This is a genomic window from Pseudoalteromonas sp. SM9913 (assembly GCF_000184065.1).
Taxonomy (GTDB): Bacteria; Pseudomonadota; Gammaproteobacteria; order Enterobacterales; family Alteromonadaceae; genus Pseudoalteromonas; species Pseudoalteromonas tetraodonis.
Genome location: NC_014803.1, coordinates 1 through 57,671, shown reverse-complemented (window position 1 = coordinate 57,671; position 57,671 = coordinate 1). Strand labels below are relative to the sequence as shown.

Here is a 57,671-nt window from a genome sequence, read left to right as displayed (position 1 = left end):
CGATTAATTTTGCAGGGCAAACATGGCTGGTTGATTTAACCATTAAAGATGAATTTCTACCGCATCAAACTAATAACATGACACTCTTTTTGCTTATTTTACAGGTCATTGTCAGCTCACTCATTTTACTGATATTACTGCTGTTTAATAACCAACACCTCGCACTTTCACGCTTGGTAGCAGAGCGCACACGCTCGCTGGTTAAAGCTAAACAGCAATCTGATTTAGCAAATCAGGCTAAAAGCCGATTTTTAGCAAATATGAGCCATGAAATTCGCACCCCACTTAACGCTGTGATTGGCTTTTCAACTCTAGCTAAAAGTGAAGATAGCGCTGAAACCCTCACCGGTTATCTAAATAAAATTAATTTAGCGTCTAAATCATTGTTAAGTTTAATCAATGATGTACTCGATATCTCTAAAATTGAATCACAAAAGCTCACCTTAGAAGTCGCTCCTTTTGATTTGAATGCGCTTCTTGCTCGGATCAGTAGTATGTTCGAGCAAAGCGCTGAACAAAAAGGTATTAACTGGAAAGTTGATAACCAATTACCAACCGATATTTGGTTTGAAGGTGATGTTATGCGAATTGAGCAAATTTTATTAAACCTATGTAGTAACGCCATTAAGTTTACCTATGAAGGTGAAGTAAGTGTTAGCGCATACAGCAAAGAGATCACCGATAGACGTCGTCAAATTACCTTGACTATTAAGGATTCGGGCATCGGTATTGCGCCATCAGAGCAAAGTAAGTTATTTGATGCGTTCACCCAAGCCGATAGCTCAACATCACGTAAATTTGGTGGCACAGGGCTTGGTTTAGCAATCGCAAAAGAACTTAGCTTATTAATGTCTGGAGATATCAGCGTACAAAGCGAGCCAGGTAAGGGCTCTACTTTTACTCTGTCTGTCGAGTTAAATACATGTGCAGCGCAACAAGTAACGGCAAAGCACATACACCAGCATGTTGACTTAAGTAAACTAAAAATACTGGTTGCAGAAGATAACAGCGTCAATCAATTAGTCATAAAAGCAATGCTTAGCTCTTTAGGGATTACCCCAACACTGGTTGAAAATGGCGAATTAGCAGTAGAACAAGTTAAAATAAATGACTTCGATTTAGTATTAATGGATTGCCAAATGCCGATTATGGACGGTTACCAAGCCACCGCCTTGATACGTCAAATTAAAAGTACTGAGCAATTACCAATTATTGCCTTAACTGCTGATGTAATGCCTGAAGATAAAGCCAATGCCTTAGCAATTGGTTTTAACGAACATCTTGCAAAACCTCTTGAACTCGATAAGCTCACACAATGCTTATCTCAATATATCGAGCAGGATGAACCATAAGGTTTTATCCAAAATAGAAAACCGAATATGGCTGTCGAATTATTATCAAAATTAACAAGTAACACACAGACAACAGTAGTAGGCAAAGCATTATGAGCCACTTTTCTCACAGTTGGTTTAATAGTATTAATCAAATTGATGCTACACAGTGGCATCAATTTTTCGGTAATGACCCATTCACCCAACATGCTTTTTTATACGCACTTGAGCAAAGCCAATGTGTAAGTGCTAAAACAGGTTGGCAGCCTCACCACTTAGCCGTTTATGAAGGCGATAAACTAGTTGCCCTTGCCCCTGGCTACTTAAAAGCGCACTCCTACGGTGAATATGTATTTGACTGGGCATGGGCTGAAGCTTATGAAAAAAATGGCTTAGATTATTACCCTAAATGGCTGTGCTGTATTCCCTTTAGTCCGATTGAGGGGCAAAGAATACGTATTATGCATAGCAATCCAAAGTTAGTTTATGAGTATATAACAGAGCAACTTAATACCCACTGCGCAAAACAAGCCTGGTCAGGCTGGCATGTAAACTTTTGCGATAAAGCACAAACCTCACAGCTAAGTGATGCAGGTGCTATGCAAAGAACCGGCGTGCAATTTCAATGGTTTAATAATAGCTTTAAAGATTTTGACGATTTTTTAAAAACCTTTAATGCCCGTAAGCGCAAAGCAGTAAAAAAAGAACGCGCTAAAATAACACAGCAAAATATCACCATTGAATGGCTGCAAGGTGAGCAAATCACCACAACAGTGATGCAGCTTTTTTGTGAGTTTTATCAACGTACTTATTTAAAACGTTCAGGCCATTTAGGCTACTTAAACAGCGATTTTTTTAGCTTGCTACACGCCTTAATGGCTGAAAAATTGCTCATTATGCTAGCCAAAAAAGACCATAAAGTGATTGCCGCCACATTAAGTTTAATTGGTGACAATACCCTTTATGGGCGTTATTGGGGAGCAAGCGAAGAGATTGATTCTCTTCACTTTGAGCTGTGTTACTACCAAGGCATTGAATATGCGATTAAGCATAATATTCACTGTTTTAATGCCGGTGCTCAGGGTGAGCATAAAATAGCACGCGGCTTTCAACCCATCACTACTTATTCTGCTCATCATATTATTCACCCCGATTTTAATCATGCTATTGCAGATTACTTAAAACGCGAACGCCAACATATCGATATTTATAAACAACAATGCAGCACTTTATTGCCGTTTAAAAATGAGTAACTGATTATTTGCAGGCATCGCAGTATCGCTAAGTAACTTAAGCCCAGATTGCACTGCAAGTTGCTCAACCGCTTCGAAATCACGAATACCACTAAGCGGATCGCGACTTTGCAATAAACTGTTAAATTCATTATTACTGGGGCTGGTAAACTCCCCTTTATATTTGAAAGGGCCATATACACACACCACCCCTTGCTGGTTTAAGTGCTGATTTACTCCAGCAAAAAAACGCGTAATTAACTCCCAGCTCACTATATGAAAAGTGTTAGCAGTATATATCGCATCCACTTTATCCACTGGCCAAGGATTGTTTAGGTCAAGTAATAAAGGCGGATGCAAGTTTGCCAGTTGCACCTCATCATGCCATAACTTTATTCCTTGATGATTAACCTCTCGATCACTGGTATACCATTGTAAATGTGGCAATTTTTTGGCAAAGAAAACGCTATGCTGACCCGTCCCCGAGCCTATCTCAAGTACCGACCCTGCATTTTGCAATGCAGGCTGCAAAGCCTTAAGTATATGATTTTTATTATTTTCGCAGGCTTGTGAAAACGGTTTGGTCATACTGATGCACCTAAATTGCAAATGAATGCACAATAGTAAAACAAATTTCAGCTATTTTGTCGTGAGTAAATTAACCAAAATAATAAAATAACTTTAATTTCAATACGTTAAATTATATTTACCGAGCTGGTACGCTATATGCTTTTATTAAATTACTCACTTAATGAGTACTAAACGACAAAAGGATAACATTATGTATATTTCACCCTATACCGCCGTAGACGCTGTAATGGCAATTACCGATAAAAGCCTAGATAAAACGAGTCATGAAACAGATTGTAGAGCAACGGTTATCGACTTACTTTCTCATGTAAAACACACTCAAAAGGCACAAAACAAACATGAAACAGACCAAATATTTATTCTTGGCTACAATTAAAATTCTGTTTAGCCTTATAACTGGCTGTTTATATAAATACATTATTTAAGTCGACTTAAAATCCGTTTAAGTCGACTTTTTAGTTTTAATCCCACTTGTTAACTTGCCTTGACGCCCCCTACTTTTTAGCTATACCGTTGTAAATAGCAATAACAGCACCATATCTTTTTATATAGCGTAGTTTAATGTCATATATTCTCTTTTTTAGGAGTACTAATGAGTAACTTTAGAACAGAATCAGATAGCATGGGCACACTCGACGTGCCCGCTAACGCACTTTATAAAGCACAAACCCAACGCGCCATTAATAACTTTACAATTAGCAACCTCACCATGCCACAGCAATTTATTATTGCTTTAGCGTATATAAAACAAGCCGCAGCATTAACCAATTTAAAGCTGGGCCATTTAGATAAAACAAAAGCAAATGCAATCGAGCATGCCTGCCAAGAAATTATTGATGGTCAGCATTATGAGCATTTCCCCGTTGATATTTTTCAAACGGGATCAGGTACCAGCTCAAATATGAATGCCAACGAAGTTATTGCAAGTTTGGCTTCAAAACATGCTAATCAACCTATTCACCCTAACGACGATGTGAATATGGGACAAAGCTCGAATGATGTTATTCCCACTGCAATCGCCTTAAGCAGTGCTATCAGTGTTGATAAAAAATTATTGCCAGCACTAGCAAACTTAGCCGACGCCTTAGAGCAGAAAAAAGCAGACATCGGTCATATAGTTAAAACTGGGCGCACTCATTTAATGGATGCAATGCCAGTGACCTTTGAGCAAACACTCAGCGCATGGCAATCGCAGGTAAAGCACGCAGCCAGCGGTATTGAGCATGCACTAATACGTGTTTGTGAGCTGGCTCAGGGGGGAACAGCGGTCGGCACCGGTATTAATGCCGATCCACAATTTGCTACGCTATTTGCCAAACAGCTAAGTGAAAAAGTAGGGATTAACTTTATCCCCAGTGATAACTTTTTTTATAATATTGGCTCGCAAGATGCCATTGTGGCTTTATCAGGGCAGCTGAAAGTCTATGCCGTTGCGCAAATGAAAATAGCCAACGATCTACGTTGGATGAATTCAGGGCCGCTTGCGGGACTTGGTGAAATAGAGCTTGAAGCATTGCAGCCTGGTTCATCCATTATGCCTGGCAAAGTGAACCCGGTGATCCCAGAAGCCGCTGCAATGGCTAGTGCGCAAGTAATCGGTAACGACGCCACAATTACCGTAGCAGGCCAAGCTGGCAACTTTGAGCTTAACGTAATGCTACCCGTGATTGCTTATAATATCCTGCAAAGTACAGAGATACTTGCTAACAGTGCGCAAGCACTAGCGGATAAAGCCATTGCTAGCTTTAAAGTTAATCAGGCACAGATTGATAAAGCGCTGACTAAAAATCCTATTTTAGTTACTGCACTCAACCCAGTTATTGGCTATGAAAAAGCAGCAAAAATTGCCAAACAAGCTTACCAGCAAGCAAAGCCAATTATTGATATCGCCGAGCAAGAGACAGACCTATCTCGCTCAGAATTAGAAGCATTACTCAATCCAGCTAAATTAACCCAAGGTGGGTTAATGTAAAAACGCCATTAATGGCGCTTTAATATATTGATAGTAGAGTTTTTATTGCCGTAATGGATGCACCGTGTATGATAGTGATGAATAATTCATCACTATCAGGAACGATTATGCGTACTCCATTACTCGCTCTACTGCTACCGCTTTGCTTAACAGCTTGCTTAGAAACCACCTCAAATGAAACTGAGCAAACTAAAACCAATGCGGTAGAAAACACGTCTACGCCGATACCACAACAAAAACTACCACAAGAAAATAAGCAAAATAAAATAGCACAGCAACTACCGGTTGATGCTGCAAAAGAAGTGTCGCTTGATGATATTAAAACAGCAAAAAATAAATTAAATAACCTCATAGCAGATAAACAATGTTCAACTAGTTCACAGTGTAAAGTCAGTGCTGTTGGTAGCCGTGCCTGTGGTGGACCAAGTGATTACATTGTGTACTCTACACAAAGCGCACCCCAAGAGCAGGTTTCAGCCCTAAGCGATACTATCACTCAATTGGAAAGTACCTATAATGCGCAAAAAGGCATGATGAGTATTTGCCAACATTTAACTGCGCCAAGCACTCAGTGTGTTGAAAATAAATGTGTTAAACTTGAAGGCTCTGCGGTAAGTGTATTTTAAGGATTAGATTATGAGTTGTTTGTCATCCGTAATTAAGCTATCAGCTACCTGTGTTGTTATGACTATGCTGCTTAGCGGTTGCAGTAGTGCACTAACATCAAGCAAAGCTCAAAACGCGAGTGAATCTGTTTTAAATACTCAACTTAATGAGCTTACAAGTAATAAAAGCTGCACAGCCAGCTATCAATGTAAGGTGTTAGGTGTTGGCTCGCGTGTCTGTGGGGGGCCGAGTAAGTATGTTGTGTACTCAACATTAAATCACTCTCAAGAACAAGCAGAGCAATTAGCGCAAAAAATCACCGAGCAAGAACAACTAGATAATGCAATGCTTGAGTTCAAAGACTGTTCACCAGTGCTAGAAGTCCACTCTTTATGTATTGATAATCAATGTAAAACAGTTAACTACCAGTAGCAGTTCGTTTCGGTGTTAATCTAATAGTGGTATTAACACCGAAATAACCACCACCATGAAAATACACACACCTGCCTTAAAAATGTATTCCAGTGGCATTTTTTTCTGTACCCAGTAAGCATATATAAAACGCACGAAGTAGCTTGCCGCCGTGCCAAATAAAGCAAACATGAGTAAGTAGGCAATCAATAAGATATTCACAGCGGCACTTTTTTAGAAAATAATAGCCCCAGTGTAAGTATTTTACATAAAGAAGGCAAAAGGGTTACTTAGTCTTTTTTGTATGCTCAATGAGTAACTCTGCTACCTGTTGCTTTACCGCTCTTTTATCATCTACTGCCACTTCAAACCGGCTAGCCAATTGCGCTATTTCGTCATCATTTAAATTAAACGATAGTCGTTGCCGTGTTTTTTTAGACTTTACATCAAGACCTAAAATTTTACGGATCATATCTGAGGGAGTGAGCTCTTGATCGATAGCTTGTTTTTTTATCGACTTTTGTACCTCACTACTCAAATCAAATGCCATTTGCGTGGCGCGCACAGCTTGCTCTTGGCGCAACCACTTGTCTTTAGCATCACTCACTGGGCATCTCCAGGAAACAAATCAACAATATCGCTAATTGGGCGAGTTAACGTCAGTGAGACTTCTGTTTCACCTCCCTCCCAAATCTCTATATTAACGCTATGTCCTTCATCAGGAGAGGCTAAGCAAATCATTTCGCATGGTTCTCCACCTTCTTGCTCATAGCGAGGCAGCGTTTGGCCACGAAAGTCTTTATTATGAAAATAACATACATAAGGCGATTCACTTTGTTGATAGCTTTTCGCTAAAAATTGCATAAAACGCTCAGGGGTATTTTGTACCGTGATATGTGTTAATGACTCTTCATCAAAAATACGCGCAAATTCATCAAGACCAAAAATCTCTTCAACTTCATCACGCTGAATTTTTATAGAGAAGTTTGCCCACTGTTCACCATCATTTTGCTCTATTTGTAAAAACACCACTTGGCCAGTGTTAGTTTCAAGTACAAATTCAGTATCACTGCTGTGTTGGTACTGATACGTTTGCACATCAATAACGCGCAACGTTTGACCTTTAAGCCATGAAGGATAAGCAAACGAATCAATGACAGTAAACATGTCGCCTTTTTTAAGGTCACTCGCATGATTAAGCTGACGTTCTGGCTTTTTTTTAGATTTGAAAAAATTAAACATATAAGGTGCCTCTGTAAGCAAAAAAGGTAACGGAGCGAAACTCGGTTACCTTTTTGATATGGTTCTAAATGTTAGCTATTTTGCTTCGCTTTAATGCGCGCTAAAATATCAGCACTTTTTGGATTCGTATCACCAATACCTGCTTCAGCCATTTTAGCTTTTAAATCGTCGCCATTAACATCTGCTTCTAGAGACTTTGCAGCACCTAATTGATCAGTACGGTCTTGTTGGCGTTGCTTAATACGCTCAAGCGACTGACGCGCCGATGTCATTGATGAATTATTAGTATTAAGCGTGCTGTTTACAGCCATTGTCGCTTGCTGAACGCTTTCTGTGGTTTTAACCATAGTAAGCTGACGCTGATTTTCCTTAATTGATTTTTCAGCATCTTTTACTTGCTGCTTCAAAGTCACTATGTGATTACTAAAGCCCGCTAACACTTGCTCGTGCTCAGCTTTCTCAGCTTCAAAGTCACCAATTTTTTCTGCAATTTCTAATGCTAATGCTTCATTCCCTTTTTCAAGGGCTTGACCTGCATAAGCTTCATGCTCAGCAATTGATGCATCTACTGCGCTAATTTTACGCTTAGTTTGCATTTCTTTAGCCATCACTTCTGTTAGGCTTTTTTTAGCACGGTGTAACGCATTTTGTGCATCAGCAATTTCTTGCTCAAAAATACGAATACCATTGGCATCAACAATTGCTTCGCCTGCTTCACGTGCGCCGCCACGTACTGCTGTAAATAATTTTTTTAAAATACTCATAATCTTAACTCCACTAACTAGCTACTAATCGTTTAAATATAAGGTCACGGCTTCTAGTGCATCTATAGCGTTATCAGCTAATGTCACTAGTTCGTGGGTAACATCATCTAGAGATGAATTTACCGACAGTGCACCAAAAATCGCGTATTTATTATCGATCTTAGCAAATGCACTCAGTGGAATTGGCACGTTTAAACGCAGTAGTGTTTCGTTTAACTCGTTGCGTAATTCACTTTTTACTTCATCTTCGTCAAACAAGTAGCTAATACATAGTAATTGCTCTTGTGTTTGAGTAACAAAAATTGGAAGCTCGTCATTTCCATCAACAATGACTTGTAAAACATCTTGCTCACCTGGATTGGCAATCAAGAAAGACTCAAAGTTAGCACCCTCGGTTTCAAAAGACGCTAATTTTATTGAAAGTTCATTTAATTCCATGTCTCTGCCTTTTCGTCGTTTGACATATTATGTCTGAGTTAAGATTCGCACGACCGACATATTATGTCAACCATGTTTTATTAATTTTTATACAATTCACTTTCTATTTGCCAAGCTGCTCGGTAGTAATCATACAAGCGACCAGAACCTAACCTATTGACTTCAATATCGTTCACTTGTTCAAAATAGTTATTAGGAAATGCAAAACTCGCTAATAAATATTTTTTACTAATCCACCGAGATGGCACTGGCATATCAGTTATATTGCTAATACGGGCACTAGGTGATTGCCCCATTTTAGTCGCAATAGTCCATCCCCATTGACCAAACGAAGGAATATTTTGCTGATATTGCTCTACATAATCAAAACCTGCGGCTTTCACCGTTTTAGCAATACTTAAAAATGCCTTTTTCGCATGATAAGGCGATGTTGACTGTACCGCCATAGCACCATCAGGCGCTAATAATTGGCGTACATGATTATAAAAGTAATCGCTGTACATCTTATTAAGATCAGGGTGATTAGGGTCTGGCAAATCAATTAAAATAGTATCGAACTGCTTTGACTGATCCAGTAGCTTTTCGACTTCTAAAAATGCATCGCCCACAATAATATTTGCTCGCGGGTCATGCATCGATTCATTATTGAGTGCCACTAGTCGCTGTTTAATATCTTCAGGCGGCGTGTATTGGTTATCTTTATGACCAAATAAATTAAGTAGCTGTCCATCTAAATCAATTAAGGTCACTTCCTCAACCGGCCACTTTAATACATCTCGCATGGCTAACCCGTCGCCGCCGCCAATAATCAAAACACGGTCATGACGATTAGATGCCAGCATGGCAGGGTAAACGAGCATTGAGTGATATATTTGCTCATCTACACTAGAGAACTGCAAACGACCATTTAAATATAGATCAGTAATTGGCTGAGGCTGATTTTTACTTAAACGCTCTGTTAGCACCACATGTTGATACTTAGTCGCCTGAGAGTAAATAACTTTATCTTTGTATAGTACGTTACTTAGGTTATCCATCCAGCTACTACCAAACTGCAAAATAAAAGCGAATAACACCAGCAGTAATATATGGCAAACCAATAGCAACTTAGCAAAGCGTACATAGCTATGATAACGCCATAAAAAGGCAAGTCCGGCAATAATGTTAAATAGCGCTGTCCAAGCGGCGGCTTGCATTATTGGCATCGCGAGCATAATACTCACCCAAATTGCCGCGCCAATACCAGCGCCAATATAGTCAGCCCCATATATAGTGCCGGCGTTATTTTCTAAAAAACGTCCATAAACATGCTGGCGAATGCGCGCAATAAGCGGTATTTCCATACCAATAAATAGCCCTAATATTAAGCCAAATACATAAGGTAAAAAGCGAGACCACTCTTGCAGCTTTTGAAACACGTAACCATTAAGAATAACGTCAGGTGGAATATTAAAAATACTTGAGAATAAATGAGGGAGTGAATAACTCACGGCAATAATGCTGGCAATGGCTAATATACAGCCCATACCTATGAGCGCAATAATACTCTCTAGCCAAGCAAATGCGGTAAAGGCATCTTTAAACCAACGCGCTAAAAATGCACCCATCCCCATAGCTACAATCATAGTGCCTATCATGGCGTAAATTGCACTCTCAACTGAGCCGAGTACTCGGCCAGCATAATGAGAAAGTAAGTATTCATAAATAAGGCCGCACCCAGCGAGTACGGCCATAACAGTGATCAGTAAAATATCATGCCCAAGTAAATTAAATTTACTTGGGGAAGCTTGAGTTGATGACACGTGATTATGCACCCAGTAGTGTGGCCATAGTGATCCCGACAGCAAATGACACAGCTGCAGAAATAGCGGCAACACCCACATTCTTTTGACGATTCACTTCATCTGAAATATTACAGCCAGCAAGAATGATTTTAATCGTCAGTAAGTGCAGTAAAATGAAAGCAACCAAACAAACAACGGCGCTTAGCGCCCAGTAAAGTAAACTCGCATTAATATTGTCAGCAGCATAAGGAGCAATACCTGTTGCAGCAGTAATGGCTAATGCACTACCAATTAAAAAGCCTGCATAACGAACACCTACTGCTAAATTACCATCAATAATAGCCTGTTGTAGGCAGTCGCCACTTTTATTGGTGCGCTTAAATAACTGCACGCGATATTGGCTTACTAACAGCAATACCACACTACCAATTACAAACGCAGCAATAACAATAGGAATGCCATGCCAACCTTCAGTAGCAACCCACAATAGGGCTGAGCGGATAACCACTGCAACACTTACTACATGGCCAAAATCAATAATTGACGCAGTAACGTTACCTTTGACTATTTCGTTATGTAAGCTCACTTTACGCAGCGCCACTTTATCTTGAAAAAAGTGACCCAGCTTTATAAGCAGAATTGCTAATGCACCATAACCAAGCATTAACAGAGCTTCTTTTTGTAACGTAGCAGCAAACGCACCACTACTCACGCCCGTTAACACAATCGCAAGTGCTACCAAACCAGCGGCAAAGCTTATTCCAAATGCAAAGTTATCGCGCTCGGTAATTTCATCATTGGCGTGTAAATTAGATACCCAACCTTTAATATACTTTAAGCTCACAAACAGTAAGATGATAATTGCAAAGTCCACAGACAGTGCTTGCAAAGACCACATAGTTATTCCATTAAATTCATACATATTATTCTAACTCCAACGTTATTCTTTACTTACCACGACTTACGCCGCGCGAGGTTCTGCTACTGCTGTTACGAACCGATCCTGAATTATTGCTATAACTACTCGCTCTTGAGTAACTGCTGCGACTTTTAGGCGGCGTATAACTGCTGCGACTCAAACCTGATGCACCTGTTTTTTTACTCGCATAAGGACTAGTGAACTGCTTGCCTTGGCGTTGGTAAGATTGTCGTGTACGTGTTTCTAATGCACTTTGGGTTTTTATTTGTTTAGGGCTTGAGTAACGAGTACGACCATAGTCATTGTAGTAACTATACTTACGGCGTTTACTCCAACTTCCGTATTCAACTCGGTCAAATACATCACCCAAAATACGGTACATGCCGTACCATTGCCAAAAGCTAATACCGCTACTATTCGTTTGCCAATTACCATAGTTAGGATTACCTACCATTTGGTTACCGACCCCTTCGCCTTCAGCTTTTTGGCTTATAGCACCAACTCGTGCCAAAGAACCATTCGACATATCCGCAAGCATATTAATAGGATCGGTTAAGGCATCAGAAAATAACGTTGGCTTGGCGGCTTCACGCAATAAATCAATATTGTATAAAGTGTCTTCGTAAGGAGGAATTAAGTAATTACCCTTAATATCATCAAGGCGTTGGGTTAAGCCACTATAAAGGGCTCCCTGGCGTGTGGCATCAAGGCTAACTACATCAACAACCTTACTGAGTTCAGGTTGCTGTTGTTTAAGGATACGACTGTATTCTTTAAGAATAATCGCATTACGTATACTACCATTATCAAGTGCTTTACCAAGCTGAGTAAGCTCGACATCGGCCTTTTTAATGGACTCTTGAATTGTTTGTTGTAGCTGTTCTTCTTTAGATTGACAACCAATCAGTGCTGTAAACAAACAAAACAGGCTGAGAAGTTTCCAAGCTTTTATATTCGACATTCATGTCACCTGATTTACTAAATTATCCTAGATAGTTTTACACAGGACAGTTATTAAACCAACAATGAAATTGCAACAAGATGATAATTTAGGGACTAGTTTAAAGGTGCAAGGAGAATAACTGAGATCAGTAAAGGGAGAATGCTGATGGTAATACTTCAAAACTTATAACTGAGGGCTTAACACTGACTTGTATTTAGAGTAACTATCCTACTTCTTAGCGACAGCGCAGTAGCATGTCGTGGCAGAACAGCGTGGAGAGTCATAATGAAGGCATGAAGGTGGCTTTTGGCTATTATACCAATCCGCAATAATACTCAATCATTTTGCGGGGCTAAACGTGTCGCTATCTGTGTTAAAAAGTTCTCATTTAGAACAACTAAATAGCGAATTTATTGCCTAGCTATCAACCCGTTTTTCCTACCTCAAAATAGACCGCTTAATTAAGCAAATTGGTATTATTTCTTCCTTTTAACTGGTGCCTTTCACTTCGAACCTGCATTTTCACTTTCCTGCAGACGTAAAAAAACCCGTCACATCGCTGTAACGGGTTTCTCTTATTTGGAGCCTGGTAATGTCCTACTTTCACATAGCAAATGCTACACTATCATCGGCGCTGTTTCGTTTCACTGCTGAGTTCGGCATGGGGTCAGGTGGGTCCAAAACGCTATTGTCACCAAGCAAATTTGGTGTAAGTTCGATTTAATCGACCTTACTAAAATTTGGAATTTCTGATAATAAAGTCTTCAAGTATCTACTTTAGTTATATTAACTTCTTCGCTTGTTTCACTATCACATAAAACGCGTTTGGCGTTGTATGGTTAAGCCTCACGGGTAATTAGTACAAGTTAGCTTAATGGCTCACACCACTTCCACATCTTGCCTATCAACGTTGTAGTCTTCAACGGCCCTTCAGAGACTTTAAAAGTCTAGTGAGAACTCATCTCGAGGCCTGCTTCGCGCTTAGATGCTTTCAGCGCTTATCAGTTCCGAACGTAGCTACCGGGCAATGCCATTGGCATGACAACCCGAACACCAGCGGTTCGTTCACTCCGGTCCTCTCGTACTAGGAGCAACCCCTCTCAATTCTCAAACGCCCACGGCAGATAGGGACCGAACTGTCTCACGACGTTCTAAACCCAGCTCGCGTACCACTTTAAATGGCGAACAGCCATACCCTTGGGACCGACTTCAGCCCCAGGATGTGATGAGCCGACATCGAGGTGCCAAACACCGCCGTCGATATGAACTCTTGGGCGGTATCAGCCTGTTATCCCCGGAGTACCTTTTATCCGTTGAGCGATGGCCCTTCCATTCAGAACCACCGGATCACTATGACCTACTTTCGTACCTGCTCGACGTGTCTGTCTCGCAGTTAAGCTGGCTTCTACCATTACACTAACCGTACGATGTCCGACCGTACTTAGCCAACCTTCGTGCTCCTCCGTTACTCTTTGGGAGGAGACCGCCCCAGTCAAACTACCCACCAGGCACTGTCCGTAACCCCGATTCAGGGGCCAACGTTAGAACATCAAAACTACAAGGGTGGTATTTCAAGGACGACTCCACAAAAACTAGCGTCTCTGCTTCTAAGTCTCCCACCTATCCTACACATGTAGGTTCAATGTTCAGTGCCAAGCTGTAGTAAAGGTTCACGGGGTCTTTCCGTCTAGCCGCGGGTACACAGCATCTTCACTGCGATTTCAATTTCACTGAGTCTCGGGTGGAGACAGCGTGGCCATGGTTACACCATTCGTGCAGGTCGGAACTTACCCGACAAGGAATTTCGCTACCTTAGGACCGTTATAGTTACGGCCGCCGTTTACCGGGGCTTCGATCAAGAGCTTCTCCGAAGATAACCCCATCAATTAACCTTCCGGCACCGGGCAGGTGTCACACCGTATACGTCATCTTGCGATTTTGCACAGTGCTGTGTTTTTAATAAACAGTCCCAGCCACCTGGTCACTGCGGCTCCAATCAGCTTAAAGAGCAAGTCTCATCACCAATCGGAGCGTACCTTCTCCCGAAGTTACGGTACGATTTTGCCTAGTTCCTTCACCCGAGTTCTCTCAAGCGCCTTAGTATTCTCTACCTGACCACCTGTGTCGGTTTGGGGTACGATTCGGTATAATCTGAAGCTTAGAGGCTTTTCCTGGAAGTATGGCATCAGCAACTTCATCACCTTGGTGACTCGTCTCGTGTCTCAGCCTAACAGCAACCCGGATTTACCTAAGTCACTAGCCTACACACTTTCACATGGACTACCATCGCCATGCTTGCTTAGCCTGCTCCGTCCCCCCATCGCAATTATACCAAGTACGGAAATATTAATCCGTTTCCCATCGACTACGCCTTTCGGCCTCGCCTTAGGGGTCGACTTACCCTACCCTGATTAACATGGGATAGGAACCCTTGGTCTTCCGGCGTGCGGGTTTTTCACCCGCATTATCGTTACTCATGTCAGCATTCGCACTTCTGATACGTCCAGCATACCTCCCGGTACACCTTCAACCGCTTACAGAACGCTCCCCTACCACTCAAAATAAATTTTGAATCCGCAGCTTCGGTGCATAGTTTAGCCCCGTTACATCTTCCGCGCAGACCGACTCGACCAGTGAGCTATTACGCTTTCTTTAAAGGATGGCTGCTTCTAAGCCAACCTCCTGGCTGTCTGGGCCTTTCCACATCGTTTCCCACTTAACTATGACTTTGGGACCTTAGCTGGCGGTCTGGGTTGTTTCCCTCTTCACGACGGACGTTAGCACCCGCCGTGTGTCTCCCGGATATTACTTTACGGTATTCGGAGTTTGCAAAGGGTTGGTAAGTCGGGATGACCCCCTAGCCTTAACAGTGCTCTACCCCCGTAAGTATTCGTCCGAGGCTCTACCTAAATAGATTTCGGGGAGAACCAGCTATCTCCCGGTTTGATTAGCCTTTCACTCCTAACCACAGGTCATCCCCTAACTTTTCAACGTTAGTGGGTTCGGTCCTCCAGTTGATGTTACTCAACCTTCAACCTGCCCATGGCTAGATCACCGGGTTTCGGGTCTATACCTTGCAACTATTCGCCCAGTTAAGACTCGGTTTCCCTACGGCTACCCTAATCGGTTAACCTCGCTACAAAATATAAGTCGCTGACCCATTATACAAAAGGTACGCAGTCACCCAACAAGTGGGCTCCTACTGCTTGTACGTACACGGTTTCAGGTTCTATTTCACTCCCCTCACAGGGGTTCTTTTCGCCTTTCCCTCACGGTACTGGTTCACTATCGGTCAGTTGGGAGTATTTAGCCTTAGATGATGGTCCACCTATATTCAGTCAAAGTTTCACGTGCTCCGACCTACTCGATTTCACTTAAAATGCGTTTTCATGTACGGGACTATCACCCTGTATCGTGGCACTTTCCAGAGCCTTCCATTAACACATAATAAGCTTAAGGGCTGTTCCGATTTCGCTCGCCGCTACTATCGGAATCTCGGTTGATTTCTTTTCCTACGGGTACTTAGATGTTTCAGTTCTCCGCGTTCGCCTCGTTAACCTATGTATTCAGTTAACGATACCTGCAAGCAGGTGGGTTTCCCCATTCGGAAATCCTAGTCTCAAGTGCTTTTTACTAGCTTGACTAGGCTTATCGCAAGTTAATACGTCCTTCATCGCCTCCAACTGCCAAGGCATCCACCGTGTACGCTTAGTCACTTAACCATACAACCCAAACGGGTCTTTGTTTTGTGACAGTTTAACTTCGCCAGAAGTTAATATTGAATACTAAAGTAGATACCAATCAATAAACGTAAACGTTCATTAAATGGCACTGAATGATACTGCTATCATTCTTTTTTACTTTTGAAAACTCTGTACAAATACAATGTATTCATACGAATTTTATTATCAGCTTTTCCAAATTTTTAAAGAGCATATTAATTAGTCAACCCAAAGGGTAAAACTAACTAACAATCATCTGTGTGGACACTACGAACAAATAAGTTCTAAATCGTATAAGGAGGTGATCCAGCCCCAGGTTCCCCTAGGGCTACCTTGTTACGACTTCACCCCAGTCATGAATCACTCCGTGGTAAACGTCCTCCCGAGGGTTAGACTATCTACTTCTGGAGCAACCCACTCCCATGGTGTGACGGGCGGTGTGTACAAGGCCCGGGAACGTATTCACCGCGTCATTCTGATACGCGATTACTAGCGATTCCGACTTCATGGAGTCGAGTTGCAGACTCCAATCCGGACTACGACGCACTTTAAGTGATTCGCTTACTCTCGCGAGTTCGCAGCACTCTGTATGCGCCATTGTAGCACGTGTGTAGCCCTACACGTAAGGGCCATGATGACTTGACGTCGTCCCCACCTTCCTCCGGTTTATCACCGGCAGTCTCCTTAGAGTTCTCAGCATTACCTGCTAGCAACTAAGGATAGGGGTTGCGCTCGTTGCGGGACTTAACCCAACATCTCACAACACGAGCTGACGACAGCCATGCAGCACCTGTATCAGAGTTCCCGAAGGCACCAAACCATCTCTGGTAAGTTCTCTGTATGTCAAGTGTAGGTAAGGTTCTTCGCGTTGCATCGAATTAAACCACATGCTCCACCGCTTGTGCGGGCCCCCGTCAATTCATTTGAGTTTTAACCTTGCGGCCGTACTCCCCAGGCGGTCTACTTAATGCGTTAGCTTTGAAAAACAGAACCGAGGTTCCGAGCTTCTAGTAGACATCGTTTACGGCGTGGACTACCAGGGTATCTAATCCTGTTTGCTCCCCACGCTTTCGTACATGAGCGTCAGTGTTGACCCAGGTGGCTGCCTTCGCCATCGGTATTCCTTCAGATCTCTACGCATTTCACCGCTACACCTGAAATTCTACCACCCTCTATCACACTCTAGTTTGCCAGTTCGAAATGCAGTTCCCAGGTTGAGCCCGGGGCTTTCACATCTCGCTTAACAAACCGCCTGCGTACGCTTTACGCCCAGTAATTCCGATTAACGCTCGCACCCTCCGTATTACCGCGGCTGCTGGCACGGAGTTAGCCGGTGCTTCTTCTGTCAGTAACGTCACAGCTAGCAGGTATTAACTACTAACCTTTCCTCCTGACTGAAAGTGCTTTACAACCCGAAGGCCTTCTTCACACACGCGGCATGGCTGCATCAGGCTTGCGCCCATTGTGCAATATTCCCCACTGCTGCCTCCCGTAGGAGTCTGGGCCGTGTCTCAGTCCCAGTGTGGCTGATCATCCTCTCAAACCAGCTAGGGATCGTCGCCTTGGTGAGCCATTACCTCACCAACTAGCTAATCCCACTTGGGCCAATCTAAAGGCGAGAGCCGAAGCCCCCTTTGGTCCGTAGACATTATGCGGTATTAGCAGTCGTTTCCAACTGTTGTCCCCCACCTCAAGGCATGTTCCCAAGCATTACTCACCCGTCCGCCGCTCGTCAGCAAAGTAGCAAGCTACTTTCTGTTACCGCTCGACTTGCATGTGTTAGGCCTGCCGCCAGCGTTCAATCTGAGCCATGATCAAACTCTTCAATTAAAAAGTTTTATGTCTTTCGACAGCTCAATGAATTCTGAATTTATTTAATATCTTTCGATATTGAATTGACTGTGCTGAATAATTACCTAAGTAATTATTCTGTTGGTCACTCAGTTTAAATTGAGACTCTAAATTTGTTTTCCTCGTTACTTGCTCAATAAAGAACGAAGTAGCTTGGCTGTTAGAACTCAATCTGTACGAGTGCCCACACAGATGATTGCTTTATATTGTTAAAGAACGTTGCGACGTTGTCGCTAGGGATGCGTATAATACATCCTTTATTTTTCGAGTCAACACTTAATTTTAAACTTTCTTGCGATGATTTAAACTTAAGTTTTACTTAACTCTCTGAGTAGCTCATGCCTCGCTATGCGTTGGCCTTCCCCGTCTCAGTGGGGTCGCATTATAGGGAGAACAGATTTTTACGCAAGTACTTTTTTAAAGAAAAACTAAAAAAACACACTGTTCGGTCAGTATCTGAGCTAAAACAGATGAAACAGCTAGTTTTATAATCAAATCAGGCTTTGCTGGTACTTAAATAAGCGCTACTGTTACACTGATACTATTCATATTGTTTAATTTAAAGGTGCTTATATGGCAATACGTTCTTATAAAGGAATAACTCCTGCGTTTAATGATTCTGTTTATATAGACGAGTCGTCTGTATTAGTCGGTGATATCACCCTAGGTGATGATAGTAGTGTATGGCCACTAGTTGCTGCCCGTGGTGATGTTAATCATATTCGTATCGGTAAGCGTACTAATATACAAGATGGCAGTGTTTTACATTTATCAAGAGCGACTAAAAGCAATCCTGAGGGTTACCCACTTATTATTGGTGATGATGTTACCGTGGGTCATAAGGTAATGCTGCATGGCTGCGTTCTAGGTAACCGCATACTCGTGGGCATGGGCGCTATTATTATGGATAACGTAATTGTAGAAGACGAGGTGATTATTGGTGGTGGTGCTTTAGTACCTCCTAATAAGCGTTTAGAGTCTGGCTATTTGTATGTAGGTAGCCCAGCGAAACAAGCCCGCCCTTTAACAGATCAAGAGCTGAGCTTTTTAAAAGTGTCTGCCGATAATTACGTGCAGCTTAAAGATGAATACTTAGCTGAAGACGCGAAATAACCACAACTTTTTGCTTAATTAAGTAAACTCACTTCTATTTGCCCTGCCGAGTTATAGCTTTCGTCTTCGATTAGCTGCTCGGCACGCTCTTCATAATCAAATCGATATTGTTCAAAATAACGCGTTGCATGACTCTCATCGGCTAAATTTAAACTACTTACAGCAATCACACACTCAACTAGCATTCCGCTTACTTGTGCAAAAAAAACTAATTGATGAGTTGGCTCTCTAAATTCGAGTCGGTCTATAAACTGTATTGCTTGATTCATTTAAGTACTCCCTGCTTTAATGCAATAACAACGGGAACAATGTCCGGCATTTTATTTCGCCATACATAATAAGCTTGTGCAGCTTGCCCTACTAACATGCCACTGCCATCTAATAGCTTAGCCGCTTTATTGTGTTCGCTCACCCAATTCATAAATAGCGTATTTTGCGTCGCATAAAACATATCATAAGCCATTTCACATGCGCTTAAGTGCTTTTCGCTTAACGCAGGTAACTCGTTATTCATGCTACTTGAGGTTGAGTTAATAACTAAATGATAATCGGCAGAAGGAAGGTCGTCAAAACCATACCCCGAAACATTGCCGTGCCCAGTAAAGAGTTTTGCCAATGTTTGGGCTTTGTGTGCCGTGCGATTAACGATAATGATTTCTTTAGGCTGCTGCTCAAGTAAAGGTAAAATAACACCACGGGCAGCGCCACCTGCACCAATGATCAGCAGGCGTTTACCTGTTATTATTATTTTATTCGCTAGTAAATCGTTCACAAAGCCTATGCCGTCGGTGTTATCACCGAGTAAGGTACCATCATCGCGCTTTTTAAGGGTGTTTACTGCGCCTGCAAGTTTAGCAACTGGGGTTAGTTCATCGGCTAAAGCAAAGGCCTGCTCTTTAAAAGGAACAGTGACATTTGCGCCTTTGCCTCCTTGCTCAAAAAAAGTCGCGACTGTTTTTTCAAACTCATCGATAGGTGCTAAGATTGCGCTATAGTCGATTTGCTCTCCCAATGACTTAGCAAACTGCTGATGTATGCTGGGAGATTTTGAATGTTTGATTGGATTTCCAAAAACCGCATATTTGTCCATTTTAAACAACCTCTTTGCAGTTTTAGTACTGCCTATTAACGATGATAAAACTATGATTAAAAGACTCTTTTCAAGATCAAAGCCGTCTACAACCACTCAAGCGCCTACGCCAGAGAAAACCCCGTATGAAATCATCGGCGGAGAAGCGCCCACGCGTGCAATTGCCAATAGATTCTACGACATAATGGCCAGCGATGAATACGCTAAACCGTTATATGATATGCATCCTCAACCATTAGATAGAATTCGCCAAGTATTTTTTGAGTTTTTATCGGGTTGGCTTGGTGGCCCAGACTTATTTGTAGAAAAACATGGCCATCCAATGCTGCGCAAACGCCATATGCCATTTCCTATTGATCAAGATTTACGTGATCAGTGGATGTATTGCATGAATAAAACCTTAGACATAGAAATTGATAACCCCGTTTTACGCGAAGGTTTACGCCAATCACTGGCACAGCTTGCCAGTCATATGATTAATCAGCATTAATTTACCCCGTTCTTTAATTGGGTATTATTTGCGCTAAGTCAAAACCCGCTTTTCTAAAATAGAGATAATACCCTATCAAATAGTTAGAAAAGCGTGGCGCGTGTGAAATCAATCCAACATAAAATTTATGCTTTGTTAGCGTTAACCGGCATTATTGTACTCATAGCCAGTATTTTTAGTAGTACGAGCCAACAGCGCACACTCGCACAAGATACGGTAGCAGAAAACATCAAGCTACTTGCCGACAATTACTTCGACTCAATAAACACCATGATGCTAACGGGCACTATGGCTAATCGAGAATTATTGAGTCAAAAGCTGCGTAAACATCCTAATATTGAAGACGCCCATATTATTCGCTCTGACATAGTCAATAAGCTGTATGGACCAGGCAATAAAAACCAAACAGCGAGTAATAATAGCGAACGCGAAGCGCTGCAAGGCAAAGAAAGTTTATTTATAGAGCAAAGCAATAATAATCGCAGTATGACCTACCTTCGTCCTATGTTTGCTAGCACAGACTACAAAGGTACAAACTGTTTGGGCTGCCATCAAGCACAAGAAGGCGATGTACTGGGTGTGGTAAAAATTAGCTATTCCTTAGCCGATATTGATAGCGAGGTAACTTACAACACCTTAATAACCACCAGCCTACTGTCTACTATTTTTATTATTGCCTTTGTGCTGCTAGGTATAGTGTTTAGAAAAATATTTATAGTGCGCCTTAAAAAGCTCGGCCATGCAATGCACTTAGCCACTACTAATAAAGATTTAACCTTACGCATTGAAGATAACGCCGAAGATGAACTCGGCTGGCTTGCCACTAGTTTTAACCAAATGATTGCTACGTTTAAAGATAACATTACTCAGGTATCTCACTCTTCAAAAGTGCTTATTCATTCAGCAGAGAAAATTTATACTTCTGCCGATACTACTGAGCGCGCTATTTTAGAACAAAAGAAAAGTACCGACTCGGTAGCTGCAGCAATTAATGAGCTAGAAAGCTCATCCAATGAAGTAAGAAACACCACTCATTTTGCTCAAGAAAAATCTGAGAACAGTAATGAGCTAGCACAGCAAAGCATGCAGGTTGCAGAGCAAACCGAACTCAGTATAAATCAACTAGCTGAAGATGTACGCCAAGCGGCAGATCAAGTGAGACAACTGCAAGAGCAAACGCTTGAAGTGGGTAAAGTGCTTGAGGTGATCAGCAGTATCGCCGAGCAAACAAATTTATTAGCACTTAATGCAGCCATTGAAGCTGCCCGTGCAGGTGAAGCAGGCCGAGGGTTTGCCGTTGTTGCTGATGAAGTACGAACTTTAGCAACCCGAACTCATGCCTCTACCGATGAAATACGCCGTACTATAGATAAGTTGCAATCAGAAGCAGCGCAAACAGTTAAAACCATGGGTGAGTCCTGTGCGGAGGCAGACGAAAGAGCGCAACAAGTACAACAAGTTGCACAGGCTTTAAAAGATATTTCTAGCCAAATGAATGAAATAAATGAGCTGAATATTCAAATAGCCGATGCGACAGAGCAGCAAAATCTAGCCGCCGAAGAAATAAACAGAAGCGTTGTTGGTATCAGTGATAATGCAGAGCAATCGTTAGTAGATGCGGATGAAAATCAAAAAGTCAGTGAAGAGTTACTCAATTTAGCTCGCTCGTTAGATGAGCAGGTACGAAGCTTTAAACTAAAACAATAATTTTAAAAGCCAGTCAATAAGTAGTTTATTGACTGGCATATCATTCTTAGCCCAAAGCTAACCAATCACGTGGCTTTAAGAAATCTTTATATAGTAATGCCTCTGCACTGTCTTCGGCTGGGGTATAGTTATATTCCCAACGTGCTAAAGGTGGCATCGACATTAAAATAGATTCAGTTCGGCCACCGCTTTGTAAGCCAAATAATGTGCCGCGGTCCCAGACTAAATTAAACTCAACATAACGACCACGGCGATATAATTGAAAGTCGCGTTGTTGTTCGGTGTACTTATCGTTCTTGCGACGCTCAATAATAGGAACGTAAGCATCTAAAAAGCCATTACCCACCGATTGCATAAATGCAAAGCTTTGCTCAAAACCTAACTCATTCAAATCGTCAAAAAATAAGCCGCCTACGCCACGAGTTTCATCTCGATGTTTTAAATAAAAGTATTCGTCACACCATTTTTTATATTTTGGATAAACATCATCACCAAACGGCTGACACACATCGTGCGCAACTTGGTGCCAATGCACTACATCTTCAAGTACAGGATAAAACGGGGTTAAATCAAAACCACCACCAAACCACCAAATCGGTTCTTCACCTTCTTTTTCGGCAATAAAAAAGCGTACATTGGCATGGCTTGTTGGTATATGCGGGTTTTTAGGGTGGATCACTAACGATACACCACACGCATGAAAACTGCGTCCGGCAAGCTCAGGTCTATGGGCAGTGGCAGAGCCCGGCATAGAGGCACCAAATACATGAGAGTAATTAACCCCCCCTTGCTCAATCACATTACCATTAGTGATAACGCGAGTACGACCACCGCCGCCCTCTTCTCGCTGCCAGCTGTCTTCAACAAACTGTGCTTTTCCATCAGCCGCTTCTAAGCCTTGGCAAATGGTGTCTTGCAAAGCCATAAAGTACGCTTTTACTTGTTTTAATAATTCGCTTTGCATCGTTAACCTCTGAATACATTGCCTGTCATGGCATCTTTAATGGTACTTGGTTGCGTATTACCACCTAATGGTTCATCAACATAAAAACTAACCTGCTCGGCAAACTGCTGCTGAGCTTCAACAATACTTGTTACCGTTGCTTGGCCGGTTAAATTAGCACTTGTTGATACCAGTGGTTTACCAAACTGTTGGCATAAACGTTTAACTGTAGGGTGGTTAGTTACTCTTACTGCAATAGTATCAAACTGCCCTGTTAACCACTTTGGGGTAGACTTAGCTGCAGGCATCACCCAAGTGAGTGCGCCTGGCCAACTTGAAAAAATATCGGCACGTTTATCCATAGGCAGCTTAGCGTCATCGACGTATTTTAATAATTGCCCGTAATTGTCAGCAATTAAAATAAGCCCTTTTTCAACGGGGCGTTGTTTAATACTCAATAAACGTTCCACCGCCTGTTGATTGTCAGGATCGCAACCAAGGCCATAAACAGCTTCGGTTGGGTATAAAATAACATCGCCTTGTTCTAAGCTAGTTATTGCAGCAGATAAAGAAGAAAGGTCAGACAAAATTGTCTCCAGAGATATTTACGTTATTCAGTGGCAGCAAACTTATGCATACAGCTTTTTTGTGGGCATTGTAACACAACACCACTCGCGGTTTTTTTCTCAGTAACAACTGGCCAGTCACATACAGGACACGCTTGAGCTACAGGTTTATGATTAAGCGTATATTTACAGCTTGGATAACAGTCGCAAGAATAAAACACTTTCCCAAATTTATTGCTGCGTGAAACCAAGTGGCCTTTTTTACATTTAGGGCAACTAATCACAGGCTCTTCACTTGGCGTATCGTCATGCTCACTGGCAATATAATGACATTCAGGGTAACCGGTACAGCCAATAAACATACCGTAGCGGCCATTTTTCACCACCAGCGGCTTGCTACACTCTGGACACTCGCTGTCCTCAAGTATTTTGATTTCATTGCTATCATGATGTGCAAGCGGGCGAATAAAATCGCACTTAGGATAACTAGCGCAGCCTAAAAAAGGCCCAGATTTACTATTACGAATGACGAGTTCTGAACCACATTGCGGGCATATCTCATATTCTTTTTCTAAGGCGTGTTTATTAGCCGAGAAAAGTGAATGATCGATTTTACTCATGTAAATCCTAGTGGTTGGTGAATTTTCGCCTAATATACCCAAAACCCTTAAAGATACAAGCTATGGCAGTCGGTTTGTTAACGCTGAAAATAATAAAACACGCAATAATGATTACTCACATCATTAGTCGTGAACCTGTTAATGTAACACTTCACTGGGCTCATCAAAAATAAGATCTTCCATTTGCTCATACGCCTGCTGAGAATCAGGGGCGTTAAATAACACCATAAGAATTAACCATTTTAAATCTTCCAAAGTAATAGCTGAATTATCAAGCGCCGCTAAACGGTCCATCACCATTTCACGAGTGGTGCTATTAATAACGCCCGTTTGTTCAACAAACATTAAAAAGCCGCGACACTCGGTGTCGAGAACTTGGCACTCACTGTCGGTAAAAATACGCACTGCATGTTGTGGAGTGGCTAATAAATAAGGCGATTCATTGCTGTATTGTAATGCGGCAAGTTGATCTAACCAGTCAATGGCTTTGTTAATTTCGGGTTTGTTAAACCCAGCGCGGAGTAACTCATCGGTAAGTGTGCTTTGCTCAACAAATACATCACTTTCGCTGTGAACATAGTTTTCAAATAAATACATGAGAATATCAAACATATTATCCTCCAGCGCTTAATTTAATATAGCCGTCTAATACACGTTCAATTTGATCGTCTAACTCTAAATCAAGCAATCGCGCTTGTACTTTATCAATTGGCCACTGTACTCGACGCATAATATCGTCCACACTGGTCACCTCAAAACCAATACTGTTAAGCACCTCGCAATCTGAGGTTACAGCATCAGTTAACTCTTTATAGTTTAGACCAGAAGGGTATGAAAAGTTCATCTCATCAAGAATATCGGCGACGTTTTCTACCAGCTTAGCACCTTGCTTAATTAAAAAATGACTTGCTTGTGCCAGCGGGTTTTTAATTGAGCCTGGCACCGCAAAAACGTCTTTATTTTGTTCAAGCGCATAACGTACGGTGATCAGTGAGCCACTTTTAATTTCGGCTTCAACAATTAAAACGCCTAAAGAGAGTCCTGAAATAATACGATTACGCCGTGGAAAGTTATGCGCGTTGGCCGCGGTGCCCGGTAAAAACTCACTTACCAATAAACCCTGTGTTAATACTTGCTCTGTAAGTAACTTATGGCGTTTAGGGTAATAAACATCAACACCAGTCCCCAGTACGGCAATGGTTTTACCATTTCCTGCCAGCGCTCCTTTATGGGCAGCACCATCAATGCCACGCGCCATACCAGAGGTTACTGTTATGCCAGCAAGCGTTAGCTGATGTGCAAATTCTGCAGCAATTTCAAGTCCTGTGGTGGTTGCATTTCGACTGCCAACAATCGCAATTTGTGGAGAAGACAGTAAGCTGATATCGCCTTTACAAAAAAGTAATAATGGCGCACTGGCTATTTGTTTTAGGTGTTCTGGGTAGGTGGTATCAAAAATACTAATAACAATAATATGTTGCTGGCTAATAAGCTGTTCATAATGCGCAACTTGCTGCCAATTTGTATTAAGTAAATTGCTTGCTTGGCTCGCTGTTAAGCCCAACATAACCAGCTGGGAATGGGATAAGGAAAACAGCGACTCTAAACTGTGCTGCTTAGAGAGGGCTAATAGCGTTTTTATTCCAAGCCCTTTGCATAAGTAAAAGGCAAGCCAATGGCTTAGCTTGCCAAACGATTGCTCCATGTTCCCTCCTAGAACACCGACTCGCTACTTAATGAATTACTGCCAAATCTCCAATGCGAATTGGGTGCTGATTTTTAGTGATCAGCGCATAACTAACTTTGTCATACACTTTAAAAATAATCATTTCACCAACTTTCTCTGCTGGCATTTTCCAAGTAACGCTATCTTCATCGGTTTCTGAGCCAAATAATTCGCTAGTAGCCGATACCAATTTTTCTAAACGACTTGAATCTTCGGTATAACGCGGGCCTCTGGCACTATCAATCACCTTAGGTGACTGACGTTCAATATCCAGTACATGACCTACTTTAACTTGTTGCTCTGAACCTAAGTTTAGCACCACTACATCCATAGTGCTAAATTCTCTCACCTCGCGCGGAGAGGCAATCACTTGACCCTGCATTGGCTGTTCAGGACGATGCATCTCAAAATATACTGGCAGCATCTGCCCTTCCATTGCAGGTAATAAAAAGTCACCCTGTTTGATCTCACGTTTTACTGATTCAACTCTTACTGAGGCAGGTTCGCCATTGGCCGCATCACCTGTTCTAAATGCACGAGCCATACCCACATAAGATGCTCTACTCGCTAACTCTTCACCGGTATTAGGGTCAGTATAAGGCGCACCTTTATGATAAATAGCATATGCCTGATGACGTTTTAAGTTACCTTTTACATATAAAATATGGTCAATAGTTTGGGTTTTGGTATTTTCGTTGGCGCCCAAAATATAGGGCTTTTCTTTTATGGTATCGCTGTTAATAGCTTGCTCAAACGACAAATACGGTTTAATCAACGCAAGAGGTAAAGTTGTTATCGCATCTTTCCCTTTTGGCGTAATACGTCCCATAGGTGATAGCTTTCGATACGCTTTATTAATCACTAAACGCGGATTACCGTCTGTATCGTAAATTAATGCTAACGCATCTCCCGGATAAATAAGGTGAGGGTTGTCTATTTGTGGGTTCATTTGCCATAGTTCAGGCCATAACCAAGGTTCGTTTAGATATATAGCTGAGATATCCCAAAGCGTGTCACCTTTTTTCACAACATACTGTTTAGGTGCATCTTTTTTTATAGTTAGTACATCTGCCAGCACAGGAAAAGTTGCACCTAATGCAAGTATAATTGCAATTAATGGAGATTTCATTGAGCTTCCTCATAGTGTTTTTTCATTATTATTAACCAAAACCTGTTAAAGGGGAACGTGAATGGCTAAAATAAGAACATACAATACCCTAAATTTAAGCATAAGTGTAAAAGGTAACTATGGCTAGGTTAGAAGTTTTAAGATTTCCAGATGAACGTTTACGTACAATCGCAAAAGAAGTAACTGTTGTTGACGATCAAGTGCGTGAAATTGTCAAAGATATGCTAGAAACTATGTACGATGAAAATGGTATTGGGCTTGCTGCTACACAGGTTGATATTCACCAGCGTATTGTGGTGATCGACGTATCAGAAGAGCGCAATGAACCACTCGTGCTTATCAATCCGCAAATTATCAAAAAAGATGGCTCAACCGTGAGCGAAGAAGGCTGTTTATCAGTTCCTCATTCGTATGCAAAAGTTGACCGTGCAGAAACCGTTACCGTAGCTGCACTGAACGAAGAAGGTAAAGAATTTATTCTTGATGCTGACGAATTATTAGCGATTTGTATTCAGCATGAACTTGATCACCTTCAAGGTAAATTATTTATTGATTATTTATCTCCATTAAAGCGCCAACGCATTCGTAAAAAGCTTGAAAAAGAAGCGAAGTTTGCAGCGCAGTAATAAGCACCTTAGTAAATAATTAGGAAACTCAGTGACACAACCATTACGCATTATATTTGCCGGTACGCCGGACTTTGCTGCACGCCATCTGCAAGCACTCATAAATAGTGAACACCAAATAGTGGGCGTTTACAGTCAACCAGATCGTCCAGCGGGTCGCGGAAAAAAACTAAAAGCCAGTGAAGTAAAAGCGCTTGCATTAGAACATGACCTACCCGTTTTTCAACCGCAATCACTCAAAACAGACGACGCACTTGAAGAGCTAAGCAGCCTCAATGCCGATATCATGATTGTCGTTGCCTACGGTTTAATTTTACCTAAAGCCATTTTAGATGCCCCACGTTTAGGGTGTTTAAATGTACATGGTTCTATTTTACCGCGCTGGCGTGGCGCCGCACCTATTCAACGCGCTATTTGGGCAGGCGATCAGCAAACCGGTGTAACCATAATGCAAATGGATGAAGGGCTAGATACCGGCGATATGCTGCATATTAGCCGCTGCCCTATTGATAGTACTGAAACCAGTGCAAGCTTATACACTAAGCTTGCTGAACTGGGACCTGGTGCATTAATCGATACCATAAATCGTTTAGCTAACGGGGACATAACGCCTGAGCCACAAAACGATGCTGATGCCAATTACGCTAAAAAGCTCTCAAAAGACGAAGCCAACATTGATTGGTCTATGGATGCCGAGCAAATCGAGCGTAACATTCGTGCATTTAACCCATGGCCAGTATGCTTTACCCAAATGCGTGGTAATACGGTAAAAATATACCAAGCAAACGTGGTTGAACAATCAGGCGAAGCTGGCACTGTATTAACAAGTGATAAAAACGGTATCGTTGTGGCTTGTGGTAAACACGCTTTATCTATTGGCGAATTACAACCACAAGGCAAAAAGCCAATGGCAATTAATGATTTTTTAAACGGTCGTAGCCACTGGGTCACACCCGGCACCGTATTAGGCGAAAATAATGAGTAATGTAAGCAATGTCAGAGCGCTAGCCGCTGAAACTTTATATAACGTGGTTGATAAAGGCGCATCGCTTAATCAAGAACTCCCTTTCGCTAGCCAAGGCCTATCTCCTAAAGATAAAGCCTTACTGCAGCAAATTTGCTATGGAGTATTGCGTTACTTACCTAGCCTAGAAAATTATTGCCAGCATTTAGTAGAACAACCGCTTAAAGGCAAACGCCGTATTTTCCAGTTTTTGTTGTATGTGGGCATTTACCAACTACAACACATGCGTGTACCGCCGCATGCAGCAATTAGCGAAACCGTTAATGCGTTACAACAATTACGCGCTCTTGGCTTAAAAGGGCTTATTAACGCCATTTTACGAAGCTTTCAGCGCCAACAAGCTGAGCTTGAAGAAAAAGCCAAACAAATTCCGGTGTGTTTATACAACCATCCAAACTGGTTTATAAAGCAAGTAAAAGAAGCCTACCCAGATAGCTGGGAAGACATTCTAGAAGCTAATCAGCAACAAGCGCCAATGTGGCTTCGAGTGAATCAATCGCAGTTTAGCACCCAAGAATATAGCGAAATGCTAACCGCTAACGATATTGAACATACTCTAAATCCTGATTTTATTGATGGCATTAAACTAAGCAAACCACGCGATGTGTTTTCACTTCCTGAGTTTGATACCGGTGCCTGTTCAGTACAAGACGCGGCAGCGCAGCTTGCTGCACGCTATCTAGACCCACAAAATGGTGATTCAATACTCGATGCCTGCGCAGCGCCTGGTGGTAAAACCTGCCATATTTTAGAGCTTGCCGACGCAGATGTGCTTGCGCTTGATAGCGATGCCACACGCCTAGAACGTGTTAAACAAAACCTAGAACGCATAGGTTTGGGCGCCGACTTACAATGTGGTGATGCATCGCAACCTCACACTTGGTGGGATGAAGAACAGTTTGATCGTATTTTGTTAGATGTACCCTGCTCTGCAACTGGCGTAATTCGTCGTCACCCAGATATTAAATGGTTACGTCGCGCATCCGACATTAACGATTTATCGACCCTCCAAGGCGATATACTCGACAGCATTTGGCCATTGTTAAAGCCAGGCGGTACATTGGTGTATGCAACCTGTTCGGTGCTTCCACAAGAAAACCAACAACAAGTTGCTAAGTTTTTAGCTAATAATGAAGACGCAGAGCATATTCCTTTGCACAGCGAAGACACTAAAACCACACCAGGCTTGCAGTTATTACCAGGCGAAAGTGACGGTTTTTACTACGCTAAATTAGTTAAAAAAGCCTAGGCAACACATTTAGCTACTTCAATTTAGAGGTAGCTAATACTTTGATGTAATTAGTATTAATAATACGGGTACATAATGAAAATAATCATACTCGGTGCTGGGCAAGTTGGCGGCACACTCGCAGAAAACCTAGTGGGTGAACAAAACGAAATAACCGTAGTTGATATCGACGGTAACCGCTTGCGCGAACTGCAAGATAAATACGATTTACAAGGTGTTGCAGGCCACGGCGCCCACCCTGACGTGTTAAGTCGCGCAGGGGCTGAAGATGCCGATATGATTATTGCGGTGACCAGCTCAGATGAAGTTAACATGGTGGCATGCCAAGTTGCCTACAGTATTTTTAATACACCGACCAAAATAGCCCGTATTCGCTCTGAGCAGTATTTAAAATACCGCGAAAAACTCTTTCATAATGATGACTTACCTGTCGATCATTACATAGCCCCAGAAGCACTCGTTACTAAGTATATTCGCCGCCTAATAGACTACCCTGGCGCATTACAAGTACTGCAATTTGCCGATGGCATGCTCTCTTTAGTGGCTGTAAAAGCCTACTATGGCGGCTTATTGGTAGGCTATGCCCTATCTACACTTAAGCAGCATATTCCTAATGTTGAAACTCGAGTGGCCGCTATTTACCGCCAAGGTAAAGCGATAAAACCGTTAGGCACCACCGTAATAGAAGCCGACGATGAAGTATTTTTTATTGCCGCAACCAAACACATTCGTGCGGTAATGAACGAGCTACAAAAGCTGGAACGCTCGTATAAAAAAATCATGATTGCCGGTGGCGGTAATATTGGTGCAGGCCTAGCCCGTTCACTGGAAAGAAACCACAGCGTTAAGTTACTAGAGCGAAGTAAAGAGCGTGCCGAACAGCTTTCTGAAATGCTCGACAACACCGTGGTATTTTGTGGTGATGCATCCGATCAGGAGCTGCTCTCTGAAGAACACATTGAACAGGTTGATGTGTTTATTGCCGTTACCAACGACGATGAAGTAAATATAATGTCGGCTATGCTCGCAAAACGCATGGGGGCACAAAAAACCATGGTGCTTATTCAACGAGGTGCTTACGTTGATTTAGTACAGGGCGGCGAAATTGATATTGCTATTTCACCACAACAAGCGACTATTTCTGCGTTGCTGACTCACGTGCGCCGTGGCGACATTGTAAACGTGTACTCGTTGCGTAAAGGGGCTGCAGAAGCCATAGAAGCCGTTGCCCATGGTGATGAAAATACCTCTAAAGTGGTAGGTCGCGCAATTGCCGATATTAAATTGCCAGCAGGTACCACAATAGGTGCAATTGTGCGAAATGACGATGTACTGATTGCCCATGACGATACAATTATTTTGTCAGGCGATCATGTAATCATGTTCTTAATTGATAAAAAGCACATTAACGTGGTTGAAAAGTTATTCCAAGTTAGCGCAATCTTTTTATAAGTAATTCCTCCTTTTTATTCACAACCCGCTTGTAAGTAAAAAGGAGAACACCTAAAGCTAAATGAAAATCATTATCAAAAGCATTTACTAGCAAAGGAAAATCCATTAGTCTCTTCTTGCTCGATTATCAAGCAGCGACATCTACAGATGTGAAAAGTTAATTTCACGTTTTTAAATAAAAATGGATTTCAAATGATACACCTACTCTCAAAGAAAAATTCTCCCATAACTCATTACACTCTGGTTGGCCTTTTACTTTCAACAGTTTCAACTCAAACGCTCGCCCACACTAGCGAAGGTATCGAAAGGTTAACCGTAATCGGAGAGCAAGCGAAGGGCTATAGAGTTAATTCTATGAGCTCTGCAACTGGCCTTGAGCTATCACATTTGCAAACGCCGCAATCAACGATAGCGATAACAAGCGACTTCATGGCAGACCAACAACTAAATACCGCAATTGAAGCTATAACCAGTGTGACAGGCATAAATGCGCGAGAAGCAGATAATGGTAAGTTTTCTATTTCAGCCCGAGGTATTAGTGTCACCAGCATACTTTATGATGGCATAGCGACCACCTATGACACCCGCTTTAATTATGGAGATAACCTAACCGATACCGCAATTTATGATCGTATCGAAATAGTTAGAGGAGCAACGGGGTTAATGCTGGGCGCGGGTAACCCTTCGGCAGCAATTAACTTGATACGTAAACGCCCAACTGCAAACACTCAAATAAATCTTACTGCTTCATTAGGCTCATGGGACAACTACCGCGCGATGGTGGATGTGTCGGGAAGCATAAATAATAGTGAAAGTATAAGAGGACGAGCTATTGTTGCTTATCAAGATAGACTCTCATATCAAGATCGCTTTTCGCAAACCAGTCAAACATTATATGGCATTATTGAGGCAGATCTTTCTAACAGTACTTTATTGACTCTTGCTGTTGATAATCAATCGACAACCCCTAAAGGAACAATGTCAGGTGGTTTGCCTATTTTTTATAGTGATGGCTCCCGTACAGCTTATGACAGAGATGCTTCAACGGCTCAAGATTGGGCATCTTCTCAAACCGATGCACTTAATGCGTTTATTCGCCTTGAGCATTACTTTAATGCTAACTGGCAGCTAACCGCTAATTATGTCTATGGTGATAACGACCTAAACTATGATGTGTTTTGGGTAAAAGGAGAGCCCGATCCTATAAACAACACTGGAATGATGCCAGGTTCTATAAACTATATTGATGCAAACAGAACGCAGGATACCTATGAGGTCGAACTCAATGGTCGGTTTAATTGGCTGGGCCAAAGTCACCAACTGCTATTTGGTTATAATACCCAAGAGCAACAGTTTTCGACCCCTTATTATGCTAGCCAACAAAGTGACTATGTTATCGGCGATTTCACTGACTCTAGTTATAGCATTGCAAAACCAACTTGGCAGTCAGAAGCCGCTTACGGCTCTTATGGCACAACTAAACAAGATGCGCTTTATGTTGCTGCACAACTAAATATAACCAATGCCTTGTCTTTAATTGTTGGAAGCCGGTTAAATCAATGGCAAACCAAACACGATAATTTTGGTCGCATGCATGATTACAAAATAAGTGATGAACTAACTAATTATTTTGGAGCAACTTATGAACTAACACAGAGTTGGGCTTTGTATGCTAATTACACTGATATTTTTACACCACAAAGTCGAGTTGATAAAAATGGCAATTATTTAAGCCCTATTGAAGGTAAGAATTATGAACTTGGCATAAAAGCTTCTGTACTTGATGAACGTTTAGACATATCCCTTTCTGGATTTAAAATTTATCAAGATAATGTGGGCGAGTACACGGGCGATACCATTGCAGAAACACTTCAGGCCATCTACAAGCCCATTAACGGCACATTAACTCAAGGCTACGAGCTAGAAATCAACGGAAAATTAACCGATAACTGGAACGCTTATTTTGGCTATACCCATAGTAAAGGCGAAAAACCGGATAATACGGTATTAAATACCACCAACCCAAACGATCAATTTAAACTTTTTACTAGCTATCAACTCTCAGGTGCATTAGACAATCTAAAATTGGGTGGAGGCTATCGCTGGCAAAGCAACAGCTATGACGAAGTTAAAAACCCTGTTTATGGCGCTGTTGAGGTAAACCAGCCTAGCTATGGTATTGCAAGCCTAATGGCAAATTATCAAATGAATGAGCAGTTATCTGTTAGTCTAAATATCGATAACTTATTTGATAAGCATTATTACAGTCAAATTGGGTTCTATAACCAATATCGTTATGGTAAGCCAAGAAGCTTCTCTCTCCAACTTAAATATAGCCTCTAACAAGCACAAAAAAGCCGCTGACTATTAAGCGGCTTTAGTGGAGTATGATGGGTTAATACTTATTGTACTCTTGCAAACTCTTCTTTAGAAAGTTCACCATTTCCGTCGGTATCTAAATCATCAAAAATGTTCATTAGTTGTTTATTAGCGGCGGCTTCCTGCTGGCTAATTACACCATCGCCATTACTATCAAAAGAGGCAAAATCTACCGCTGCATAAGCTGCTGATGATGACGCTAATACTAAAATCGCAAGTGTTGTGTTTATTGCTTTCATAATAAGTCTCCTATAAGAGAGAAATCCTTTTCTGAGATCCCTGTGCAATGAAAAAAGTCAAAAATTAAAAGTTTGCAAACTCAGCTTTAGAAAGCTCACCATTACCGTCAGTATCCAGCTCAGTAAATGCGGCTGTTAAATCAGCGTTTACAGCGGCTTCGCTTTGACTAATAGCACCGTTACCATCAGTATCAAGCATGTCAAAGTCGCTTGCTGCAAAAGCAGCTGATGAAGAAGCTAGCGCGATAAGTGCAAATGTTTTATGTAATGTTTTCATAATTTAATCCTTCAAAATGTAATGCAATGGTCTATCAAAAAATTGTGTCTGGCTATCACGGTCCTTGTTATTCTCTTTCATAGGCTTCCTTGCCTATTTAGGTTGTCTTTGGCAACTCAGAATATACTTAGCCTTGCCTTATGCTTTCGAAAATTCTTCTTTTGATAGCTCACCGTTTTGGTCAGTATCAAGCTCTGAGAACATGCTCATTAATTTTGCATCAACCGATGCTTCGCTTTGGCTAATAGCACCGTTGCCATCGGTATCTAGTGTGTCGAAGTCGCTCGCTGCAAAGGCTGCTGACGAAGAAGCAAGAGCGATAAGTGCAAATGTTTTGTGTAATGTTTTCATAATGAGTATTCCTTAAAATCGTTTAAATAATGAGGGAGCTTTTAACTCCCAAAACTTTAATAGCTTAGGGTTATGCTTTAGAGAACTCTTGTTTTGATAACTCACCGTTTTGGTCAGTATCAAGCTCTGAAAACATGCTCATTAATTTTGCATCAACCGATGCTTCGCTTTGACTGATTGCGCCGTTGCCGTCAACGTCTAGCGTGTCAAAGTCGCTTGCTGCAAAAGCGGCTGATGAAGAAGCCAATGCGATAAGTGCTAAAGTTTTATTAATGCTTTTCATAATCTATCTTCCTTCAAAGTTTATGTTTTATGCGATTAAGTGTTTTACTTTAAATCACGTTTCGTTCAATACAGCCTGACTATTACAACTTCGATGCCAAAAATATAAAAACCATAATTTTCAATACATTAACCAGCAACTAGCTGAAAATGGCGCTATTTAACTCGTTATTTTGTTGCTTTTTAGCAACAGTAGATAAGGCAATAAAATTAAAACAATAAAAATCAAAGAGTTGAGTTTAGGGAAAACCCCACACAGTCGGTGAGCAACCGCTAAAAAAGAGGATTAAATAAACAAAAAGGAAGGTGAGTTGAGTTTAATTTTGTTATAAACAAAAAAATTAGAATAAAAAACATATTTAACTAATTGTTTTTAATGAATTTATAAAATAAATTTGAAATGGCTTTTAAAAATAACAACAACACATGGCTATTTGTTGCAAAAGAGCGAAAATGTTAGAGCTTGTTGATATTTTAGAATTGTAAAATGTTTAGCGTCGAAAGATAACTGGTCTTATACAATTTCAACTTCAAGTGCATTAGGGTCAATGAAGTGATCCCCCATCAGGGCTTTCATTTGCTCTTCACTGGCAAATAATCGAATTCCGCAATATATGCCCTTAGCATGTTTTTTCACACTGCATATTTGCCCTTCGTGCTTTGTATCTTCATCAAACACTACGATGCAACGCATATCTTTAATGTCGTCGATTTCTTGGGTTGTTTTAATATCAAACATAACACCCGTTAACGAAATATCTTTTATAACACCTTCAAAGGAAGGGCGATCATCCGATAATTTTAACTTGGCTGGAAACAGCGTCGGTATACGCGCTTGCGAGCGCAGTTCAAATAGCTGTACTTGTGAAGGATAGTCGATAAACAATAACTTAGCCGGGTGAGATGCTACAGACATAAGCTGCTGACGAAACGCTAAAACATGCCCACCACTGCCCTCTATAAGCGCTCTTACCACCACCATCACACCATCGCGTAAATAATCACTTGCCATGGGGAGCCGTTTTGCATTGGGGTAATTTAAAACAATAAACTTATTTTCTAATAAGCCTATAAACTCTGTTTTTACGCGTCGGCTACTCGTGGGGGTGAGGATTTCTAAATCAACTATGCCACCCGTGACGATTTGGTTTAACTTTTCCAAATTGGTTTTTCGCATATTTCCTTCCTGATATTTATAACGTTATCCACGCCAAAATGTTGGGGTAAATAGCACAAGTAAGGTAAATATCTCTAAACGACCAAATACCATTGCCACGGTTAATATCCATTTTGCAGTATCGGTAATAGCGCCATAATGAGAAGCAACATCTCCTAAACCAGGCCCAAGGTTATTTAAACACGCTGCCGTTGCTGAGAATGCCGTTATATTGTCTAACCCGGTGCCCATTAACGCTAACATAATAATAATAAAGACTAGTGCATAAGCCGAGAAAAACCCCCATACCGCTTCAACTACTTTATCTGGTAGCGCCTTTCGTCCTAACTTTATAGAGTATATAGCTCGAGGATGCACTAAGCGGTTTAGCTCTCGCACCCCTTGTAGATAAAGTAAAAACACGCGCACTACTTTCATACCGCCGCCAGTTGAACCAGCACAGCCACCAATAAAACTAGAGAATATTAATAAAATAGGTAAAAACAAAGGCCAAGCAGAAAAGTTATCTGTGGCAAATCCTGCGGTGCTGCTTATAGATACAGCTTGAAACAATGCCTGATCGAGGGTTTCATCGCCATTGGCATAAACATCGTGAGATGAAAGTACCGTGAAACAAATCACCACCAGCGCGAGCTGAATACATAGAAACACTTTGAATTCAGGGTCACGAATGTAGACACTAATATTACGACTCGCTACAGCAGCATAATGCAGAGAAAAGTTAATGGCTGCGATAATTAAAAAGAACACACAAATAAAGTTAATTACTGGGCTATCAAAATGCCCCATTGAAGCGTCATAAGTAGAAAAACCACCAATAGCCACCGTAGAAAAAGCGTGGCAAATTGCATCAAACCAATTCATGCCAGCGCTCCAATACGCCAAAGTACATGCAAGGGTAATAGACACATAAATATACCAAAGGTGTTTAGCGGTGTCGGCTATACGCGGGGTCATTTTGGAATCTTTAACGGGGCCTGGAATCTCAGCCCGATACAACTGCATACCACCTACGCCAAGCATCGGCAGGATTGCTACCGCTAATACAATGATCCCCATACCACCAAACCACTGTAATTGTTGGCGATAAAACAATACCGATTTAGGCAGATACTCTATACCGGTCAGCACGGTAGCCCCTGTTGTGGTTAAGCCAGAAAAAGCTTCAAACACGGCATCGGCTAAAGAGAGGTTGGGTTCTTGTAAAAATACCAGCGGTAAGGAGGCAAACGCGCCTAGTACTAGCCAAAACAGAACCACGATTAAAAAGCCTTCGCGGGCTTTTAAATCGCCATGCTCATGCCTATTTGGGTAATAAGCCATTAAGCCAATAACAACACTGAATATAAAGGCTAAAACAAACGGCACCCCTCCACCATCTTTATAAATTAAAGACACTAGCGCTGGTGGCACCATAGTAATACTGAATAGCGCAACCAATTGGCCAAGAATTTTTATGATGGTACGAAATTGCATTGAGCGTATCGCTTTTTTATTAGTAAATTAAAATAACTACTGTATGACTCGAAATTTAATGTTTAATCATTAAATGGGATGAATGTAAGACTATTACTCTTTGATTGTTAACTCAACTGCGCCGTGGCTTAAATCAAAAATATCTTTGATGGCTTGCTGCGCTTGGCGACTATCAATGGTAATAGTCCACTCAATATTTGCAGTAAACTGCTTTTCAATATTAAGTACCTGAAAGTTCGTTTTTAAATGTTGCTCTATCGCCCCTTGCATACTGTATTCACTAAAGCCCACCAGCTCAGCGCTCGGCACTTTCACCACGGTTTGTAGTTTTGCTAAGGCATTATTGAGTGAACCACCATAAGCACGCACCAGCCCACCCGTACCGAGCTTTATACCTCCAAAATAACGTGTTACCACAGCGGTCACTTCACCTAAGCCTGAGCCCACTAGCACATTAAGCATGGGTTTACCTGCGGTGCCATTGGGCTCCCCGTCATCAGAAAAACCATAAACATGGCTGCCACCTGGGTTACCTGCAACATGTGCCCAACAATTGTGACGTGCATCACTGTATTTTTCTTCAATATTTTTAATAAAGGCTTTCGCAGCATTTAGATCGGGCGTGTGACCTATATGAACGATAAAGGTACTTTTTTTAATTTCTTCTTGATGAAATACAGCTTCGGCTGGGTATTTATATTCAGACATAGCACTTACTTAGGCTTTAATTAAAAAAAATGGGGCCAAAAGGCCCCTTTGTATCCGTTTATTTTAGCGCGTATTGACTAACTCGTCTTTAATAAGGATTTAGTCGAGTAATAAATTACGCGTCATATTTTCTAGGCTATCTTCGTGAACAATAATATTGTCCTCGATACGAATACCGCCAAAAGGTTTAAACGCCTCGACCTTTTCCCAGTTAATAAACTGCTTATTGTCTGTTTGTGCTAAATCACCTAATAAAGAGTCAATAAAGTACAAACCTGGCTCAATAGTAAATACTTGGTTTTTCTCAATTAAGCGAGTACAGCGCAAGAATGGATGACCCTCTGGTGGCGCTTGATGTGCCCCTGTTTCATCACGCATAAAACCACCCACATCGTGAACCTGTGCACCTAAATGATGCCCTAAGCCATGCGGGAAGAAAGTTGAGGTAATTTGACGCTCAACAATTTCGGCTGCAGGTAGTTTAACAATATCAAAATCACTTAATAGCTGAGCAATACGGTTATGACAATCAATATGCAGATCGCCATACAGTAAACCTGGCTTTAAGCTTTTTCCTAACTCAATTTGATGCGCTGTCATAGCGTTAACTAAGTCAGCAAACTCACCCTGCTTTTTAAAGTCGTAGGTACGGGTAATATCCGCAGCGTAACCATTAAAATTAGCGCCCGCATCAATTAAAAATGAATTATGCGTTTGTGGTGCTTTTGGCTCAAAATGGGTGTAGTGCAAAATAGCGCAGTTTTCGTTAAGTGCCACAATATTGCCATATGGCATTTCGTTTTCACTTTGGCGCGTTGCCATTAAGTAAGCTTGCTGAATATCAAACTCGCTACCACCATTAAAAAACGCATCACGCGCTGCTTTATGGCCATCAACCGCAATACGATTCGCATTACGTAAACATTCAAGTTCATATTGCGTTTTATAAGCACGGTGGTAATGAATATAGTTAAGTACTGGCTCAGGGTTCATAATACTAAAGCCAAGTGCTTGTGCTACTTCGAGGTATTCACCAATGTAGGCAAATTTAGCTTTATCGTAAGGTAGTAGCTTTTCAACCTGATCGGGTTGTAATAACAATTCAATATCGAAGTATTCTGCCCAAAAATCTCTTGGCTCATCAGGTACTTTATGCCAAAAATCAATTGGGCGATAAAAAATAAGTTTTGGCTTATCGCTACCATTTACCACAATCCAGCAATGTGGATTATCAATAACCGGTAGCCACGCTTTAAAATGAGGGTTAACTTTAAACGGGTAATACATATCATCTAAAAATTGGCGCTTAGCTTGGCCTGAATGAATGACTAATCCTTCTAACCCTTCTTGCTCACAAATAGTACGTGTACGCTGCTGCAATGTTGCAATATGTTCGGCGTATAAAACGGCTAATTTTTCCATAATAAACCCATCTGTTAAATTTAACTTGCTTTGAGTCTACCACTTATACACAAAGCGCTCAAAAAAGAGGGATACTTACTGTGTAAATATCCCTCTGTGGTTGTAGATTTATTTTTACTATCCGCCCATCGTCATTTCTAATATGGGGGCTAGAAGGTTTCCCTCCCGACCAAGGCGAGTATGATAAACCTGCCGATAAGCAAATACATTTTTTACATAATCTCGGGTTTCTCTGTAAGGAATAAGTTCAACCCATAGCTCAGCCGGCATTGCTTCTTCTGGTAACCAACGCTTAATACGATGATACCCAGCGTTATAAGATGCTGTAGCTAACACCTCATTGCCGTGGTTTTTCTTTTTTAAATACTGTAAATAACGAGTCCCAAGACGAATGTTGGTTTTTGGTTGATACAAACGACGATTAGAAACCGTGCCTTTATTAATATACTTTGCCGTACTCGGTAATAGCTGCATTAACCCGCGTGCATTTGCATGGGAGCGCGCATCAGGTGCAAATGAGCTTTCGCGACGTGCTATAGCAATACTCCAAGTTAGGTCAATTTTGCTTCGCTTGCTGTAACGCTCAAACATTTCTTGAAATGCAAAAGGGAAACGCAAATCCACATAATCCCATGCTTTTATTTTTGCTAGGGTGAATATAGTACTATCAAACCAATCCAGCTCGGCTGCAAGTACCGACGCAGCTAATTTTTCATCATCAGCTGAGGTATCAGTTAAATAATTCCACTCGCGTCGAGCAGCAGTAAAGCGCTCTAACTCATACAAAGCTTTGGCACGCTTAAAGCCCGGTGCATTACTCACTCTTGTTACTAAAGCTTGATTTACATTAACGGGCAACTCATTTAAATCAACCGGTATGCCCAAACGTGCAGCGGCTAAAAAGCCGTAATAATCACGATTAGCGGCCACTTTAGTCCAAATTGCCTTGGCTTTTTCATGATCTGCGCGTTTGTCATAACTATAAGCAAGCCAATACTGTTGCCCTAAGCTAAGATTTTCTTTACCTGTAAAAAATGCCGCAATTCCCTCCCAATCTTGGGTTTTGAGTAGATTAGCTAACTGCCATTGCATTAATTTACGATCTTGGCGCTCTTTGGGTACTTTATTTAAATAGAAGCTCGCTTGGCTATGGCCGCTCGACGCCAATGAAAGCGCAAAGGTATAATATACATCCGCTTTTTCATCATCAGTGTAATCAAATAACCCCTCAATTTTTTGCCATGCCTTTAATGCCAACTCTTTATCACGCCAAATTAAACGCTTAATACCGTAAAGCGCTATTTCACCCTCTTTCACTGTTTTGCGCTTATAACGGTATAACCCCGCCGCTGCACTTGGGTCACGTCTTACTTTTGAGTATAAATCGGCTAAGTAGCGCTCATTGGCTGGCAACAATGTTTTTAAATAAGGCAGTAAACGATAAGACCCACCTTGTGCCGCTAAAGTGACACGTTGCCAAACAACATCGGGCGTTAAATAACCATTTTGACGCCAGCGTTTAAAAAGGCCATCGCATTCACTTGGCTGCGACTCACCCACTGTCCATAAGTCGGTTACCTGATTGAGTATTGCTTTTTTAGGCGCACCAAGATCAAGCTGAAAAGTAAGGTGGGTACAAGTAAGCTCACTGTCAGAGGTTTCACGGTAGTTTTTAATAAACGCTGCTTTTTGATTTCTGCGTTTTAAATAGTTTAACCATGCTTTACGCACTGGCCACTCTAATGGCGTATGTTCATAAATAGTGAGAAAATTTTCTATCTCTGTTTGGTGGGCTAAGCTTGGGTAACGTTCCCAATAGGCTTTTTCAACATACGGTTTAAGCGGATGAGACAATGAATCCACCGCTTCTTTAAAATTTTGATAATTGCCATAGCGCGCCTGTTTTTCAGCGTCTAAAAATGCATCAATATCAGTTTTCGCGTTGGCAGAGGGGAAAGAGAAAAATAGAGTCGCTGCCGCTACGCTTAATAAGTATTTTTTCATAATGTCCTTTAGGGCATAGTAACCTTCAAGGCTGACGAAGTGTGGCGAAGAGTAAGTAAACAACAGCACATACACAGCTGTACTATTTATTCTAATAAAACCCAAGCTATGAACACTAAGACAGCGCAATAAAATGAATAAAGAAAACTTTCAAACCCACCTTAGCACCAAACCAGCTATATTTTAACCAGACGTTTGTAACCAAGATAAATTTTTCGTTGCATTTTTAATTTAAAGCAAGCACACTGGTCTGAATATGAACTCATCGTACCAGTCTTAGTTCATCAACTAGGGAGAATAATAATGTTATATAAAAGCGATTCCTTTGAAGTTAGCTTCGTGAAGGAAAACATCGCCGAGTTTAAGTTTTGTGCTACAGGTTCTGTAAACACATTATCACAACAAACTCTTTCAGATTGCGCGGCAGCATTAAAAGAATTAGCCGCTAACGCTGATATTAAAGGCATGATTTTTACCAGTGATAAAGACCACTTTATTATTGGTGCAGATATCTTCGAATTTTTACCTACTTTTACTAAACCTGAAACAGAATTAGTAACGTGGATCAAAAATGCAACTGACGTTTTTGATGCAATTGAAGATTTACCATTTCCAACACTAAGTGTTATAAACGGCTTGGCGCTTGGCGGCGGCTGTGAGTGGGCACTTGCTACCGATTATCGTGTTGCAAGTGACTCAGCAAAAATGGGTTTACCAGAAGTTAAATTAGGCATAATGCCTGGATTTGGCGGTACAGTGCGCCTTCCGCGCATTGTTGGCGCCGATAACGCGATGATGTGGATCACCACAGGTAACGAAAATCGCGCAGCTGATGCCCTTAAAGTAGGTGCGTTTGACGCAGTAGTTAGTGCCAACAAACTACAAGAGTCAAGTATAGCAACATTAGAATTAGCGATTGCTGGCAAGCTAGATTGGCAAGCAAAACGCGCTGTAAAATTACAACCGCTTAAATTAAACCGTGTTGAGCAAGGCATGAGCTTTGCAATGGCAGAAGGTATGGTAATGGGTAAAACCAAAGGCCACTATCCTGCTCCAGTTATGGCCGTTCGCACTATTAAAGCAGCAGCAAACTGCTCACGCGCAGAAGCAATGGCAATTGAAAATGCCAACTTTGCAAAGCTTGCTCGTACCAACGAAGCAGCCGCGCAAACAGGTATCTTTTTAGCGGATCAATACATTAAAGGTAAAGCACGTAAATTTGCTAAGCACAGCGATGTAGAAATTAAACAAGCTGCTGTATTAGGCGCAGGTATTATGGGCGGCGGTATTGCATACCAATCTGCTTATAAAGGTACACCAATCATAATGAAAGACATCCAACAGGATGCACTTGATTTAGGTATGGGTGAAGCGTCTAAGCTATTAGGTGCAAAAGTTAAGCGCGGCCATATGCCAATGGAAAAAATGCTAGCAACGCTTAGCAAAATCAAACCGACGCTTAATGATGCAGACCTACAAAACGCCAACATTATTGTTGAAGCGGTAGTAGAGAACCCTAAAGTGAAGCAAGCCGTACTTGCTGATCTTGAAAAGAATATGCCTGAAGGCACTGTGCTCACGTCAAATACATCGACTATTTGTATTGACCTACTTGCAGAAGCACTTGAAAAACCAGAAAACTTCTGTGGTATGCACTTTTTCAACCCAGTACCAAAAATGCCATTAGTAGAAATTATCCGTGGTGCAAAAACCTCAGATAAAACCATTAATGCCGTAGTTGATTACGCACTTAAACTAGGTAAATCGCCGATTGTTGTTAACGATTGCCCAGGCTTTTTTGTAAACCGTGTTTTATTCCCTTACTTTGCAGGCTTTAGCAAATTAGTGGTTGAAGGCGCTAACTTTGCAAAAGTAGATAAAGTCATGGAAAACGTATTTGGCTGGCCTATGGGTCCGGCTTACCTACTTGATGTAGTCGGTATTGATACTGCTTTCCATTGTACTGGCGTAATGGCAGACGGCTTCCCTGAACGTATGGCGCGTGCAGAGAAAGATCCAGTGACTGTTTTTGCTAACGAAAAACGTTTTGGTCAAAAGAACAAAGCAGGTTTTTACAAGTATGAAACAGACCGTCGCGGTCGTCTTAAAAAATCGCATGACCAAACAGCGATTGAACTACTCGCACCAATTACAGACGCACCAAAAGAATTTGATAAACAAGAAATCATTGACCGTTGTATGATCCCAATGATCAACGAAGTGCTACTTTGTTTACAAGAAGGCATTGTTGCTTCTCCTCAAGAAGCTGATATGGCACTTGTATACGGTGTTGGTTTCCCTCCATTTAGAGGCGGCGCGTTCCGTTACTTAGATCAAACAGGTTTAGCTAACTTTGTTGCAGCAGCAGACAAATACGCTCACCTAGGTGCGATTTACCAAGTATCAGAGCAAACTCGCAAGTGGGCTGAAGAAGGCCGTGTTTTCTATAAGGTGGAAGGTTAATATCATGAATAATCCAGTAATTGTAGATTGTATCCGCACACCAATGGGTCGCTCAAAAGGCGGCGTATTTAAAAACAAACGTGCAGAAGACTTAAGCGCTCATTTAATGAAAGGCTTATTAGAACGTAATCCAGCAGTTGACCCTGCGTCAATTGACGATATTTATTGGGGTTGTGTACAGCAAACTTTAGAGCAAGGCTTTAACGTTGCACGTAACGCATCTCTACTTGCAGGCATTCCACATTCAGTGCCAGCAACCACAGTGAACCGTTTATGTGGCTCATCAATGCAAGCATTGCATGATGCTGCTCGCGCTATTATGACTGGCGCTGGCGATACTTACCTAATTGGTGGTGTTGAGCACATGGGCCACGTACCTATGACTCACGGTAACGACTTTCACCCAGGCTTAGCTACATCAATTGCACAAGCATCTGGCTCTATGGGTTTAACTGCTGAGTACCTTGCTACTATTCACGGTATTAGCCGTGAGCAACAAGATGAGTTTGCTTACCGCTCGCATCAACGTGCACATGCTGCAACAGTTGAAGGGCGTTTCCGCCGCGAAATTTTAGCAATGGAAGGTCACGATGCTGACGGTTCACTTATCCTTGTTGAAGATGATGAAGTAATTCGCCCTGAAACAACCGTTGAAGGCTTATCGCAACTTCGTCCAGTATTTAACCCTGCTACGGGTTCTGTTACAGCGGGTACGTCTTCAGCACTTTCTGATGGCGCATCAGCTATGTTAGTGATGAGCGAAGAAAAAGCAAAAGAACTTGGCTTACCAATTCGTGCATATATTCGCGCGATGGCCGTTGCCGGTTGCGATCCATCAATCATGGGTTACGGCCCAGTACCAGCAAGTAAAAAAGCATTGGCACAAGCTGGTATTACTATTGATGACATCGATGTTGCTGAACTTAACGAAGCATTCGCAGCACAATCATTACCCGTACTTAAAGACTTAGGTTTAGCGGATGTGGTTGACGAAAAAGTGAATTTAAATGGCGGCGCTATCGCACTGGGTCACCCGCTGGGTTGTTCGGGTTCGCGTATTAGCACCTCACTTATTCACTTAATGGAAGACAAAAACGCAAAATACGGTTTAGCGACTATGTGTATTGGTTTAGGCCAAGGCATCGCAACTGTATTTGAACGTGTTCAAGACTAATTAGTGTTGAATATGTAAAACCAGCTTGGTGATTAAAAAGGCGAACTAGCGCAAGTTAGTTCGCCTTTTTTATGCCACCCGCTTTTGCAGGTTTAAAATGAATAATGTGATCGGGTGCATTAAATTTATTTCAGGTTATCTATTAATAAGTTGAGCTGTTTTGTTATACGTAAAATAGTTAACCAACAGCTTTATTTGCGCTAAACTACCCGACCTAACCAAGCCACGACTATTTTTGCAGGTAATTTTTATGAGCTTTGATAACCCCGATCACCAATTAGATGCTACCGGCCTTCGCTGCCCAGAACCTGTGATGATGGTGCGCGCTGCTATTCGCAAAATGAGCGAGGGTGAAACACTGCTTATTATTGCCGACGACCCTTCAACCACCCGCGACATCCCCAGCTTCTGCACCTTCATGGATCACACGTTGGTGGCTAAAGAAGTCGATTCAGTACCGTATAGATATTTAGTGAAGAAAGGGCTACCCTAAACCTTTTGTTGCTTTTTCATTTTATTTAAAACTTTAACCAAGGCTTCAATGAGCTGATTGATCATTCCAATTTTTATTCCACTCTTTTGAAATGTGACTTTACTTAACTCGTTTTTCAACCTCTGTAAAAAGTCAAATTCATCCATTAACCAATCGGTAAGGTTTGCTTTATATCTATCAGTAATGAAATCGCTGTAAAGGTAAATTTGCTCAACAGTCCAGTTTTCTGATACAGCTTTAGCAAAGCATTCATGATCTTTTAAGGTGGAAAATATACTAATAGTTCGATACTCATTATATATTTTCATATCAACTTCCTTTGTCCAGCCCCTGTGGATCTCCTTTTCAATAGCATCAATGGCTTTCAATTCATTAGTTTTCTTAACTTCAGCCAATATACTTTCAAACTTTTGGTTTAACTCTTTGCTCCCGAACTGCTCAAGTTGATATCCGAACCTTCCACTTACCGGAACCGGAGTTTTAAATTTTTTTGGTAGATACTGCTCTAAAATACTTTTTATAGGAGGCTTGCCATCAATGGATATGCCTTTAACACTTTCAATAAACTTATATTTAAATAGCTCATTTATAACATCAACAGAATTAAACCAACGTAATAATTCAGGTTCCTTTTCCTTAATTATATTTACAAGCTGGTTTACATAATCAGGTATTTTTTCTTCATCCGCTTCTGTTAGGATTGTAATCCCCCTCTTCAATAATAAGTCGATAGTTAAAACTTGGACTGGATAATATTTTTGTAAAACCTCTTCTATACTGAATGTCTTACAGAAAGCTATGTGCTCAACCAATAATTGAGATTCTATTTGCGGAAGGTTTAGATGCTCCTCAATATTACTGACATTAGCTTTATCTTTCTTCTCTGTATCAAAACCTGGAATTTTAAAGTTTATATTTTCTTTTGACTGAGATTTTATTTTTTCAACATTACAACCTAACTCCATTTGCATGAAATAAATTTTCATCACATCACCAAACAAAGCTTTTCTACCTTCCAAAATATCTAGGTTACTTGAACTATCATCACTTTCTATTTCCTCAATTAAAGAACAATACTTATTTTTTGCTCGTTTAATTATTCTTATATTTTTCAACTTTAACTCTTCAATCACTCGTGCTGCGTGTACTTTAAGTTCCTTCTGAACATCTTCCTTTATAATTTCTAAAAACTCATTTTTGCTAAGTTTAAACTCAACAATACCCGCAAAGTTTTTTTCAAGTAAAGAATGTTTATTATCAAACTTTAATTCACTAGTGTTTGTTGCAAAAATAAATTTTAAATTATGATTTTTTTCAGAAAGGTTTTGACAGATTCCTACAATTTCTTTTGCAAGATTAGCATTTACTATTCGTTCTAAATCATCCAGTACAATAGTTTTATCCTGAATAGATGAAATAGCCTTTGTGACGGCAACACCTTTAAAGCCTGATACTAACCCTGAGATTAACCCTTTGTTTTCCCCATTAAAGTTCCCTAGTATTTTTTGAAAACCATCAAGAAGTGAGCTTGAATCTGTCGCACTTATATTTTTATTTAGGAAAAATTTTGAAATTAAATTAGAATAAAAGTCATCTATTGAGGCTAAACCATTCAAAGATAAATAAATATAGCCTTCGGGCTCTATTAAATTATTTTCGATCCAATATGTTTTACCTGAACCCCACGCCCCATTTAACAACACCATCTTAGGCATAGAATTATCGGCGAATAGTTGCTCTATTTTCTTTTTCATTTAACGTCCTTGTCACAAATCTATCAATTCACTCGGGCAACTGAAAGCTGACGGCTTATAGCTTACAGCTATTTTTTAGTTATCGTCACTTGCGGCTCATCGTAGTCACTAAAATCAATACTGACTATGTACGACCCTTTAATCGCTGGTGTGTAGCTAAAGTAATTATAAATGGTATTACAGTCGGCGCGTGTTGATTGGCCAAGTGTTAGGCTTTGCCCTGATGGCTGTGAATCGCTGTAGCCACAGTTAAAACCTTCACTAAAATCTGCATCCGCTATTTTAAATTCGTACACTTTGCCTGGGGTCGAAAACCTAACTTGGGCTTGGTAAAGCGCAGGGCCGACTTGTTGAAATTGATATTGAGGTTCTGCATCCCATAATGTGAAATCCCCTCTTAAATAAATACTGCGATCCAATTCTTGCTGCGGCAACACGTCGTTAATTGAAATTTGGCTGGTACAAGCACTCAATAAGCCCACTAAGGCTAACGTGAAAATGCGTTTCAATGGGAGCTTCATGGTGAATCCTCTATTAACTAATATAAATAAAACACTAAAAAGCCAGCATAATGCTGGCTTTTTAAATAGCTATTGGCTGTTATTTTTGTAATACAGAAATATCTGCAATTTCTAAAAATAACCCACTTAACTGACTTAAAAGCGCAAGGCGGTTTTGCTTAACCGCTTCATCGTCGGCCATTACCATGACATTGTCAAAAAAGTTATCAACACTGTCACGAATACCAGCTAATTGGCTTAATGCCTCTTGGTAGTTTCCATCGCTGTATAGTGGCGCTAAGTCGGTAGCAAATTTTGCAACTTGAGAAGCCAGTACTTTTTCTGCGTCGTCACTTAGTAAGCTCTGATCAACATCACCTTGCGTTGTAATATTGTTTTTAGCAAGAATATTACTTACACGCTTATTAGCGGCTGCAAGCGATTCTGCGGCGTCTAACGTACGGAAATGGCTAACGGCTTTAACTCGGCGGTCAAAATCAACAGGCTTCGTTGGACGGCGCGCAAGTACCGCTTGAATTACATCTACCTCAATGCCTTCATCTTGATACCAAGCACGGAAACGCCCTAGCATAAATTCGAATACATCGGTTGATACATTTAGGTTAGTCAGCTTTTCACCAAACAAGGTTTGTGATTTAGCAACCAGGTCTAAAATATCAAGTGGTAGCTGCTTTTCTACCATGATACGTAATGCACCAATGGCCGCACGACGAAGTGCAAATGGGTCTTTATCACCTTTTGGTGCTTGGCCTATACCAAAAATACCCACCAGCGTGTCAAACTTATCTGCAATAGCCACTGCACAGCTGATCAAACTCGTTGGTAAGTTATCGCCGGCAAAGCGTGGCATGTACTGCTCGTTTTGCGCAACAGCGACATCTTCAGCTTCACCGTCATGACGTGCGTAATGCATTCCCATTACACCTTGTACGTCGGTAAATTCCATCACCATTTCGGTCATTAAATCGGTTTTACTTAATAAGCCAGCACGCGCTGCTAGTGCTTTATCTGCACCTAGTTGCTCTGCAATGTAACCGGCAAGTTCACTGATACGCTGTGACTTATCTTTAAGTGTGCCCAACTGCTTTTGGAATAAAACGCTGTCTAGCGACTCAAGTCGGCTTTCAAGTGTTTTCTTTTTATCTGTTTCAAAGAAGAACTGCGCATCAGCTAAACGCGGGCGCACTACTTTTTCGTTACCAGAAATAACCACACTTGGATCTTTACTTTCGATGTTAGAAACAAACAAAAACTTATTTAAAAGTTTGCCGTTTTGATCTAATAACGGAAAGTATTTTTGATCGTCTTTCATGGTGTAAATAAGCGCTTCGGCTGGCACATCTAAAAATGCTTCTTCAAATGTAGCTGTTAGCGTTACTGGCCATTCAACCAATGAAGTAACTTCTTCAAGTAAATCTTCATCCATAGCAACTACGGCATTAACTGCTTTTGCTGCGTCTTCTATTTGCGCACGAATTTGTGCTTTACGCTGTTCGTAGTCAGCTATCACGTAAGCTGATTTAAGTACGTCAAACACATCATCAGCATGGTTAATGCTAATTTTTTCTGGATGATGAAAACGATGGCCTTGCAGTTGATTGCTCACTTGCTTACCCAGTATCTCACCTTCTATTAGCTCACTACCTAGTAGAATAGTGACTGTATGCACAGGGCGAATAAATTGTGTTTTATTCGCGCCCCAACGCATTGGTTTAGGAATAGGTAATTTAGCAAGCGCTTTACTAATTGCATCAGCCATTAGTAATTTGGTTTCTTGCCCTGCTACTTTAGCAATATGTAATAGCCATGCGCCTTTATCGGTTTCGAGTGTTTGCGCATCTTTTACTTCAATTCCACAACCACGAGCCCAACCCATGGCTGCTTTGGTTGGGTTGCCCTCAGCATCAAATGCCGCTTTAATTGCAGGGCCGCGTTTTTCAACTTCTTTGTCTTGTTGTTTAGCGTCTAGCGCTTTTACTTGTAAACCTAAACGACGAGGCGATGCATACCAGCTCACACCTTGGTGAGCAAGTTCTAAGCTTTCAAGTTCTGCTGTTAAGTTTGCAGCAAAGGCTTCGGCTAATTTTCGAAGTGATTTTGGTGGCAATTCTTCGGTGCCAATTTCTACTAATAAATTTTCTGCTGACATGCTTACTTATCCTTACACAGCGGGAAACCAAGCGCTTCACGTGCATCGTAATAACTTTGTGCACACGCTTTTGATAATGCACGAACGCGTAAAATGTAACGTTGACGCTCGGTCACAGAAATAGCATGACGTGCGTCTAATAAGTTAAATGCGTGCGATGCTTTCATTACTTGCTCGTAGGCAGGTAATGGTAAGTTTGCTTCAATTAACTTTTGGCTTTCTGCTTCGCACTTATCGAACTGTGCAAATAAGTCTTCTACGTTTGCATGTTCAAAATTATAAGTAGACTGCTCTACTTCGTTTTGATGGAATACGTCACCGTAGGTTACGCGCCCTAATGGACCGTCTGCCCATACTAAGTCGTAAATGCTATCTACGCCTTGAATATACATTGCTAAACGCTCTAGGCCGTAGGTAATTTCACCTGTGACCGGTGAGCATTCTAAGCCGCCCACCTGCTGGAAGTAGGTAAACTGGGTTACCTCCATGCCATTTAACCAAATTTCCCAGCCCAGTCCCCATGCACCCAGCGTTGGTGATTCCCAGTTATCTTCTACAAAGCGTACTTCGTGAGTAAGGGTATCAATGCCCATAGCCGCTAAAGAGCCTAAATAAAGCTCTTGGATATTATCTGGAGATGGCTTTAACACCACTTGGAATTGGTAGTAATGTTGTAAGCGGTTTGGGTTTTCACCGTAACGACCATCGGTAGGTCGACGACACGGTTGAACGTAAGCGCTCGACATAGGCTCTGGGCCAATTGATTTTAAAAATGTTTGCGGGTGAAATGTCCCTGCGCCCACTTCCATGTCAAGTGGTTGAATAATGACACAGCCTTGCTGTGCCCAATAATCCTGTAAAGCCAGGATCAAACCTTGAAAGGTTTTAACGTCATATTTTTGCATATTTTGGCTTTTTACTATCTGAGAAGTAGCGTGAAATTACCCTCAGTATACCTTGTGCACACTCAGGTTTTAAGCAGTTTGTGCAATTGAGAAAATAAAAAAGGAGCCTAAGGCTCCTTTTTTGTGATTAGCATAAATTAATTATACGTCTAAGTTAACCACACGCAGTGCATTCGTTTCTATGAACTCACGACGAGGCTCAACTTGATCGCCCATTAACGTAGCAAATAATTGATCCGCTGCAACAGCATCTTCAATCGTTACTTGCAACATACGGCGTGCGCTTGGATCCATGGTGGTTTCCCAAAGTTGATTTGGGTTCATTTCACCTAGTCCTTTATAGCGTTGAATATAGATCCCACGCTTAGATTCTGCGATCAACCATTCCAATGCATCCACAAAGTTATCAACAGGTTTTGTTTTTTCACCGCGTTGGATGTAAGCACCCTCAGTGATGATATTAGCAATATTTTTACCTGTTACAGCAATACGTTGGTAATCTCTCGAAGTAATAAAGTCATAATGAAGTACATGCGCTTTATCCACACCATGCTGACGAATATTCACAACAGGGTAATATAAATTACGCTCTGTATCGTGCTCAGTACCTGCGTGGAAAATAGTTGCATCTTCATCACGCGCAACTAAGTCATCAACAAGCTCTTTAGTCCAAGCAATTACCTTAGCCTCGTCTGAAAGGTCTTCTTTTTTCAGCTCGCTTTGGTAAATCAAACGGTTCATCACTGTGTTTGGATACTTACGCTTTAAGCGCTCGATAACTTTAACGGTGTTTTGGTAATCATGAACGATTGCTTCTAACGCTTCACCATCAACCGCTTCTGCACTATCACTCGTGTAAAGAGCAGCATTACTTAGCGCTAAAGATGTAAGGTAATCAACTAATGCAGGGTCATCTTTAATATAGCGCTCTTGCTTACCTTTTTTCACTTTATAAAGAGGTGGCTGAGCAATATAAATGTAACCACGTTCAACAATTTCCGGCATTTGACGGTAGAAGAACGTTAGTAGCAAGGTACGAATGTGAGAGCCATCCACGTCGGCATCGGTCATGATGATGATACGGTGGTAACGTAGTTTTTCTGGGTTATATTCGTCACGGCCAATACCACAACCTAATGCAGTAATTAGCGTTGCCACTTCTTGTGAAGAAAGCATTTTATCAAAACGTGCTTTTTCTACGTTTAAGATTTTACCTTTAAGCGGAAGAATCGCTTGATTCTTACGGTTACGACCCTGCTTGGCTGAACCGCCAGCTGAGTCACCCTCCACTATGTATAGTTCAGATTGGGCTGGATCTTTTTCTTGGCAATCAGCTAATTTACCAGGTAAACCAGCTAAGTCCATAGCGCCTTTACGACGTGTCATTTCACGTGCTTTACGCGCTGCTTCACGGGCGCGTGCTGCATCAATAATTTTGCCAACAACAATTTTTGCATCCAATGGGTTTTCCAATAAAAACTCAGTGAATTTTTCAGCCATTGCTTGCTCAACTGCCGACTTAACTTCGCTAGAAACTAGCTTGTCTTTTGTTTGTGATGAGAACTTTGGATCAGGTACTTTAACACTCACAACTGCAGTTAAGCCTTCACGCGCATCATCGCCCGTTGCATTACTGGTTGTTTTAGCTTTTTTGTTAAAGCCTTCTTTTTCCATGTAGTTATTAAGCGTACGCGTTAGCGCCGATCTAAAACCAGCTAAGTGAGTACCACCATCACGTTGAGGAATATTATTTGTGAAACAGTAAATGTTTTCTTGGAATGCATCATTCCACTGCATTGATACTTCTACACTAATACCATCTTCTTCACGTTCGTGAGTAAAATGGAATACCCCTTTATGCACTGGTGTTTTATTGCGGTTTAGGTATTCAACGAATGCTCTGATACCGCCTTCGTACTTAAAGTGGTCGCTTTTATTTTCTTCGCGCTCATCGCTTAATATGATACTTACACCTGAATTCAAAAACGACAGCTCGCGTAAACGCTTTGCTAAAATATCGTAATGAAAATCAAGGTTAGTGAACGTTTCGCCACTTGGCCAAAAACGAATTTCAGTACCATTTGTTTCAGAATCACCAATTACAGCTAGTGGTGCATCAGGTACACCCATAGTGTAAAACTGCTCATGAAGTTTACCTTCACGACGAATGGTTAGTTTTAATTTTTCTGATAATGCATTTACTACCGATACACCAACACCGTGTAAGCCACCTGATACTTTATAAGAGTTATCATCAAACTTACCACCGGCGTGTAGCACCGTCATAATTACTTCAGCTGCAGATACACCTTCTTCTTCATGTATAGAAGTAGGAATACCACGGCCGTTATCTCTTACAGATACCGAACCGTCTAAGTGAATAGTGACATAAATATCATCACAGTGACCCGCTAAGGCCTCATCGATAGAGTTATCAACGACCTCAAACACCATGTGGTGTAAGCCCGTACCATCATCGGTGTCCCCTATATACATACCAGGACGCTTTCTTACTGCATCTAATCCTTTAAGTACTTTAATACTCGACGAATCATAATTCTCAGACATGGTTAATCCCACTTATCTTGTTATTAGGTTGCCATGTTTCACGTGGAACATTTTTAGTTCTCGTTGCATGGGTTCCACCACAGCAGAAATACTTTCAGATAAAATTGAAGAAATAAATATTTGAGAACTACAGTGAGTCAATAACTGGCCCACTTTCTCTTTTGTATCTTCGCTTAGTTCTGAAGGTAGATCATCTATTAGCAATATAGATTGCTTATCTGTCTCTGACTCAATTAAGCTATTTTGCGTTACTTTTAACGCATACAACAATAACTTTAATTGCCCGCGTGAGAATACATTCTCAACACTGCTGCCAGCGACACTAAAACTAAAATCAGCCTTATGAGGGCCTTTACTTGTAAAGCCTTGGCGAGAATCTCGCTCAAAACTTTGCTCTAACGCATCACAAAGAGATTCACTCTCTTTCCAGCCCGCATTGAAGCTAATTTCTAAATCGCGTATTAGCGTTAATTCTGCACACATTTTATCAAAAAATTGCTGCTTAAACCTAGTTATATACGCGATTCTTAATTTATTTATTTGTTCAGCCAGTCTAACAAATTCTTTGTCCCAAAACTTGATTTGGTCAAAATAATTCTTAGGCTTAGATTTTAATAAGGCGTTGCGTTGTTTAAGCACTTTATTAAACGATTGCCATAAGAAAAAAAACTCATGTTCCACGTGAAACAAACCTAAGTCTAAAAACTTTCTGCGCTCCTTAGGACCGCCAAAAAATAGTGAGTAGCTTTCTGGTGTTATTATTTGTACCGGCATTAACTGGGCAAGTTCAGATACTTTCCGACTCGCCTTACCCTGGATTTTTAAATTGGTTTCACCCGCTTGGGTTTTACTAATACCAATAGGGATAGATAAATCGTATAACGCTTTGCGGCCATGAATAACAAACTGATCTTGCTGGTGTGCAATAATACTTTTATGTTTAGAAGTTCGAAAAGATTTGCCGTGAGAAAGGTAATATATAGCCTCTAAAAGGCTGGTTTTTCCGCAGCCGTTTTCACCATAAATTATATTAACGCCATTAACTGGTTCTAGCGTCAGCGCCTCAATATTACGAAAATATTTGAGGCTCAAATGACTTAAGCTCATTATGTATTTATAATCTTATAAACGCATAGGCATAACGACGTACATCGCTTCTTCATCGCCTGCACCTTCTATTAGTGCACTGCTATTTGAATCGGCAAGTGTAAATAACACATCTTCAGTTTTTAATGTATTTAATACATCAAGCACGTAAGACACATTAAACCCTATTTCTAGGTCATCGCCCTCGTACATTACTTCAACTACTTCTTCCGCTTGTTCTTGCTCTGGGTTGTTAGCCGTAATTTTTAATAAACCGTTTGATAAGTTTAAACGTACACCACGAAACTTTTCGTTCGATAAAATCGATACGCGTTGAAATGCATTACGTAACCATTCTCTGTTTGCTGTAATAACTTTATCGCCACCGCGTGGTAAAACACGGCGGTAATCAGGGAAACGGCCATCAACTAATTTACTCGTAAAAGTAAACTCAATATCAATAATACGGATGTGGTTAGCACCAAACTGAATAGTGACTAACTCTTGGTCGGCCACCATTAGGCGCATAATTTCTTGCACGCCTTTGCGCGGTATAATTAATTGGCGCTGTGTATTTAATGACTGACCTAGTTGCTTTTGTGCAATCGCTAAACGGTGCCCATCAGTGGCGACTGTTTTTATATCGCTGTTATCAACTTCAAACGACATGCCGTTTAAGTAATAACGCACATCTTGGTTTGCCATTGAAAAGTGCGTGCTTTCAAGTAATTTACGCAACTCTAAACGCGTTAGTTGAAACTCAACCTCACCATCCCACTGCTCTAAATTAGGAAAATCTTCAGCCGCTAATGTGGTCAATGAAAAACGACTTTTACCACTGGTTAAAAGTAGCTGATGGTCTTGCAAGCTTAAAGTAAGATCAGAACCATCCGGTAAACTTTTACAAATATCGAGTAATTTTTTAGCCGGTAATGTGAGCTTGGTATCGGCAACATCATCACCTACAAACACGCTCGCCACTAATTCAATTTCAAGGTCGGTCCCTGTCATTGAAAGCTGGCCATTTTCTACCACGAGTAATACGTTAGATAAAATAGGTAACGTATGCTTACGCTCTATGGCACCCGATACTTGCACCAATGGTTTTAAAAATTGTTCTCTTGATATTGTTATTTGCATAATAAAGTCAGCCCTAAGATGACAATGTTCTTATTAAATTTTGGTAATCTTCTTTAATCTCGTGGCTTTCGTCACGTAATGATTTAACTTTGCGACACGCGTGCAGTACTGTTGTATGGTCACGCCCACCAAAGGCATCCCCAATCTCAGGTAAGCTGTGATTAGTGAGTTCTTTAGATAATGCCATGGCAACTTGGCGCGGCCTTGCTATAGAGCGGCTGCGGCGCTTAGACAGTAAATCAGACACACGTATTCTATAGTATTCTGCTACCGTACGTTGAATATTGTCTATGGTGACTAGTTTATCTTGCAGTGCGAGTAAATCACGCAGTGCTTCTTTTACAAAGTCGATAGAAATTGGGCGGCCGGTAAAGTTTGCATTAGCAATTACACGGTTTAAAGCCCCTTCAAGTTCACGTACGTTTGAACGTAATTTTTTAGCGATAAAAAATGCCACTTCATGCGGTAAATTAATTTTACTTTGCTGGGCTTTTTTCATCAAAATGGCAACGCGTGTTTCAAGCTCTGGCGGCTCAATCGCGATAGTTAATCCCCAACCAAAACGAGATTTAAGGCGATCTTCAACTCCTTCTATCTCTTTAGGATAACGGTCAGAGGTTAAAATAATTTGCTGGTTACCTTCTAATAATGCATTAAAGGTATGAAAGAACTCTTCTTGTGAACGTTCTTTATTAGCAAAAAATTGAATGTCATCAATCATGAGTGCATCAACACTGCGGTAATAACGCTTAAACTCTTCAATCGCATTATTTTGCAGTGCTTTAACCATGTCTTGCACAAAGCGTTCTGAATGCATGTAGACAATTTTAGCATCTGGCTTATTGGCCATAATACCGTTGCCTACCGCATGTAATAAATGCGTTTTACCTAAGCCCGTACCACCGTAAATAAAAACAGGGTTAAATGCAGAGCCAGGATTATCTGCTACCTGAGTGGCAGCCGCTTTTGCTAATTGGTTAGATTTACCCTCAACAAAACTGTCAAAGGTATAGTTTTCTTTAATGTTTGATTTATAACCCGATTTAGGAGCGGGCTCAACAACTGGCTTTTGTTCTCGTGGTTGTTGTTTTGCCGTTGCTTGCGTACTTGGTGCTGATTGTGATTCAACTACCGGCGCAGCTTGTGCATTTAATAGCGGCTTGCTGCCTACATCAAAGCGTAATTCAGGGGCTTCTACACCACAAATTTCAACCAGTAACTCATTTATTCTATTTAGGTACTTTTCTCTTACCCAATCAAGTACAAAACGATTAGGCGCATAAATCGTCAAGGTATCTTCGGTACTTTCTGCTTGAAGTGGTCTGACCCACATACTAAATTGCTGCGAAGGCAATTCATCTTGCAATACATATAAACAACTTTGCCAAACCGACAGATACACAGTAAAACTCCCAGAGATATAATTTTTATTCCCGCACATCAATAATGATTCAAAAATCACACCTGTATTGCGTTTAAATGGCTCAATAAGCAGCCCAAGACCGACTATTATGAATGCACTTTATCCACAAGTAAAAGATTGATTTTTATAAAATTGTTGA

51 protein-coding genes and 3 rRNA genes (1 of these 54 running past the window's edge) are annotated in these 57,671 nt (G+C 41.2%); 17 read left to right on the top strand and 37 right to left on the bottom strand.

The annotated features are described in order from the left end of the window. On the top strand, positions 1-1,352 hold the 3' portion of the coding sequence (locus PSM_RS00270) for an ATP-binding protein (protein ID WP_013463688.1). 1,375 nt of this gene lie to the left of the window's left edge; 1,352 of the gene's 2,727 nt are visible here — the last part of the coding sequence; its start codon lies off the left edge, out of view; it ends in the stop codon at positions 1,350-1,352. Positions 1,353-1,444: 92 nt separating this feature from the next. Beyond that, positions 1,445-2,584 (top strand): GNAT family N-acetyltransferase, encoded by a 1,140-nt coding sequence (locus PSM_RS00265; protein WP_013463687.1) that lies wholly within the window; start codon positions 1,445-1,447, stop codon positions 2,582-2,584. Here PSM_RS00265 and PSM_RS00260 read toward each other — a convergent pair. After that, entirely contained in the window at positions 2,561-3,151 is a 591-nt protein-coding gene (locus PSM_RS00260; RefSeq protein WP_013463686.1) for a DUF938 domain-containing protein, read from the bottom strand. The genes PSM_RS00265 and PSM_RS00260 overlap by 24 nt on opposite strands. A 193-nt stretch (positions 3,152-3,344) precedes the next feature. Here PSM_RS00260 and PSM_RS00255 point away from each other — a divergent pair, with 193 nt between their 5' ends. The 4 genes from PSM_RS00255 (at position 3,345) to PSM_RS00240 (ending at position 6,164) form a co-directional block, all read left to right on the top strand. Continuing rightward, positions 3,345-3,530 (top strand): hypothetical protein, encoded by a 186-nt coding sequence (locus PSM_RS00255; protein WP_013463685.1) that lies wholly within the window; start codon positions 3,345-3,347, stop codon positions 3,528-3,530. Positions 3,531-3,746: 216 nt separating this feature from the next. After that, a complete protein-coding gene (locus tag PSM_RS00250) occupies positions 3,747-5,126 on the top strand; it encodes a class II fumarate hydratase (RefSeq protein WP_013463684.1) in 1,380 nt (459 codons plus the stop codon). 107 nt (positions 5,127-5,233) lie between these two features. Then, a complete protein-coding gene (locus tag PSM_RS00245) occupies positions 5,234-5,752 on the top strand; it encodes a hypothetical protein (protein ID WP_171046546.1) in 519 nt (172 codons plus the stop codon). Positions 5,753-5,762: 10 nt separating this feature from the next. Further along, a complete protein-coding gene (locus tag PSM_RS00240) occupies positions 5,763-6,164 on the top strand; it encodes a hypothetical protein (protein WP_008113277.1) in 402 nt (133 codons plus the stop codon). 15 nt (positions 6,165-6,179) lie between these two features. Here PSM_RS00240 and PSM_RS00235 read toward each other — a convergent pair whose 3' ends face one another. The 11 genes from PSM_RS00235 to PSM_RS00185 form a co-directional block, all read right to left on the bottom strand. Then, positions 6,180-6,365 (bottom strand): hypothetical protein, encoded by a 186-nt coding sequence (locus PSM_RS00235; protein WP_008113278.1) that lies wholly within the window; start codon positions 6,363-6,365, stop codon positions 6,180-6,182. Positions 6,366-6,429: 64 nt separating this feature from the next. Beyond that, a complete protein-coding gene (locus tag PSM_RS00230; protein ID WP_008113280.1) occupies positions 6,430-6,750 on the bottom strand; it encodes a hypothetical protein in 321 nt (106 codons plus the stop codon). Beyond that, complete coding sequence (locus PSM_RS00225) at positions 6,747-7,385, bottom strand: hypothetical protein (RefSeq protein ID WP_013463680.1); 639 nt, start codon at positions 7,383-7,385, stop codon at positions 6,747-6,749. Before PSM_RS00225 ends, PSM_RS00230 begins: the two co-directional genes overlap by 4 nt. A 71-nt stretch (positions 7,386-7,456) precedes the next feature. Beyond that, positions 7,457-8,149: a PspA/IM30 family protein gene (locus PSM_RS00220; RefSeq protein WP_008113282.1), complete on the bottom strand. Its 693-nt coding sequence runs from the start codon at positions 8,147-8,149 to the stop codon at positions 7,457-7,459. A 24-nt stretch (positions 8,150-8,173) separates the two neighbouring features. Then, positions 8,174-8,587, bottom strand: coding sequence for a YjfI family protein (locus PSM_RS00215; RefSeq protein ID WP_004335098.1), 414 nt, complete (start codon positions 8,585-8,587; stop codon positions 8,174-8,176). Between the two features lie 80 nt (positions 8,588-8,667). After that, the gene (locus tag PSM_RS00210) at positions 8,668-10,389 is read right to left on the bottom strand and encodes a polyamine aminopropyltransferase (protein WP_013463679.1); all 1,722 of its coding nucleotides are present in this window, start codon (positions 10,387-10,389) and stop codon (positions 8,668-8,670) included. 4 nt (positions 10,390-10,393) lie between these two features. Continuing rightward, positions 10,394-11,293, bottom strand: coding sequence for a DUF350 domain-containing protein (locus PSM_RS00205; RefSeq protein ID WP_013463678.1), 900 nt, complete (start codon positions 11,291-11,293; stop codon positions 10,394-10,396). A 25-nt stretch (positions 11,294-11,318) separates the two neighbouring features. Continuing rightward, complete coding sequence (locus PSM_RS00200) at positions 11,319-12,251, bottom strand: hypothetical protein (protein WP_010392530.1); 933 nt, start codon at positions 12,249-12,251, stop codon at positions 11,319-11,321. 566 nt (positions 12,252-12,817) lie between these two features. Next, positions 12,818-12,932 (bottom strand): 5S ribosomal RNA (rrf, locus tag PSM_RS00195). Positions 12,933-13,068: 136 nt separating this feature from the next. Beyond that, positions 13,069-15,955, bottom strand: a 23S ribosomal RNA gene (locus PSM_RS00190). A 294-nt stretch (positions 15,956-16,249) separates the two neighbouring features. Beyond that, positions 16,250-17,785: ribosomal RNA gene (locus PSM_RS00185) — 16S ribosomal RNA — on the bottom strand. The 16S, 23S and 5S rRNA genes sit together here, the layout of an rRNA operon. Before the next feature lie 594 nt (positions 17,786-18,379). Here PSM_RS00185 and PSM_RS00180 point away from each other — a divergent pair. After that, positions 18,380-18,919, top strand: coding sequence for a gamma carbonic anhydrase family protein (locus PSM_RS00180; protein WP_013463677.1), 540 nt, complete (start codon positions 18,380-18,382; stop codon positions 18,917-18,919). 14 nt (positions 18,920-18,933) lie between these two features. On the opposite strand, the gene PSM_RS00175 is transcribed toward PSM_RS00180, so the two are convergent. Beyond that, entirely contained in the window at positions 18,934-19,188 is a 255-nt protein-coding gene (locus PSM_RS00175; RefSeq protein WP_013463676.1) for a DUF1488 domain-containing protein, read from the bottom strand. Further along, positions 19,185-20,009: a shikimate dehydrogenase gene (aroE, locus tag PSM_RS00170; protein WP_013463675.1), complete on the bottom strand. Its 825-nt coding sequence runs from the start codon at positions 20,007-20,009 to the stop codon at positions 19,185-19,187. Before aroE ends, PSM_RS00175 begins: the two co-directional genes overlap by 4 nt. A gap of 52 nt (positions 20,010-20,061) precedes the next feature. Here aroE and PSM_RS00165 point away from each other — a divergent pair, with 52 nt between their 5' ends. Together PSM_RS00165 and PSM_RS00160 are read left to right on the top strand one after the other, a co-directional pair. Then, entirely contained in the window at positions 20,062-20,499 is a 438-nt protein-coding gene (locus PSM_RS00165) for a group II truncated hemoglobin (RefSeq protein ID WP_013463674.1), read from the top strand. 102 nt (positions 20,500-20,601) lie between these two features. Continuing rightward, positions 20,602-22,206: a methyl-accepting chemotaxis protein gene (locus tag PSM_RS00160; protein WP_013463673.1), complete on the top strand. Its 1,605-nt coding sequence runs from the start codon at positions 20,602-20,604 to the stop codon at positions 22,204-22,206. A gap of 46 nt (positions 22,207-22,252) precedes the next feature. Here the strand turns inward: PSM_RS00160 and hemF are convergent, their stop codons facing one another. The 6 genes from hemF to PSM_RS00130 form a co-directional block, all read right to left on the bottom strand. Beyond that, positions 22,253-23,170: an oxygen-dependent coproporphyrinogen oxidase gene (gene hemF / locus PSM_RS00155; RefSeq protein ID WP_013463672.1), complete on the bottom strand. Its 918-nt coding sequence runs from the start codon at positions 23,168-23,170 to the stop codon at positions 22,253-22,255. Positions 23,171-23,172: 2 nt separating this feature from the next. Continuing rightward, positions 23,173-23,736 (bottom strand): L-threonylcarbamoyladenylate synthase, encoded by a 564-nt coding sequence (locus PSM_RS00150; RefSeq protein WP_013463671.1) that lies wholly within the window; start codon positions 23,734-23,736, stop codon positions 23,173-23,175. A gap of 23 nt (positions 23,737-23,759) precedes the next feature. Beyond that, positions 23,760-24,335: a DNA topoisomerase family protein gene (locus tag PSM_RS00145; protein WP_013463670.1), complete on the bottom strand. Its 576-nt coding sequence runs from the start codon at positions 24,333-24,335 to the stop codon at positions 23,760-23,762. 138 nt (positions 24,336-24,473) lie between these two features. Next, positions 24,474-24,947 carry a DUF494 family protein gene (locus tag PSM_RS00140; RefSeq protein ID WP_013463668.1) on the bottom strand — a complete coding sequence of 158 codons (474 nt, stop codon included), beginning with the start codon at positions 24,945-24,947 and terminating at the stop codon, positions 24,474-24,476. Position 24,948: 1 nt separating this feature from the next. Continuing rightward, positions 24,949-26,040 carry a DNA-processing protein DprA gene (gene dprA, locus PSM_RS00135; RefSeq protein WP_013463667.1) on the bottom strand — a complete coding sequence of 364 codons (1,092 nt, stop codon included), beginning with the start codon at positions 26,038-26,040 and terminating at the stop codon, positions 24,949-24,951. 28 nt (positions 26,041-26,068) lie between these two features. Next, on the bottom strand, positions 26,069-27,190 hold the full coding sequence (locus tag PSM_RS00130) for a LysM peptidoglycan-binding domain-containing protein (protein WP_013463666.1): 1,122 nt from the start codon (positions 27,188-27,190) through the stop codon (positions 26,069-26,071). Between the two features lie 119 nt (positions 27,191-27,309). Between PSM_RS00130 and def the strand changes: the two genes are divergently transcribed. The 5 genes from def (at position 27,310) to PSM_RS00105 (ending at position 33,884) form a co-directional block, all read left to right on the top strand. Further along, a complete protein-coding gene (def, locus tag PSM_RS00125; RefSeq protein ID WP_013463665.1) occupies positions 27,310-27,816 on the top strand; it encodes a peptide deformylase in 507 nt (168 codons plus the stop codon). Between the two features lie 31 nt (positions 27,817-27,847). Further along, the gene (gene fmt, locus PSM_RS00120) at positions 27,848-28,801 is read left to right on the top strand and encodes a methionyl-tRNA formyltransferase (RefSeq protein ID WP_013463664.1); all 954 of its coding nucleotides are present in this window, start codon (positions 27,848-27,850) and stop codon (positions 28,799-28,801) included. Beyond that, positions 28,794-30,089 carry a 16S rRNA (cytosine(967)-C(5))-methyltransferase RsmB gene (rsmB, locus tag PSM_RS00115; RefSeq protein WP_013463663.1) on the top strand — a complete coding sequence of 432 codons (1,296 nt, stop codon included), beginning with the start codon at positions 28,794-28,796 and terminating at the stop codon, positions 30,087-30,089. Before fmt ends, rsmB begins: the two co-directional genes overlap by 8 nt. Positions 30,090-30,164: 75 nt before the next feature. Then, a complete protein-coding gene (gene trkA, locus PSM_RS00110; protein ID WP_008112933.1) occupies positions 30,165-31,541 on the top strand; it encodes a Trk system potassium transporter TrkA in 1,377 nt (458 codons plus the stop codon). Positions 31,542-31,895: 354 nt separating this feature from the next. Then, the gene (locus tag PSM_RS00105) at positions 31,896-33,884 is read left to right on the top strand and encodes a TonB-dependent siderophore receptor (RefSeq protein WP_013463662.1); all 1,989 of its coding nucleotides are present in this window, start codon (positions 31,896-31,898) and stop codon (positions 33,882-33,884) included. A 59-nt stretch (positions 33,885-33,943) separates the two neighbouring features. On the opposite strand, the gene PSM_RS00100 is transcribed toward PSM_RS00105, so the two are convergent. From PSM_RS00100 to PSM_RS00060, 9 genes are all read right to left on the bottom strand, one after another. Next, positions 33,944-34,159 (bottom strand): EF-hand domain-containing protein, encoded by a 216-nt coding sequence (locus tag PSM_RS00100; protein WP_013463661.1) that lies wholly within the window; start codon positions 34,157-34,159, stop codon positions 33,944-33,946. A gap of 64 nt (positions 34,160-34,223) precedes the next feature. After that, complete coding sequence (locus PSM_RS00095) at positions 34,224-34,436, bottom strand: EF-hand domain-containing protein (RefSeq protein ID WP_013463660.1); 213 nt, start codon at positions 34,434-34,436, stop codon at positions 34,224-34,226. Between the two features lie 138 nt (positions 34,437-34,574). Further along, positions 34,575-34,787 carry an EF-hand domain-containing protein gene (locus tag PSM_RS00090; RefSeq protein ID WP_013463659.1) on the bottom strand — a complete coding sequence of 71 codons (213 nt, stop codon included), beginning with the start codon at positions 34,785-34,787 and terminating at the stop codon, positions 34,575-34,577. Between the two features lie 70 nt (positions 34,788-34,857). Then, on the bottom strand, positions 34,858-35,070 hold the full coding sequence (locus tag PSM_RS00085) for an EF-hand domain-containing protein (RefSeq protein WP_013463658.1): 213 nt from the start codon (positions 35,068-35,070) through the stop codon (positions 34,858-34,860). A gap of 513 nt (positions 35,071-35,583) precedes the next feature. Then, positions 35,584-36,246: a flagellar brake domain-containing protein gene (locus tag PSM_RS00080; protein ID WP_013463657.1), complete on the bottom strand. Its 663-nt coding sequence runs from the start codon at positions 36,244-36,246 to the stop codon at positions 35,584-35,586. 24 nt (positions 36,247-36,270) lie between these two features. Next, the gene (locus PSM_RS00075) at positions 36,271-37,722 is read right to left on the bottom strand and encodes a TrkH family potassium uptake protein (RefSeq protein ID WP_013463656.1); all 1,452 of its coding nucleotides are present in this window, start codon (positions 37,720-37,722) and stop codon (positions 36,271-36,273) included. 93 nt (positions 37,723-37,815) lie between these two features. Further along, positions 37,816-38,430 (bottom strand): YigZ family protein, encoded by a 615-nt coding sequence (locus tag PSM_RS00070; RefSeq protein ID WP_013463655.1) that lies wholly within the window; start codon positions 38,428-38,430, stop codon positions 37,816-37,818. 99 nt (positions 38,431-38,529) lie between these two features. Further along, complete coding sequence (pepQ, locus tag PSM_RS00065; RefSeq protein ID WP_013463654.1) at positions 38,530-39,852, bottom strand: Xaa-Pro dipeptidase; 1,323 nt, start codon at positions 39,850-39,852, stop codon at positions 38,530-38,532. Positions 39,853-39,969: 117 nt separating this feature from the next. After that, a complete protein-coding gene (locus PSM_RS00060; protein WP_013463653.1) occupies positions 39,970-41,856 on the bottom strand; it encodes a lytic transglycosylase domain-containing protein in 1,887 nt (628 codons plus the stop codon). Positions 41,857-42,159: 303 nt separating this feature from the next. On the opposite strand from PSM_RS00060, the gene fadB reads away from it, so the two are divergent. The 3 genes from fadB to tusA all read left to right on the top strand — a co-directional run bounded on the left by fadB (position 42,160) and on the right by tusA (position 45,986). Beyond that, positions 42,160-44,319 carry a fatty acid oxidation complex subunit alpha FadB gene (fadB, locus tag PSM_RS00055; protein ID WP_013463652.1) on the top strand — a complete coding sequence of 720 codons (2,160 nt, stop codon included), beginning with the start codon at positions 42,160-42,162 and terminating at the stop codon, positions 44,317-44,319. 4 nt (positions 44,320-44,323) lie between these two features. After that, the gene (gene fadA, locus PSM_RS00050; RefSeq protein ID WP_013463651.1) at positions 44,324-45,493 is read left to right on the top strand and encodes an acetyl-CoA C-acyltransferase FadA; all 1,170 of its coding nucleotides are present in this window, start codon (positions 44,324-44,326) and stop codon (positions 45,491-45,493) included. A gap of 250 nt (positions 45,494-45,743) precedes the next feature. Then, a complete protein-coding gene (gene tusA, locus PSM_RS00045) occupies positions 45,744-45,986 on the top strand; it encodes a sulfurtransferase TusA (RefSeq protein WP_013463650.1) in 243 nt (80 codons plus the stop codon). Here tusA and PSM_RS00040 read toward each other — a convergent pair. The 8 genes from PSM_RS00040 to dnaA all read right to left on the bottom strand — a co-directional run bounded on the left by PSM_RS00040 (position 45,983) and on the right by dnaA (position 57,511). Then, positions 45,983-47,740 (bottom strand): hypothetical protein, encoded by a 1,758-nt coding sequence (locus PSM_RS00040; protein WP_013463649.1) that lies wholly within the window; start codon positions 47,738-47,740, stop codon positions 45,983-45,985. The genes tusA and PSM_RS00040 overlap by 4 nt on opposite strands. Before the next feature lie 68 nt (positions 47,741-47,808). After that, on the bottom strand, positions 47,809-48,261 hold the full coding sequence (locus tag PSM_RS00035; protein ID WP_013463647.1) for a hypothetical protein: 453 nt from the start codon (positions 48,259-48,261) through the stop codon (positions 47,809-47,811). Between the two features lie 79 nt (positions 48,262-48,340). Then, a complete protein-coding gene (gene glyS / locus PSM_RS00030) occupies positions 48,341-50,410 on the bottom strand; it encodes a glycine--tRNA ligase subunit beta (RefSeq protein WP_013463646.1) in 2,070 nt (689 codons plus the stop codon). A 2-nt stretch (positions 50,411-50,412) separates the two neighbouring features. Further along, a complete protein-coding gene (gene glyQ / locus PSM_RS00025; protein WP_013463645.1) occupies positions 50,413-51,315 on the bottom strand; it encodes a glycine--tRNA ligase subunit alpha in 903 nt (300 codons plus the stop codon). Between the two features lie 141 nt (positions 51,316-51,456). Further along, complete coding sequence (gene gyrB / locus PSM_RS00020) at positions 51,457-53,883, bottom strand: DNA topoisomerase (ATP-hydrolyzing) subunit B (protein WP_013463644.1); 2,427 nt, start codon at positions 53,881-53,883, stop codon at positions 51,457-51,459. A gap of 12 nt (positions 53,884-53,895) precedes the next feature. Beyond that, complete coding sequence (gene recF / locus PSM_RS00015; protein WP_013463643.1) at positions 53,896-54,990, bottom strand: DNA replication/repair protein RecF; 1,095 nt, start codon at positions 54,988-54,990, stop codon at positions 53,896-53,898. A gap of 15 nt (positions 54,991-55,005) precedes the next feature. Then, positions 55,006-56,109: a DNA polymerase III subunit beta gene (gene dnaN / locus PSM_RS00010; RefSeq protein ID WP_008112965.1), complete on the bottom strand. Its 1,104-nt coding sequence runs from the start codon at positions 56,107-56,109 to the stop codon at positions 55,006-55,008. Between the two features lie 13 nt (positions 56,110-56,122). Further along, positions 56,123-57,511 (bottom strand): chromosomal replication initiator protein DnaA, encoded by a 1,389-nt coding sequence (dnaA, locus tag PSM_RS00005; protein ID WP_041695548.1) that lies wholly within the window; start codon positions 57,509-57,511, stop codon positions 56,123-56,125. Positions 57,512-57,671: the final 160 nt, after the last annotated feature.

Excerpts from the sequence above, each read along its gene's own strand:
- PSM_RS00075 (WP_013463656.1), bottom strand. The coding sequence starts at position 37,722 with ATGCAATTTCGTACCATCATAAAAATTCTTGGCCAATTGGTTGCGCTA.
- fadA (WP_013463651.1), top strand. The coding sequence starts at position 44,324 with ATGAATAATCCAGTAATTGTAGATTGTATCCGCACACCAATGGGTCGC.
- PSM_RS00245 (WP_171046546.1), top strand. The coding sequence starts at position 5,234 with ATGCGTACTCCATTACTCGCTCTACTGCTACCGCTTTGCTTAACAGCT.
- PSM_RS00255 (WP_013463685.1), top strand. The coding sequence starts at position 3,345 with ATGTATATTTCACCCTATACCGCCGTAGACGCTGTAATGGCAATTACC.
- PSM_RS00095 (WP_013463660.1), bottom strand. The coding sequence starts at position 34,436 with ATGAAAACATTACATAAAACATTTGCACTTATCGCGCTAGCTTCTTCA.
- aroE (WP_013463675.1), bottom strand. The coding sequence starts at position 20,009 with ATGGACAAATATGCGGTTTTTGGAAATCCAATCAAACATTCAAAATCT.
- PSM_RS00060 (WP_013463653.1), bottom strand. The coding sequence starts at position 41,856 with ATGAAAAAATACTTATTAAGCGTAGCGGCAGCGACTCTATTTTTCTCT.
- tusA (WP_013463650.1), top strand. The coding sequence starts at position 45,744 with ATGAGCTTTGATAACCCCGATCACCAATTAGATGCTACCGGCCTTCGC.
- PSM_RS00130 (WP_013463666.1), bottom strand. The coding sequence starts at position 27,190 with ATGAAATCTCCATTAATTGCAATTATACTTGCATTAGGTGCAACTTTT.
- rsmB (WP_013463663.1), top strand. The coding sequence starts at position 28,794 with ATGAGTAATGTAAGCAATGTCAGAGCGCTAGCCGCTGAAACTTTATAT.
- def (WP_013463665.1), top strand. The coding sequence starts at position 27,310 with ATGGCTAGGTTAGAAGTTTTAAGATTTCCAGATGAACGTTTACGTACA.
- dprA (WP_013463667.1), bottom strand. The coding sequence starts at position 26,040 with ATGGAGCAATCGTTTGGCAAGCTAAGCCATTGGCTTGCCTTTTACTTA.
- PSM_RS00145 (WP_013463670.1), bottom strand. The coding sequence starts at position 24,335 with ATGAGTAAAATCGATCATTCACTTTTCTCGGCTAATAAACACGCCTTA.
- PSM_RS00140 (WP_013463668.1), bottom strand. The coding sequence starts at position 24,947 with ATGTTTGATATTCTCATGTATTTATTTGAAAACTATGTTCACAGCGAA.
- PSM_RS00085 (WP_013463658.1), bottom strand. The coding sequence starts at position 35,070 with ATGAAAAGCATTAATAAAACTTTAGCACTTATCGCATTGGCTTCTTCA.
- gyrB (WP_013463644.1), bottom strand. The coding sequence starts at position 53,883 with ATGTCTGAGAATTATGATTCGTCGAGTATTAAAGTACTTAAAGGATTA.
- hemF (WP_013463672.1), bottom strand. The coding sequence starts at position 23,170 with ATGCAAAGCGAATTATTAAAACAAGTAAAAGCGTACTTTATGGCTTTG.
- dnaN (WP_008112965.1), bottom strand. The coding sequence starts at position 56,109 with ATGCAAATAACAATATCAAGAGAACAATTTTTAAAACCATTGGTGCAA.
- PSM_RS00165 (WP_013463674.1), top strand. The coding sequence starts at position 20,062 with ATGATTAAAAGACTCTTTTCAAGATCAAAGCCGTCTACAACCACTCAA.
- pepQ (WP_013463654.1), bottom strand. The coding sequence starts at position 39,852 with ATGGAAAAATTAGCCGTTTTATACGCCGAACATATTGCAACATTGCAG.
- fadB (WP_013463652.1), top strand. The coding sequence starts at position 42,160 with ATGTTATATAAAAGCGATTCCTTTGAAGTTAGCTTCGTGAAGGAAAAC.
- PSM_RS00205 (WP_013463678.1), bottom strand. The coding sequence starts at position 11,293 with ATGTATGAATTTAATGGAATAACTATGTGGTCTTTGCAAGCACTGTCT.
- PSM_RS00215 (WP_004335098.1), bottom strand. The coding sequence starts at position 8,587 with ATGGAATTAAATGAACTTTCAATAAAATTAGCGTCTTTTGAAACCGAG.
- PSM_RS00240 (WP_008113277.1), top strand. The coding sequence starts at position 5,763 with ATGAGTTGTTTGTCATCCGTAATTAAGCTATCAGCTACCTGTGTTGTT.
- PSM_RS00260 (WP_013463686.1), bottom strand. The coding sequence starts at position 3,151 with ATGACCAAACCGTTTTCACAAGCCTGCGAAAATAATAAAAATCATATA.
- PSM_RS00040 (WP_013463649.1), bottom strand. The coding sequence starts at position 47,740 with ATGAAAAAGAAAATAGAGCAACTATTCGCCGATAATTCTATGCCTAAG.
- PSM_RS00035 (WP_013463647.1), bottom strand. The coding sequence starts at position 48,261 with ATGAAGCTCCCATTGAAACGCATTTTCACGTTAGCCTTAGTGGGCTTA.
- PSM_RS00200 (WP_010392530.1), bottom strand. The coding sequence starts at position 12,251 with ATGTCGAATATAAAAGCTTGGAAACTTCTCAGCCTGTTTTGTTTGTTT.
- glyS (WP_013463646.1), bottom strand. The coding sequence starts at position 50,410 with ATGTCAGCAGAAAATTTATTAGTAGAAATTGGCACCGAAGAATTGCCA.
- PSM_RS00100 (WP_013463661.1), bottom strand. The coding sequence starts at position 34,159 with ATGAAAGCAATAAACACAACACTTGCGATTTTAGTATTAGCGTCATCA.
- recF (WP_013463643.1), bottom strand. The coding sequence starts at position 54,990 with ATGAGCTTAAGTCATTTGAGCCTCAAATATTTTCGTAATATTGAGGCG.
- glyQ (WP_013463645.1), bottom strand. The coding sequence starts at position 51,315 with ATGCAAAAATATGACGTTAAAACCTTTCAAGGTTTGATCCTGGCTTTA.
- PSM_RS00105 (WP_013463662.1), top strand. The coding sequence starts at position 31,896 with ATGAGCTCTGCAACTGGCCTTGAGCTATCACATTTGCAAACGCCGCAA.
- trkA (WP_008112933.1), top strand. The coding sequence starts at position 30,165 with ATGAAAATAATCATACTCGGTGCTGGGCAAGTTGGCGGCACACTCGCA.
- PSM_RS00080 (WP_013463657.1), bottom strand. The coding sequence starts at position 36,246 with ATGCGAAAAACCAATTTGGAAAAGTTAAACCAAATCGTCACGGGTGGC.
- PSM_RS00220 (WP_008113282.1), bottom strand. The coding sequence starts at position 8,149 with ATGAGTATTTTAAAAAAATTATTTACAGCAGTACGTGGCGGCGCACGT.
- PSM_RS00265 (WP_013463687.1), top strand. The coding sequence starts at position 1,445 with ATGAGCCACTTTTCTCACAGTTGGTTTAATAGTATTAATCAAATTGAT.
- PSM_RS00090 (WP_013463659.1), bottom strand. The coding sequence starts at position 34,787 with ATGAAAACATTACACAAAACATTTGCACTTATCGCTCTTGCTTCTTCG.
- PSM_RS00070 (WP_013463655.1), bottom strand. The coding sequence starts at position 38,430 with ATGTCTGAATATAAATACCCAGCCGAAGCTGTATTTCATCAAGAAGAA.
- PSM_RS00225 (WP_013463680.1), bottom strand. The coding sequence starts at position 7,385 with ATGTTTAATTTTTTCAAATCTAAAAAAAAGCCAGAACGTCAGCTTAAT.
- PSM_RS00180 (WP_013463677.1), top strand. The coding sequence starts at position 18,380 with ATGGCAATACGTTCTTATAAAGGAATAACTCCTGCGTTTAATGATTCT.
- PSM_RS00175 (WP_013463676.1), bottom strand. The coding sequence starts at position 19,188 with ATGAATCAAGCAATACAGTTTATAGACCGACTCGAATTTAGAGAGCCA.
- PSM_RS00250 (WP_013463684.1), top strand. The coding sequence starts at position 3,747 with ATGAGTAACTTTAGAACAGAATCAGATAGCATGGGCACACTCGACGTG.